This is a genomic window from Claveliimonas sp. (assembly GCF_037273965.1).
Lineage (GTDB): Bacteria > Bacillota > Clostridia > Lachnospirales > Lachnospiraceae > Claveliimonas > Claveliimonas bilis.
The window spans coordinates 1-53,215 of the sequence record NZ_JAYAZJ010000084.1; the positions used below are offsets into that span (position 1 = coordinate 1).

The window sequence follows — 53,215 nt, forward strand, 5'->3', positions numbered from 1 at the left end:
CTCTTCCGATCTGGCATATTGAAAAGGGGTGGGAGGTGAATTGACGGAAACACAGGAAATCTGATACAATAACTGGCAGAATATTTTAGATAAAAAGTGCAGGGAGAGCAAATGTTTGGATATATAAGAATTTATGAGCCGGAGCTCAAAATGAAGGACTTCAGAAGATATAAAGCATATTACTGCGGACTGTGTCAGGAACTGAAAAAGAAATATGGAGCTATGGGGCAGATGACGCTTACATATGATATGACTTTTGTGCTGATCTTTTTGCATTCCCTGTATGAGAGTCCGAATATTCAGGAAGAGCATCGCTGTAAAGTACATCCGGTCAAAAGGCAGAGAATGCTTTTGAATGAAATGACAGGATACTGTGCAGATATGAATATTTTGATGTCTTACTATCATTTGAAAGACGATTGGGAAGATGACAGAAAGAAAAAAAGTCTGATTGGAACAAAACTGCTGCAGTCCAAAAAGGAAAAACTCTCTCATATTTATGAGAGACAGAGCCGTGTCTTTGAAAAAGAATTGAAAGAACTTTCAGCCCTGGAAAGAGAGAGCAGCGCTGATATTGACAGAACGGCAGGATGTTTCGGCCGTATGATGGGAGAGATGCTGGCTGTCCGGGAAGATGTATGGGCAGAAACATTGAGGAGAATGGGATTTTATTTGGGGAAATTTATTTATATCATGGATGCCTATGAGGATTTGGAGGAGGATCAAAGGGCCGGCAGATACAACCCGTTGAAACAACTTTCAGAAAAGGAAGATTATGAGGAGAGGATGAGGGACATCCTGTGTATGATGATGGGCGAGTGCAGTGCGGAATTTGAAAAACTTCCTTGTTTATTAGATATAGACATTTTAAGAAATATTTTGTATGATGGAGTATGGAATCGTTATCGAAGTATACAAGAGAAAGAAAAAGAAACCGATAGAAGAGAGGACGAAAAAAACAATGACGAAAAATCCATATGATGTTCTGGGGGTTTCTCCCAATGCATCTGATGATGAGGTAAAAAGAGCTTACAGGGATTTGAGCAGAAAGTACCATCCGGATGCCAATGTAGACAATCCGCTGGCAGATCTTGCGGAAGAAAAGTTCAAGGAAATACAGGAAGCATACGATGAGATTATGCGCCAGAGGTCAACAGGCGGAGGACAGACATCCAATTCTTATAATTATGGAAGATATCAGCAGCAGTCATCCGGCGATCAGGATGTGGAGATGCAGGCGGTCATTAATTTTATCAATAACAGGAGATATCAGGAAGCGCTGAATCTTTTGAATCGTATGCCAAACCGGACTTCTATGTGGTATTATGCAAGCGCCTTTGCCAATGCAGGACTTGGAAATAATATTGTCGCAAGAGATCATGCGGCTCAGGCAGTCAATATGGAACCGAATAATGTACAGTACAGGCAGCTTTTGAATCAGATCGAATTTAACAGCCGAAGGTATCAGAGTAATCCTTACGGCGGATATGGAATGGGAGGAGGAAGCTGCGGAACAGGAAATATGTGCTGCGATCTTTGTATTGCAGACCAGTGCTGCGAATGTATGGGAGGAGACCTTTGTCAATGCATGTAAAGACGAAGATGATGGCGTTTGGGGGACTGCTGCTTGCGTTATGTGTTCTTTGCATGGCGCTGGGCAGTGTGTTTGAAACAGGGACACTGTTTTTTCTGGCAGCAGGATCCTATTTTGTCGGAATTGTGATCCGTGAGATGGGCATGAAAATGGGAGTTGCCTTTTATCTGGCGGCAGTGCTGCTGGGAGTGATTTTGGCGCCGAATAAATTTTATGTGCTTACTTTTGCCGCCATGGGATTTTATATTACTGCGGTGGAAGGGATGTGGAGACTTCTTGCAAAAGGCCCGGGAAAAGTTCAAAGAAGAGGGATTTTTTTTGGAATGAAATTTGTTTTGTTTAATCTAATGTACATTCCTCTTGTGGTATTTTTTCAGGAGATTTTGTTTTCACAGAAGCTATCCGGAGGGATGGCGGCAGCAGTGCTGATTGGAGGTCAGATCCTGCTGTGGATATATGACAATGCGTATGAGTATTTTCAGGGACATGTATGGCCCGGATTCAGAGGCAGACTTTTTAAAATAAAAGATTAGAAAAGGCAGATGGAAGAGTATAATTTCCTCTATTTTACAGATACTACCGTTATCTACAAAAAGCAAGATAAATGGAAAGAATGTAAAATGGAGGAAATTTTATTATGAAGGCAACGGGGATTGTAAGGCGGATCGATGATCTGGGACGGGTGGTCATTCCAAAAGAGATCAGGAGGACCTTGAGAATCCGGGAAGGAGATCCGCTGGAAATATTTACTGACCGGGAAGGAGAGATTATCTTGAAAAAGTATTCTCCCATCGGGGAACTGTCGGCGTTTGCCGCACAGTATGCAGACAGTCTGGCGCAGACCTCAGAGAGGCTGGTCTGTATCTGCGATATGGATCAGATAGTGGCGGCTTCCGGAAGCGGGAAAAAAGATTTTCAGGAGAAATTCATTACCAAAGCACTGGAAAAGGCGCTGGAAGGGCGCCGTGATATCTTTGCGTCGCAGGGAGATAAAGGATTTATAAAAATTACGGAGGAACACAGCGGATACAGCCAGGAAGTAATTTCTCCCATTCTTGCCGAGGGAGATGTCATTGGAGGCGTGATCCTTTTAGAGGCAGACGACAGAAAAAAAATGAACGATACAGAAATGAAACTGGCCGCCTGTGGTGCGGGATTTCTGGGCCGTCAGATGGAGCAGTAAAAAAATCCATATCCTACTCATAAACGCCCCGGTCTTTTCATATCAATTAGATAGGAAATGACTGGACAAGGAGAAAAGGATATGGATAGGAAGATGGGGAAAGAAACAAAAATATTGTGGGTGTTAAAGGCACTTTTGATTTCGTACATTGTAACAGGAGTGCTCCTTGTGGGGCTGGCCTTTTTGCTGTATAAGCTTGATCTGGGGGAGCAGGCAGTATCGGCAGGCATTGTTGCTATCTACATTGCAGCGACTCTGGTAGGAGGGATCGTGATCGGAAAAACAGCCAAAGTAAGGCGGTTTGTATGGGGGCTGGCAATAGGAATCCTGTATTTTCTGCTCCTTGTATTCATTACTTTGGGAGTGTACAGAAGCCTTGACGGCAGCGGAATACACATGGTGACAACCTTTCTTCTGTGCGCGGGAGGAGGCATGATCGGGGGAATGATTTCCTAAAAAAGTGCTTCCAAAAAGCAGGGGCATGTGCTATAATAGCATAAGTTAAAGTAAGAGAAGGAGGCTGCAAGGATGAAACACATAAAAACATTAAACACACAGACCTTAAACAATACAATGAAAAAAGGTGGATGTGGGGAATGTCAGACATCCTGTCAATCCGCTTGTAAAACTTCCTGCACAGTAGGAAATCAGACATGCGAACAGAAGAAATAGGAATCTGATGAACAGAAAAGATCAATAATAAGGTAATTTTTGTATCGTATAGGAACCCAGGTTCCTATACGATACATTTTGTGCTTTTTTAGAGGAATTTTAGCGACAGAAAGGGGTACGAAAGGTGATACATCAGTACCGTAACAATGGATATAATATTGTCCTGGATGTGTACAGCGGAGCCGTTCATCTTGTGGACGATCTGTGTTACCGGATGCTGGAGCTTTTGCAGGAAGGAAAAGAAGATCCTACCATCGAAAGTCTGGAACAGCCGGAGACAAAAGAAATGCTCCTTGAGCGAATGCAGGATACATATAAAAAGGAAGATATAGAAGATGCGCTGGATGACATTAAAGAGCTTACCCGGGAAGGACGGCTTTTTACAGAGGATGTCTATGAGTCTTATGTGGGGGAAGTGAAGAAGAGAAAGACGGTTGTCAAAGCACTCTGTCTTCATATTGCCCATGACTGTAATCTTGCCTGTAAATACTGCTTTGCGGAAGAAGGAGAATATCATGGCCGAAGGGCGCTGATGAGCTATGAAGTGGGCCGCAAAGCGCTGGATTTTCTAATACGAAATTCCGGCAGCAGGAGGAACCTGGAAGTGGATTTCTTTGGCGGAGAGCCACTGATGAACTGGCAGGTAGTGAAAGATCTGGTGGCATACGGCAGGGAACAGGAAAAGATCCATGATAAACATTTCCGCTTTACTGTAACAACCAACGGTGTGCTCCTGAATGATGAGATACAGGAGTTTATCAATAAAGAGATGGACAATGTGGTGCTGAGCCTGGACGGAAGAAAGGAAATTAACGATCAGATGAGACCTTTCCGGAACGGCAAGGGAAGCTATGACCTGATCGTGCCGAAGTTCCAGAAACTTGCTGAGAGCAGAAACCAGGAGAAATATTATATCAGAGGAACTTTTACAAGAAATAATCTGGATTTTTCCAATGATATTCTTCACTTTGCAGATCTTGGCTTTAAACAGATGTCTATCGAGCCGGTAGTGGGAGAGGAATCTGATCCCTATGCGATCCGCGAAGAGGATATCCCGAAGATCTGTGAGGAATATGATAAGCTTGCTAAAATAATGATAGAAAGAGAGAAGGAAGGAAAGGGCTTTCATTTTTTCCATTTTATGATCGATCTGGAAGGAGGTCCCTGCATTTCCAAACGTTTGTCCGGCTGCGGGTCCGGGACGGAATATCTGGCAGTGACTCCCTGGGGAGATTTGTACCCCTGTCATCAATTTGTTGGAAAAGAAGAATTTTTGATGGGCAATGTGGATGAAGGCATCACAAAGCCGGAGATTGCCGAGGAATTTCGCGGATGCAGCGTCTACTCCAAGGAAAAATGCAAAGATTGTTTTGCAAAATTTTACTGCAGCGGCGGCTGCATGGCTAACTCTTATAATTTCCATGGAACCATCCATGATGCTTATGATATCGGCTGTGAAATGCAGAGGAAGCGTGTGGAATGCGCGATTATGATGAAGGCGGCAATGGCGCAAATAGAAGAAGAAGGAGTGTAGGCGATGAACAAGAAGAAGGGCATAATAAGCCTGATCGTAACAGCAGCGCTGCTGGTGCTTCTTGCCTTTACCTGTTTCAAAGGCTTTGGCGAGCTGGGAACAGGGGCAACCAGAAATATTACATTGGGCCTGGACCTGGCCGGAGGTGTCAGTATTACTTACCAGGTAAAAGACGAGAATCCTACCAGCGAGGAAATGAGCGATACGATCTACAAGCTGCAGCGGCGTGTAGAACAGTACAGTACGGAGGCCAGTGTCTATCAGGAAGGCGATGACCGGATCAATATTGAAATTCCAGGCGTAACTGACGCAAATACGATCCTGGATGAACTCGGTAAGCCGGGTTCTCTGGAATTTCAGACAATGGATGGGGAGACGGTTATCACAGGATCAGATGTAGAAACGGCTTCTGTCCAGTCCGGGCAGAACAGTACAACCGGAGCCACTGAGTATTCGGTAGAACTGGATCTGACCGAAGAAGGAACGGATAAATTTGCAGAAGCTACCAGTGCCAATGTAGGAAGCCAGATTGCAATTATTTATGACGGGGAAACGATCAGTGCGCCGACAGTACAGCAGGCAATCACTGGAGGACAGGCTTATATTACAGGAAACTTTACTTATGAAGAAGCAGAAAATCTCGCCTCTACTATCCGTATCGGAGGGCTGCAGCTTGAGCTGGAAGAGCTGCGTTCCAATGTGGTGGGAGCACAGCTTGGAGAACAGGCGATCAGTACAAGTCTGATGGCCGGAGCGATCGGTCTTGGTCTTGTATTCCTTTTTATGTGCTTTGTATATCTTTTGCCGGGACTTGCTTCCAGCCTTGCGCTTCTGATTTATACAGGGCTTGTTCTGGTAATTTTAAATGCATTTAATGTGACCCTTACTCTGCCCGGAATTGCAGGTATCATCCTGAGTATCGGTATGGCGGTGGATGCCAATGTCATCATTTTTGCACGTGTAAAAGAAGAGATGACAAAAGGCAAGAGTGTACGAAACGCATTGAAAGCCGGATTCCACAAGGCGATGTCAGCTATTGTGGATGGAAACGTGACAACTTTAATCGCGGCAGTCGTATTGTGGTTCCTTGGAAGCGGAAGCGTAAAAGGATTTGCACAGACTCTGGGAATCGGTATTGTTGTTTCCATGTTTACAGCGCTCGTCATTACAAGAATGATCGTCTTCGCATTTTATGCGGTAGGACTTAAAAATGAAAAACTTTACTACCGTCCGAGAAAAGAAAGAGAACCCATTAATTTTGTGGGGAAGAAAGCGATATTTTTTACAATCTCTCTTGTAGTTATTATTGCAGGTGCCGCATATATGGGTATCAATTCCGCCAGAGGAAATGGAGCCATGGCTTATAGCCTGGAGTTTGAGGGCGGTACTTCAACCAATGTGACATTTAATGAAGACTATACGATCGATGAGATCGACTCCCAGATTGTTCCGGTTGTGGAAGAAGTAACGGGAGACAAAAACGTACAGACACAGAAGGTTGCAGATACCAATCAGGTTATCATCAAGACTGTAACACTGGATCTGGATACACGTGAGGAATTGAATCAGGCCCTTGTAGATCAGTTCCAGGTAGACGAAAGTAAGATCACATCAGAAAACATCAGTTCCACTGTCAGCAGCGAGATGCGGCAAGACGCAGTGGTTGCGGTGATCGTGGCGACGGTATTTATGCTGCTTTACATCTGGTTCCGGTTTAAAGATATCCGGTTTGCCACCAGTGCGGTTCTGGCGCTCCTGCATGACGTTCTGGTTGTTATTGTGTTCTATGCAGCAGCGAGAATATCTGTCGGAAATACCTTTATTGCCTGCCTTCTGACAATTTTCGGATACTCGATCAATGCGACTATTGTCATTTTTGACCGTATCCGCGAGGAGCTTAAGCTGCAGACAAAAACGACAGATCTTGCATATCTGGTCAATAAGAGTATCACACAGACACTTACCAGAAGTATTTATACTTCTTTGACTACTTTCATGACAATTGCAGTGCTGTATGTGCTTGGTGTCAGCTCCATCAAGGAGTTTGCACTGCCGTTGATGGTTGGTATCGTATGCGGGGCTTATTCTTCCGTATGTATCACAGGGGCTCTGTGGTATGTAATGAAAACGAAGATCGGCGGAAAGAAGGCGGAAGAAGCGAAGGCCGGAAAGAAAGGAAAAAAGAAAAAATAGAACAGAAGAAGGGGGGTGCAGTTTCGGCGCACTCCTCTTTTGCATAGTAAGGAAGAAAAAAGATGGAGCGTTGGGTTTTACTTAGAAAGGGAGCAGATTTTAAAAGTATCAGCAGAAAATTCCATATCAGTCCCTATCTGGCAGTACTTGTAAGAAATCGGGGAATTATCGGAGATCAGGCAATACAGGATTATCTCTATGGAACGATTGCCGATCTGTATGATGGGATGCTGATGAAAGATATGGACAAAGCGGTAGAGATTCTTTTGGAAAAGATCCGGGAGGGAGCCAGAATCCGTATCATCGGGGATTATGATATTGATGGAGTAAATGCGACTTATATATTGATGGAAGGCCTGCGGGGACTTGGGGCAGTAGTAGACATTGATATTCCGGACCGCATGACGGATGGTTACGGGATCAATCAAAATCTCATTGACCGGGCAAAAGAAGCCGGGGCAGACACGATCATAACCTGTGACAATGGAATTGCAGCAGCGGAGGAGATTGCCTATGGAAAGAGCCTTGGGATGACCATTGTTGTGACAGATCATCACGAGATTCCCTACCGGGAGGAAAATGGGGAGAGAAAGTATGTCCTTCCTCCGGCTGATGCAGTGGTGGACCCTAAGAGAGCGGACTGCCTCTATCCCTTCAAGGGGCTGTGCGGAGCGGCCGTTGCCTATAAACTGATGGAAGCTTTGTATGAAGCTTCGGGGAAAGATTCGGCAGATATCGATTATCTGATGGAAGAAGTGGCGATTGCAACAGTGGGAGATGTGATGGATCTTACAGGGGAGAATCGGGTCTTTGTCAGGCAGGGACTGGAAATGCTGCAGTCTACCTCTAATCTGGGACTGAAAGCTCTTATGGAATGTACAAAGATCGATCCTGCCAGAATCAGCAGCTATCATATCGGCTTTGTCATGGGGCCCTGCATGAATGCAAGTGGAAGGCTGGATACGGCCAAAAGAGCGCTGGAGCTTCTGGATGCCGGAACAAAGGCGGAAGCGGATATTCTGGCAGGAGATCTGAAAGCGTTGAATGACAGCAGGAAAGATATGACAGAGGACGCAGTAAAGCAGGCCATGGAACTGGTAGAACAAACAGCAGCAGGGCGGGACAAAGTACTTGTCCTTTATCTGCCAAAGTGCCATGAAAGTCTGGCCGGGATTGTGGCGGGGCGTATCAGGGAATATTATTATAAGCCGGTTTTTGTACTGACAGATTCAGGAGAGGAAGTAAAAGGTTCCGGACGTTCCATCGAAGCCTATCATATGTATGAAGAGCTGAATAAGTGCAGCGCTCTTCTGACGCGGTTCGGAGGTCATAAACTGGCAGCAGGACTGTCTCTTCCAAGAAAAAATGTAGAGCGGTTCCGTCAGGGAATCAATGCAGTCTGTACTTTGAAAGAGGAGGACATGCAGGAAAAGGTATCCATTGATATGGAGCTTCCTTTCGCACAGGTGACAGAAGAGTTTATAAAGGAACTGGAGCTGTTGGAGCCTTTTGGAAAAGGGAATCCGAAACCGGTTTTTGCGCAAAGACAAGTGGAAGTTCTCGCAGCTCGTCTGATCGGAAAGAAGAGAAACATGCTGCGGATGCAGGTGAGGGACAGCTATGGTACTTCTATGGAGGCAGTATATTTTGGAGATGCTTCGGCTTACTTGGATGAAGTGGAACGGCATTATGGAGCGGAAGTAAAGAAGAATTTTTTTGCCGGGGCCTGTCAGAGGATACGTATGTCCGTTACTTATTATCCGGGTATCAATGAATATATGGGAGAGAAGAGGGTACAGATTACGCTGACCCATTATCAGATCACGTAAGGCTTACTCTTGCCAATAAAGGGGAATTAATGCTATACTAAAATATAGTGTTAACTTCGGAAATATATGATAGGAGGGCTTGACAATGAAGCCGATAGAAGAATATGTAACAAGTATTCCGGATTTTCCGGAAGAGGGGATTATTTTCAGAGATGTGACCAGTGTGCTGCAAGATGCGGACGGGCTGCACCTTGCAGTGGATCTGATGCAGGAGAAACTGGAAGGGATAGATTTTGACGTTGTTGTAGGACCAGAGTCCAGAGGCTTTATTTTCGGAGTCCCCATTGCTTATAATCTGAGAAAACCGTTTATTCCGGTTCGTAAAAAAGGAAAGCTTCCAAGAGAGACAGTTTCCATTGAATACGAGTTGGAATATGGAACGGCATCTATTGAAATGCACCGTGACTCTATAAAGCCGGGAGAAAAGGTTGTGATCATCGACGACCTGATGGCCACCGGAGGAACGACAGAAGCAATCGTGAAGCTGGTGGAAGGCCTTGGAGGAGAGGTAGTAAAGATAGTATTTCTTATGGAACTGGCTGGACTGAAAGGCCGGGACAGGCTGGGTGATTATGATCTGGACTCTGTCATTATTTATCCGGGTAAATAAGAATTGTTTGTAGAGTGTGAAAGAAAAGGAAGAGAAAGGAGGGAATTGATATGGCGGGGATCACGACATATGAATCTGACAGCCGTAACCGGATAGCGCCGGAATCCATTATGGAAAATCAGATGCTGGGACTGGAGATCGTTGACGGACATGCAGTAAAAGCACCTGCTGATTACCAGGATCCGGATGAGCTTTATCGAATGCTGATCGGACGGATACGCAAATATCATCCTTCTACAGATGTGTCTATGGTGGAAAAGGCATATCGGATTGCGAAGAATGCTCATGAGGGACAGTGCAGGAAATCTGGTGAGCCATATATCATTCATCCTCTGTGGGTTGCGATCATCCTTGCAGATCTGGAGATGGACAAGGAGACGATTGTGGCAGGGATGCTCCATGATGTGGTGGAAGATACTGTCATGACGGAAGAAGGGATCAAGGAAGAATTTGGAGAAGAGGTGGCTCTTCTTGTTGACGGTGTGACGAAGTTGGGACAGCTGTCCTATTCATCGGATAAACTGGAAGTTCAGGCGGAAAATTTAAGAAAAATGTTCCTGGCTATGGCAAAGGATATCCGTGTCATCATCATAAAATTGGCAGACAGGCTGCATAATATGCGGACACTGCAGTTTATGCGTCCGGAGAAGCAGAAAGAAAAGGCAAAAGAGACTATGGACATCTATGCTCCGATCGCACAGAGACTTGGTATTTCCAAGATCAAGACGGAGCTGGATGACCTTGCGCTGAAATATTCGCAGCCGGAAGTCTTCTATGACCTTGTGGATCAGATCAACGCCCGCAAAACAGAGCGGGAAGAGTTTGTGCAGCAGATTGTAGAGGAAGTGTCGCAGCACATTAAAAATGCAGGCATCAAAGCTGAGATCAATGGAAGAGTAAAGCATTTTTTCAGTATCTATAAAAAGATGGTCAACCAGGATAAGACGGTGGATCAGATCTATGACCTTTTCGCGGTGCGCATTATTGTAGATTCCGTTAAGGACTGCTATGCGGCTCTTGGCGTGATCCATGAGATGTATACGCCCATACCGGGAAGGTTTAAGGATTATATCGCCATGCCTAAGGCAAATATGTATCAGTCCCTCCATACGACATTGATGAGTTCTGTGGGACAGCCCTTTGAAATACAGATCCGTACCCAGGAGATGCATAAAACAGCGGAATATGGTATTGCCGCTCATTGGAAATACAAGGAATCAAACGACGGAAAGAAGAATGTCAAGGCCCAGGAAGAAGAAAAGCTGAACTGGTTAAGACAGATTCTGGAATGGCAGAAAGATATGTCTGATAATCGAGAGTTCTTAAGTATGCTCAAAGGAGATCTGGATCTCTTTGCAGAAGATGTATACTGCTTTACTCCAAACGGGGATGTAAAGAGCCTGCCCAACGGATCGACGCCGGTGGATTTTGCCTATGCCATCCACAGCGCGGTGGGAAATAAGATGGTAGGCGCCAGGGTCAACGGGAAGCTGGTAAATATTGATTATAAGATTCAAAACGGAGACCGTATTGAAATTCTGACTTCTCAGAACTCCAGAGGACCAAGCAGAGACTGGCTCAATATTGTCAAAAGTACCCAGGCGAAGAATAAGATCAACCAGTGGTTCAAAAAAGAGTTTAAAGAAGAGAATATTATCCGCGGAAAAGAGATGGTGGCCGCTTACTGCAAGGCAAAAACCATTACTTTAAGCGATATCATGAAACCGAAATACCAGGAAGTTGTGCAGAAAAAGTACGGATTTCGGGATTGGGATTCGGTTCTTGCTGCCATCGGCCACGGAGGTTTGAAAGAAGGGCAGGTTGTAAACCGTCTTGTAGAGGAATATGGAAAAGAACATAAGCAGGAGATTACAGACGAGGTTGTTCTTGAAAAAGTGGCAGAGGCTGCGAAAAACAAAGTGCATATTGCCAAATCAAAGAGCGGAATCGTAGTAAAAGGAATTGACGATATGGCAGTGCGTTTTTCCAGATGCTGCAATCCGGTTCCGGGAGACGAGATTGTTGGCTTTGTGACCCGGGGAAGGGGGCTTTCCATTCACCGGACGGATTGTGTCAACATGCTTCATCTTACAGAAGCAGAAAGAGCCCGGCTCATCGATGCAGAGTGGGAGAGCGATGTGGCAGAGAAAACCGGCGGCCAGTATTTGGCGGAAATTAAAATGTATGCTCATGACAGACAGGGACTTTTGATGGAAATGTCTAAAATTTTTACAGAGTGCAAAATAGATGTAAAATCTATGAATGTACGGACCAGCAAACAGGGAACGGCGACTATTGAGGCCGGATTTATCGTCCATGGACGGGAGGAGCTATCTTTGGTTGTGAAAAAATTAAGACAGCTGGAAGGCGTTATAGACATTGAGCGTGCAGTGGGATAGAAAATAAGATATGAGGTGAAAACAGCATGAAGATAGAAAAATTTGTCACGGGAATTATCAGTACTAATTGCTATGTCGTTTCCAATGAAGAGACAAAAGAGGCCGTCATTGTCGACCCGGCTGCATGCCCGCCTTCCATCCTCAATTATATAAAAGAGGAAGAACTGAAAGTAACGGCCATTTTACTGACGCATGGCCATTTTGATCATACGATGGGAATAGGAGGCTTTCTTGAAAAGTTTCCTGTGCCGGTTTATGTGCATGAGAAGGAAGAAGACACCCTGAAGGATCCGGCGCTGAACCTCTCCGGGATTTATACAGCAGGATTCACTTTTTCCGATGTTACCTATATCAGGGACAATCAGGTGTTATTCCTTGCCGGATATGACTTCCTTGTACTCCATACGCCGGGCCATACACCTGGAGGAGTATGTTATTATGTGGAAAAAGAAAAAGTGCTGTTCAGCGGAGATACTCTGTTTCAGGGCTCTGTGGGAAGAACCGACTTCCCCAACAGCAGCATGTCAGATTTAGTTCGCGGGATCCGGGAGAAGATTTTCACTTTGCCGGACGATGTGAAAGTGTATCCGGGACATATGGGCGAGACTATGATCGGTTACGAAAGAGAACATAATCCGTTTGTTTAACGCAACTTGGGACGTAACAAACTTTAAAAGTGTTACGTCCCAAACTGCGTTAATCCCTGGGTAAAATTGCGAAATACCCCGGGTAAAACTGCGAAGGTGAAAGAAAGGCTGTAAATATTATGATTTTTTTGAGCTGTAAGGAAGATTTATATGCATACAATGCCTACCACCTGGTGAAGGCTTTTTTTCCGGAGGAGGAAGTGCATCAGACAGTGGATCAGGGGCTTGGGGAGACGCTCCGCATGAAGTTTCCGGATGGGCAGATTCTGACGGTTGAGGAGTGTGAGCTGTCTGGAATCGAGGATCGGAAGCAGAGAAAATATATGGTGGATGTGAAGCTCTACAAAGCCTGCCAAAGCTATACGAAGCGGGAACTGGCCTGGGGTATCCTGACAGGGGTGCGCCCTACAAAGCTTGCCATGCAGAAGCTGGAGGAAGGCATGGATGAGGAGGCATTTGTGGACTGGTTTACAAAAGACTCTTTTGTGACGCCCCAAAAGGCCAGACTTGCTTATGAGATTGCCGGACGCGAAAAACAGATCTTAAGCGGCCTGGACTGCCGGGATGGTTACAGCCTTTATGTAGGTATTCCTTTTTGCCCTTCGGTATGCAGCTACTGTTCCTTCAGTTCCGGCTCTGTCGATGCGTGGAAAGATCATATAGAAGCTTATGTGGATGCCCTGTTGAAGGAGCTGTCCTACATTGGGGAGAGGGCAAAAGAAAAAAATAAGAAACTGAACACGATCTATATTGGAGGAGGAACGCCGACTACTTTAAGCGAGGAGCAGCTGGACCGCCTGCTCACTCACATTGACCGGACGTTTTCACGGGAATTCCTCCTGGAATACACGGTGGAAGCCGGCCGGCCGGACAGTATTACGGAAGGGAAATTAAAGGTTTTAAGGCAGCATGAAATTACACGAATTTCCATCAATCCCCAGACGATGCAGCAAAAAACTCTGGATCTGATCGGGCGGAAACATACGGTGGAGGACATCCGGGAGACATACGCTCTTGCAAGAGAGATGGGATTCGATAATATCAATATGGATCTGATCGCAGGGCTTCCCGGGGAGCGGGCGGAAGATATGAAAAATACGCTGTCCCAAATCTGTGAAATGGCCCCGGACAGCTTGACTGTCCATGCTCTTGCCATTAAGCGGGCGGCAAAAATGGGTCAGGAAAAGACAACTACGGGAACCATCGCTTCTTTGGAACATGCGCCGGTGAAAATGGGTGAGGAACTTCCCAAAATGATCGAGGAAGCTTATGAAGCTGCCGCAAAGATGGATCTTGTGCCCTATTATTTGTACCGTCAGAAAAATATTGCCGGTAATTTTGAAAATGTTGGCTATGCAAAGGTTGACAAAGCGGGAATATACAATATACTTATTATGGAAGAAAAGCAGTCGATTATTGCAGCCGGAGCAGGCGCTTCTACAAAGATTCTTCTGGATGAGCCGATTATTGTTCCGGGAAGCAGGAATCAGAGAAAGACTACATTGATGCGGGTGGAAAATGTAAAAAATATCAAGGATTACATTGGACGTATTGATGAAATGATAGAACGAAAAGGAGAATGGCTATGGCGCTGAAGAAAAAACCGGTCACGGGAATGAAAGATATCCTTCCCAGAGAAATGGAAATCAGAGATTACGTGATCCAGATGATCAAAGACACCTATAAAACCTACGGATTCATGTCTATGGAAACTCCCTGCGTGGAGCACATTGAAAATCTGTGCAGCAAACAGGGCGGAGACAATGAAAAACTTATTTTCAAAATTTTGAAACGCGGGGAAAAGCTGAAAATTGCCGAGGCAACAGAGGAAGCGGATGTGGTGGACGGAGGTCTGCGCTATGATCTGACTGTGCCTCTTGCAAGATATTACTCCAATCATTCTAATGATCTGCCGTCTCCTTTTAAAGCGCTGCAGATCGGAAATGTATGGCGGGCGGACCGTCCGCAGAAAGGACGTTTCCGTCAGTTTATTCAGTGTGACATCGATATTCTTGGAGAGCCGGGCAACCTGGCAGAGATCGAACTGATCCTTGCCACTACAGCGATGCTTGGAAAAATGGGCTTCCGGAATTTTACCGTATGCATCAATGACCGCAATATCCTCAAAGCCATGGCCGCTTACAGCGGATTCGCGGAAAAGGACTTTGATGATGTATTTATCATTCTGGATAAGATGGACAAGATCGGTCCGGAAGCTGTGGCAGAAGAGCTGATGGAACTTGGATATGCAAAAGAAAATGTAGATACTTATCTTAAACTCTTTGAAGAGACTCCTGAAGATGCAGGCGGTATCCGTTTCCTGAAGGAAAAGCTGGGAGATTTCCTCAAAGCAGAGACAGCAGACAGCATGGAAATGATCATGTCCAGCGTCGAGGCTGCAAAAGAAGCTGATTTTAAGATAAAATTCACTCCGACTATGGTGCGGGGACAGTCCTACTATACAGGAACGATTTTTGAAGTTGTGATGGACGACTTCGGCGGTTCCGTTGCCGGAGGAGGACGCTATGATAAGATGATCGGGAAGTTTACCGGCCAGGATACGCCGGCCTGCGGATTTTCAATCGGTTTTGAGAGAATTGTTATGCTTCTTCTGGAAAACGGATATGAAGTGCCCAGAAAAGGCGAGAAAAAGGCTTATCTTATGGAAAAAAACATGCCGAAAGAAGGCGTGCTGAAAGTACTGGGACTTGCCAAGAAGGACAGAGAAGAAGGAAAACAGGTTCTGGTAGCGAATATGAAGAAAAATAAAAAATTTCAAAAGGAACAGCTTATGGGAGACGGATATGAGACGATCATAGATTGTTATGCAGATTCCGTGGACAAGCTGTAACAGGAGGAGAGAGAAACAATGGCAGAATCAATGCAGGGTTTAAAAAGAACCCACCGTTGTGGGGAACTGTCTGCAGCACAGATCGGTGAGAAAGTTACCGTGATGGGATGGGTGCAGAAGAACAGAAATAAAGGGGGACTGGTCTTTGTTGATGTGCGGGATCGTTCCGGAATCATTCAGGCTGTTTTTGAAGAAGGAAAAACAGAGGCGGCGCTTTTGGAAAAGGCTGCAAAGCTTCGTGCAGAATATGTAGTGGCAATTGTGGGAACAGTAGAGAAACGCTCCGGCGCTGTCAATGAAAATATTTCCACCGGAGAGATTGAGATCATCCCGGAAGAACTGCGTATTTTATCAGAAGCGGAAACACCTCCGTTTCAGGTAGAAGAAAATTCCAAAACAAAGGAAGAAGTGCGCTTGAAATACCGCTATCTGGACCTTAGAAGACCGGATATGCAGAGGAACCTGCTTATGAGAAGCCAGGTGGCTACACTGACAAGACAGTTTCTGGCAGAGGAAGGTTTTCTGGAGATAGAGACGCCTGTTCTTGTGGGAAGCACGCCGGAAGGAGCCAGGGATTATCTTGTGCCGAGCCGTATCCATCATGGACATTTTTATGCGCTTCCACAGTCTCCGCAGCTTTTTAAGCAGCTTTTGATGTGCTCCGGATGCGACCGCTATTTCCAACTTGCAAAATGTTTCCGTGATGAAGATCTGCGTGCGGATCGCCAGCCGGAATTTACCCAGATCGACATGGAGCTTTCCTTTGTGGATGTGGATGATGTGATCGATGTCAATGAGAGGCTTCTGAAGAAACTTTTCCATGAAGTGCTGGGTGTGGAGGTGTCTCTTCCAATCCCGCGGATGACCTGGCAGGAGGCTATGGACCGCTTCGGTTCCGATAAGCCGGATATCCGTTTTGGTATGGAGCTTCATGATGTGACAGAAGTTGTCAAAGACTGTGAGTTTGTTGTATTTAAAGGGGCTATTGAAAACGGCGGAACTGTCCGGGGAATCAACGCCAAAGGGCAGGGTGCAATGCCGAGAAAGAAAATTGACAAGCTGGTGGATTTTGCAAAAGATTTCGGTGCAAAAGGCCTTGCTTATATTGCTATCCAGGAGGATGGAACGGTAAAATCCTCTTTTGCGAAATTTATGAAAGAAGAAGAAATGACAGCCCTTATTCAGGCAATGGAGGGAGAGAACGGAGACCTTCTTTTGTTTGCAGCTGATAAAAATAAAGTTGTCTGGGATGTTCTTGGAAATCTCCGACTTGAGCTGGCGCGCCAGATGGAACTGCTGGATAAAAACGAGTATAAATTTATCTGGATCACAGAATTTCCGCTTCTTGAGTGGAGTGAAGAGCAGAACCGTTATACGGCAATGCACCATCCATTTACAATGCCTATGGAAGAAGATCTGCAGTATATTGATACAGATCCGGGAAGAGTCCGTGCAAAGGCTTATGACATTGTTCTGAACGGAAACGAGATCGGCGGAGGAAGCGTCCGTATCTTTAATCAGGAAATACAGAGCAAAATGTTCGAGGTGCTGGGCTTTACGCCCGAACAGGCCAAGGAGCAGTTCGGATTCCTTTTGAATGCGTTTAAATACGGAGTGCCGCCTCATGCAGGACTGGCATATGGTCTGGACCGTCTTGTCATGCTGATGGCAAAAGAGGACAGTATCCGTGATGTGATCGCCTTCCCTAAGGTGAAAGATGCATCAGATCTTATGACAGAAGCGCCTACGCCGGTAGACCAAAAACAGCTGGATGAACTGGGACTTCAGATTGTAAGAGAAGAAAAGAAAGAAATCCAGGAATAGAAGCCTGTTTTGGCAGGCGCCGAATAGAAAACGGCGTCTGCCAGGACTGTAAAAAGCAGGGAAAAAATAAATAAAAAAGTTTGAAAAAAGTGTTGACAAACAAAACATCATATAGTATATTATTTATTGTTCTGATGAACACGAACTACAAGATATGCGACAGTGGCTCAGTTGGTAGAGTACGACCTTGCCAAGGTCGGGGTCGCGGGTTCGAGCCCCGTCTGTCGCTCTGAAGAATAGCTATTGAAATGATTGTCTGGTGAGATAATGATTTTGATAGCTATTTTGCATTATTAAAAAAATACAACTTTTTTCGTATCTTCTCATAATGAATAATCGCTAATGCGTCGGTGGTAGGAAAGCGGACAAGAAAGTAATCAACTTTTGCACAAACTTGAATTACTTCAAATCAAAGAGAGAATTTTCATAATCCTTTACATAGTATCGTATATTTTTACGACCTTTTTGAATAATAGTATGTCCTTCTGCTTCTAATTTCTCTTTCTGTGCTTCAATACCATTTGGATATTTAGCATTTAGTTCTCCGTTTGCTTTCAATGTTCTCCAATAAGGTGTTTCATCTTCTAAACGCTGATAACTCGCCCATGCAACAATAGAAACAAAAATTCCTGCTGTAATTGGCTCTGTAAAATCAGCACCACTCAATTTTGCAAAGTATTTCCGTATTTCTCCAACGGTAATTATTTTACCATACGGAATTTTTTTCATTACTTTGTCATAGTCGATTGGTGGTGCAAAATACATTTTATTTCCACCATATTTTTCAATGCTTTTCTTGTCTGTAATGATTTGAAATTTTGGCATATCCTTATTATCGTGCAGCATAGCATTAAAATCTTTTCTATTTTCGTTTGCCATTTTGCCACCTCCCACTTTAAGGATAGACTGTTTGTTATTCCTATGCAATGAGGCTGTTTGAAAAAATAGATAATTTATCTGTACCAACATTATATCACGCTCTTCTAAGCGTTGCCATTCTGTTTCGCTGCATAGAAAAAGACACTCTGTTTCAAGTGCCGTTCTTCCATAATTTTGTATAACTTTCTATTGAATAGAGGAAAATTTATTTATAGTAAGCTAAGTTGCAGACCGGACGTTGAGGTAATCAAAAAGGGGTTCCAGATAAGCTCTGTCTGTCCAGTCACAGCTTTTACCATCCGCTTCCAGGAAAGCTTCCATCCATGGTTCCAATGTCTCTGGTTTGCTTTTCTGAAGCGATTTTTTTAACATTCTGCACAGAGTTCTGTCCTTAAAGCTCATGACAGATTCATCGTATGCTCCCCGCCCATAAAACATGGTGACAGAAAAGGAGAGATCCTTTAAATTTTGCTTTTTAAGTTCTTCAAATGTTTTGGGATAAAAAGGACTTGCGCCGACGGCAAAGATAACCACATTTTTATCCGAAAGAAAACGCTGGTTCCGCCGGATATCTTTTATAACGGATATCCCTCCTGCATATATGCCGCCTGCCGCAATAATAAAATCATAATGCTCCGCCTGATGAAAAGGAAAATTTCCTATTTCGAAGACGTCACAGGCCAGTTCCTCTTTTAACATATCAGCATACTTTTTGGTTGAACCATATTTAGAACGATACAATACTAAAATTCTGCTCATACTTAGTTCTCCTTTTTTCCTGTTTTTGATTCCAGATTTTCAATCCCTTTGTAGAGTTTCATCATTAACCGGAAGAGTTGTGCGATCTCTTCTTCAGAGTAGACTTCAAAAAGAAAGCGCAGATCCTCTTGATATGTAGTAAATACATTTTCAAAATAGTCATTTAGTTTGCTTGTAGGGTAAATGCTGGAAGCACGTGCATCCTGCCGACAGGGGGCGATTGTAACGAATCCCTTCTTTTCCAGTGCGAGGGCAAGCTTTTTGATATTCTGTCTGGAACAGCCAAGGAGGCGTCCAAGCTGGGTGAAAGTAGGATGATCCTTCGATTGCCTTACCATAGTCAGGAGCATGAACTGCTTCAGGGACAGTTCCGGGATGGTGTTGTCAAATATGGTCTGCAGTCTGTTTTCAGCGATGAACAGCGTACTGAACAGTGCTTTGCATTGATTTTCTGTTGAATCAGAAAATTTTTGAATGAGATCATTGATTTCCATACGTCCTCCGTTGAGTGGATAGGAAGAAAATCTTATCTAAAATAGTAACTTGTTACTAATATGATAGCAACTAGTTACGTATTTGTCAATAAAGGAAAACAGAAGAATAGATTTGTTAATGATTTATTTATTCTGGAAGAACCATAGTAACTGTGCTATACTTTACGACATGAAACGGAGGGAGCATATGACAGAACGAAAGATAATCAAGGCAGGGCTGCTTGGCCTTGGAACAGTAGGAACCGGTGTCTACAAACTTGCCAAGAGACAGAAGGAAGAAATAGAGAAAAAAACAGGTGTTTCTTTGCAGATTGAGGGTATCCTTGTACATAATATTGAAAAGAAGAGAGAAGGAGTGGATCCAAGTCTTCTGACAGATAATTACAGAGATCTTACTGGAAATGAGGAAATCTCAGTTATCATTGAGGTGATGGGAGGCATTGAGCCGGCGAAAACCATTATTCTGGAGGCGATGCGCGCAGGCAAAAGCGTAGTGACAGCCAATAAGGATCTGGTAGCGGTTCACGGAGCACAGTTATATGAAACAGCGGCGGAAAACGGAGTGGATTTTCTTTTTGAGGCAGCTGTGGCAGGAGGGATTCCCATTATCCGTCCTCTCAAACAGTGTCTGGCCGGAAACGAAATATCCGATGCAGTGGGAATTGTCAACGGAACGACCAACTATATTCTCACACGCATGTTTGAAGATAATATGGAATTTCAGGAAGCCTTGGATCAGGCAACAGAGCTTGGCTATGCGGAGGCGGATCCCACAGCGGATATTCAGGGCCTGGATGCAGGAAGAAAGATAGCCATCCTTGCCTCTACAGCCTTTCACTCCAGAGTTGTGTTTGATGATGTATACACAGAAGGAATTACCAAAATCACTGCAAGAGATATCCGGTATGCAAAAGAATTTGACAGTGTTATTAAATTGCTGGGCATTGCCCGGCAGAGGGACGGACAGATTGAAGCGGCCGTGTATCCCATGTTGATTTCCAAAGATCATCCGCTTGCCACAGTAAGGGATTCTTTTAATGCAGTGTTTGTGCATGGAGATGCGGTAGATGATGTGATGTTCTACGGACGGGGAGCAGGCGAATTTCCCACAGCCAGCGCTGTCATGGGAGATGTGATCGATGTAATACGCAATATGCAGTACGGCTGCACAGGGCGGATCGGCTGTACCTGTTACCGCACAACTCCTGTGAAAAATCCGGGAGATATCAAAAATAAGTTTTTCATCCGAATGCAGGTGGTAAATAAGCCGGGTGTACTGGCTGCCATTGCAGGAGAACTGGCTACTCATAAGGTGAGCATTTCCAAGGTGGTGCAGAAGGTAATTAAAAGCGGAATGGCTGAACTTGTTATAGGAACAGAAGAGGTAAAAGAGTACCATATGGCAGATGCGCTGAATGATCTGAAAAAGCTTGATGTGGTACATGAAATCAGCAGCGTAATCCGTGAATATTAGGAAAGCATTGTTTCATGGCAAGAAGTGTGCTAGAATAAAACAAAATCATCATAGTATTTGGATGAACACAAACAAAAAAGGAAGAGCAGAGTAGGAATGTGTGCGTTAAGTGCCGGCTGGACGGGGAGTTGCCAGCGGGACGAAAAGCAAGAAGCTTGCGGTACATGTTCCGCATCCCGCTGCTACACATAGACAGAAATACCTGCTTATGGGTAGCTGAAAGGACTACTGCGAAAAGGAGGTATTTTTTATGAAAAAAACAAAAAAATTATTTGCAGATTCACTTCATGAATTTCAGGATGTCAGAAAACTTGCGGTTATGGCAATGCTGCTTGCGCTGGCGGTTGTGTTGGGATTTTATGCTACGATTCAGATTGGGGATTTTTTGAGGATTGGATTTGCATTTATCCCAAATGAATTGACGGGAATGTTGTTTGGACCGGTAGCGGGAGGATTTATGGGAGCGATCGCCGATATTGCTAAATACGCAGTAAAACCCATCGGAGCATTTTTTCCGGGATTTACGATCAGCGGCTTGCTGGCCGGCCTGATCTATGGCGTTGTGCTCTATAAAAAGCCGGTGAGCCTGAAGAGGATTATTGTGGCAAACACACTTGTGACAGTTTTTGTGAATCTGCTTTTAAATACGTACTGGCTTACGATTCTTTATGGAAATGCCTTTGCAGTACTGCTCCCGGCCAGAATTATAAAAGAAGCGATTCTGCTTCCGATAGATATTGTGTTGTTTTTTACAGTTGCCAGAGTGCTTGGAAGGACGCAGATATTTTCTGTATTTGCCAGACCAGCCAGATAAGAAAGGATGATATGATGCAGGAGCGGCTCCCTATCGGTTTTTTGTTCAAACAGATCAATAATGTATATGAAAAAGATTTTAATAACAGGCTGCGTACGCTGGGAATAACAGCCTCCCAATGTGCAGTGCTGGATTATCTGTTTCACAGCAGAAAAGAAGAGATCAACCAAAAGGATGTGGAAAAGGCATTGAGCCTGAAAAATCCTACGGTGACAGGGTTGCTGAAAAGGCTGGACGAAAAAGGATTTATACTGATCGTCCCCAGCACGAAAGATAAGCGATGTAAAAACATTTATCTGACGGAGAAGGCCTATGATATTCAGAAAAGAATGGAGGCGGACCGCAAAAAGATCGATAAAGAGCTTACGATCGGAATGACAAAAAAGGAAGTCCAGGCTTTGCAGAAGATGTTAAGCCGGGTACTGTATAATGTATCAGAACCATAGAAATATAACAAAGAAGGCGTCGGATGTTCCGATGCCTTCTTTTTGAAATTGATAAAAGTTATCAAAAAATGTATTGATAATTTGAGTAGGATATGCTATATTGTTAAAAGTAAATGATAATCAATTTCAAAATACGGAGGAATTTATGCCGATAGAAGTGGTTTCTTACCTTTTGTCAGATGGAGATGAAGTGAGGCGGATACAGTCACAGCTTGTTCTGCAGTGTGCCCCTTTCCTGAAAGGAATTAAGCTTGCAGCGATTACGAACATGGCGCCGGATGCCTGTGAAATGCTGGAGAGGATATTGGAGGGATCCGGTATTTCCTTTCGTATCCTCGCTTCCGGGAAGAAACGTTGTCTTGTATTTTTGTACCGGGAAGAAGCGTTTGCCAGATATATACGGACCGGGAAAATAAGAAGGTTTCTTTCTTCTTACGGATACAGAGGGTATATGGTAAAAGAAACGCTGGATCGTTTGTCGGAACGGATCGGCATGTACTCCAGAGAGGATATTTCCTTTCCGCATGAGATTGGAGTGTTTCTTGACTATCCGCTTCGGGATGTAGAAGGCTTCATTCAAAACGGAGGAAAGGATTATCTGTTGTCCGGGTACTGGAAAGTATATCATAATCCGGAGCGGGCAAGAAAACAGTTTCAGGCATACGACAGAGCCAGGAACGAGGCGGTAAAAGAGCTGCTGGCCGGAAAGCGATTTACGGAAATTGTGGCATGGGCGGCTTAAAATGTCAGTTTATTGATTTTTACATGATAGGAGGATGCAGGTATGAGTATTGCAGTTGTGTATTGGAGCGGAACAGGAAACACACAGGCTATGGCGGAGGCTGTCGTGAAAGGAATCGTAGAGGGAGGAGCAGAAGCGGAGCTCCTTTCAGTAGATCAGGCGGATGCGTCAGAAATTGCCAGAGGGGATGTATTTGCCCTCGGATGCCCCTCCATGGGTGCGGAAGAACTGGAAGAGTCGGAGATGGAGCCTTTCGTACAGGAATTGGAAGGGAAGGTGAGCGGAAAGAACATTCTTTTATTTGGTTCGTACGGATGGGGAGACGGAGAGTGGATGCGCACCTGGGAAGAGCGCATGAAAGCGGAAGGAGCTGTGTTGATCGGAGGATCGGGAGTGATTGCCAACGAGGCCCCGGATGAAGAGGCGCTGAATGCATGTGAAAAGGCAGGGAAAGCATTGGCGGAAGCGGCGAAATAGGATAGGAAAAGAGGATTCGGACAGAAAGGAGATTATGACATGAGTATTGTGATTATTGGCGGAAATGAACGGATGGAATGTCAATATAAGCAAATCTGTAAAAAATATAATTGCAAGGCAAAAGTATTTACGAGAATGGCAGGAAATTTAAAAACACAGATTGGGCGTCCGGATCTTATCATCCTTTTCACCTCTACGGTGGCCCATAAGATGGTACACTGTGCTCTGAAAGAGGCGGAGCGTTATGATGTACGGGTGGAGCGTTCCCACAGCAGCAGCGCAAATGCACTGGACGGCATTCTAAGAGAGTGTTGTAATTAATCTGTGAAAGGATGGAATTGCTGTTTCAAAAAGAGTATTTTCGGCAGGACAGGGAGGATTCCCTGTCCTGTTTGGACTTAAGAAATCGCTATTTCTATCTGCCGGGTTTTCCTTGAACCATGAGACGGAAACTGATATAATATTTCTATGTGGAAAAATAAGCAGAAAGAAGGATAAAAGATTGAAGAAAAAGCCGGAATTTCGGTTCGCTTTCCCGGAAGATACGGGGAAGATTTTATTTTTTATAAAGAATCTTGCCAGATATGAAAAGTTGGAAGACGAGGTGGTGGCGACAGAGGAACTTCTCAGAGAGTGGATCTTTGAAAAGAAGAAAGCAGAGGTTCTTTTTGCGTTGGAAGATGGAAAAGAAGTAGGGTTTGCTCTGTTTTTTTACAACTTTTCCACATTTCTTGGCAGAGCCGGAATCTATTTGGAAGATCTGTTTGTTCTTCCGGAATATCGCGGCAGAGGCTATGGAAAAGGGCTTCTTAGAGAGCTGGCCCGGATTGCGGTAAAGCAGAGATGCGGCCGCCTGGAATGGTCCTGCCTGGACTGGAACCGGCCAAGTATTGAGTTTTATTTATCTCTTCATGCACAGCCGATGAAGGGGTGGACAGTTTACCGCCTGACAGGTAACAGCCTGAAAAATATGGCAGGATCAGACGAGGAGGAAATGCAATGAGTTATGCGGACAAAATCTTTATTCAGATGTGCCGGGATATTATAGATAATGGGACAAGTACAGAGGGAGAAAAGGTGCGCCCGGTGTGGGAGGACGGCACCCCTGCCTATACGATTAAAAAATTCGGGGTTGTGAACCGTTACAATCTGGCGGAAGAGTTTCCGGCCCTGACACTTAGAAGGACGGCGATAAAGAGCTGTACAGATGAGCTTTTGTGGATCTGGCAGAAAAAATCAAATAATATTCATGACCTGAAGTCCCATATCTGGGACAGCTGGGCAGATGAAAGCGGATCCATCGGAAAAGCATACGGTTATCAGATGCAGGTGAAGCATCAGTACAAAGAAGGAATGATGGATCAGGTGGACCGGGTGATCTTTGATCTGAAAAATAATCCTTACAGCAGAAGGATTATGACGAATATTTATGTTCATCAGGATCTTCATGAGATGGCGCTGTATCCCTGTGCCTACAGCATGACATTTAATGTGACAAAGGAAAAAGGGAGTGAAAAGCTGACGCTCAATGGTATTTTAAATCAGAGATCCCAGGATGTCTTGGCGGCAAACAATTGGAACGTATGTCAGTATGCCGTACTGCTCCATATGCTGGCACAGGTGTGTGACATGAAAGTGGGCGAATTTGTTCATGTGATCGCCGATGCCCATATCTACGACCGCCATATTCCGATGATCGAAGAACTGATACAAAGGGAGCCGCTTCCGGCGCCGAAATTCTGGCTGAATCCGGAAGTGAAGGACTTTTATGATTTTACGCCGGACGATGTGAAACTGCTTGATTATGAGACTCATGAACAGATAAAAAATATACCGGTAGCTATATAAATTTTTCGGGAATATAAGGGAGAATAAGATGAATTTAATCGTGAATGTAGATAAAAACTGGGCGATCGGAAAGGGAAATAAACTTTTGGTAAGCATTCCCCAGGATATGAAATTCTTTCGGGAAACAACGACAGGAAAGGTTGTTGTGATGGGGCGCAAGACACTGGAGAGCTTTCCGGGAGGTCAGCCTTTGAAAAACCGGACAAATATTGTACTGACATCGGATAAAAGTTACAAGGCAGCCGGAGCTGTTTTGGTGCATTCCATGGAAGAACTTATGGAAGAGTTGAAAAAATACAGCCAGGAAGACATCTATGTCATAGGCGGAGAGAGTATTTACCGCAGTCTTCTGCCCTATTGCAGCAAGGCATATATAACAAAAACGGAACATGCCTATGATGCGGATACGTGGTTCCCTGACCTGGATGCGGATCCACAGTGGAAGATGACAAAGATCAGTGAGGAACAGACTTATTTTGATCTGGAATATTATTTCACGGTCTATGAAAGGATATCCTAAGAGCAATGAGAATATTGAATATCACAGCCCAGAAGCCGGACAGTACAGGGAGCGGTATCTACCTGTCAGAGCTTGTGAGGGAATTGGAAAAGGAAGGGCATACACAGGCGGTAATTGCCGGTGTATACCCGGAAGATGAGATCCTTCTTCCGCCGGATGTAGAACGGTTTTTTGTGTATTTTCATACAGAAGAGCTGCCTTTTGCCATTGCCGGGATGTCCGATGAGATGCCTTATGAAAGCACGGTGTATCGCACTATGACAGAAGAGATGACAGAACAGTTTATGACAGCGTTCCGAAAGAAGATCAAAGAGGCTGTCGTTAAATTTCGCCCGGATCTGATCTTGAGCCATCATCTTTATCTTGTCACAGCCATTGCAAAGGAATGTGCCGGCAGTATTCCGGTTTATGGATTCTGTCATAATACCGACTTGCGGCAAATGAGAAGCCATGGCCTGCAGAGGAGCTATATCAGAGAGCATATAGCTGCCCTTGACAGGATCTATGCCCTTCACGATGAACAGAAACAGGAAATTCTGGAGCTGTTTCCTGTGGAGGAAAGCAGGATTTATCTTTCCGGTATCGGGTATAATGCTGAAATTTTCTGTGAAGCATCATCCCGCAAGGCTTCCCCAGGGGAAGCGAGGGAGGTGAAAGAAGGTACACAGATTATTTTTGCAGGCAAAATCACACAGAGCAAGGGAGCGGCAAGTTTGATAAGAAGCATGGATTATCTGGCAAAGAAGATGCAGGAAGATCCGGCTTTGAGGGATAAGGCCGGTTCCATCAGGCTGTTCCTTGCGGGAGGAAGCGGAAACCGGGAGGAGTATGCCGGGATTCGTAAGATTGCAGAAAGATCCCCCATTCCGGTTGATTTCCTGGGGCGACTGCCGCAAAAAGAGCTGGCGGACAGATATCGGGAATCTGATGTGTTTGTCCTGCCTTCCTTTGGTGAGGGGCTGCCTCTTACTTTGATTGAAGCACTTGCATGTGGGGACAGGGCCGTAGTGACAGACCTGCCGGGGATCCGTCCCTTCCTTACCAGTTCAGTTCCCGATGCACCGGTCTTTTATGTGAAAGCGCCAAAGGCGGCGGAAAAGGGAGCGGAAAGCGGGAGACAGGATCCAAAAGAGCTGAAACAGTTTGAACAGGAGCTGGCAGATCAGATTGCAGCGGCAATCGCAGTGGGCAGACAGCCATGCCCTGATCTTTCCGAAATTTCATGGAAAGCTGTGTGTAAAAGAGTGTTATGCCCGGGAAAAGAGAGATTAGAAAACGGATAACATAAGGAGGGGTATTGTGTTTATCGATTTGCATATGCATGAGATGCGAAATTCGGGGGACAGTTATCTTACGTTGGAAGAAATCGTTGAAATTGCAAAGAAAAAAGGATTGGATGCTATATGTATCACTGACCATGATAATATGGATATTCGTTCTTTTGCAAAAGAATATTCGGCAAAAACAGGGTATCCCATCTTTGTAGGAATTGAATTTTACTCTCTTCAGGGAGATATTATCGCCTATGGGATCGAGGATTACCCAAGAGAGCGCATTAGCGCGCAGGAATTTATTGATTTTGTCAGAGAACAGGGAGGAGTCTGCTACAGCGCACATCCTTTTCGGAATAACCGGAGGGGAATGGAGGAACATCTTGATGAGGTGACAGGGCTTTCGGGAATTGAAGTGCTCAACGGAAGTACACACAGAGAGGCTTGCATGAAAGCCGCAGAATATGCGAAAAAGCTGGATCTGATTCCGGTGGGGGCCAGTGATTGCCATGTCCCGGAAAAAGTAGGAGTGTGTGCAACCTATTTTCCAATGGAAATACAGTCAGAAACAGATCTGGTCCGGGCTTTTCGCAGCGGCGGTATGAAGCCCGCTTATTATAAAGATGGAGCCTATCATATTGTGGAGATTGACGATATGGATGCATTTCCCCAGGAGGAGTGGATTTCTTCTAGGAAAAATAAAGAAAGAGGATAAATTTGCAACCTTGACAATTCCGGAAGGTATCCATTATAATATCACTAATTTACCAGATTTTATAATTTAAAATCAAAGAAAGAATTTATGGGAAAAATGCTATGACAAGGAGGAGTACATAGACACCGGATGCCAAGAGAGAAGATGGATGGTGAAAATCTTCGTGAAGGGTTTGTGGAAGTAGCCTTCGAGCAGTGGACCGAACAGAGGGAAAACATTTCCTTTTTAGTAAGCTCCAACGTATTTCCGGCGTTAGCGGAAGCAGTATCGGAGAAATTCCCGTACTGACAGAGTGCAGAGACATTGTTTCTGAATTTAGGTGGTAACACGGATGAAAGATTCGCCCTAAGCTTTTTGGCTTAGGGTTTTTCTTTGTTCGTTCCTAATAATCAAAAGGAGGTAACAGTATGAAAAAAATATCTGGAAACAAATTACTGGTAAAGGCCTTGAGAGAAGAAGGAGTGGATACAATTTTTGGCTATCCCGGAGCCTGTACAATTGATATCAGCGACGAGCTGTATAAGCAGGATTATACGAAAGTTATTTTGCCAAGACAGGAAGTGGCCCTGGTCCATGAGGCAGATGCCTATGCAAGGACAACCGGAAAAGTAGGAGTATGTCTTGTTACAAGCGGACCGGGGGCTACCAATCTGGTTACAGGGCTTGCGACTGCTAATTATGACAGTGTGCCATTGGTGTGTTTTACAGGACAGGTGGCAAAACATCTGATTGGAAACGATGCTTTTCAGGAGGTAGATATTGTAGGGATTACAAGAAGCATCACAAAATACGGAGTGACAGTCAGGAACAGAGAAGATCTTGGAAGGATTATTAGGGAAGCCTTTTATATTGCACGGACGGGGCGTCCCGGGCCGGTGCTCATTGATCTTCCTAAAGATGTGATGGGAGAACTGGGAAGTGCAGAATATCCGTCTGAAGTAAATATCAGAGGATATAAGCCAAATACTCATGTACACATCGGGCAGCTTAAGCGGGCGATTAAAATGCTTGGCAAAGCAAAGAATCCGCTGTTCCTTGCGGGAGGAGGCGTTAATATCGCCCATGCACAGGAACTGTTTACGAAACTCGTGGAGAAGACAAATGTTCCTGTTGTAACAACCGTTATGGGGCGCGGAGCGGTTCCTACAGATCATCCGCTTTTTATCGGAAACCTTGGTATGCATGGGGCGTACGCAGCAAATATGGCGGTAAACAACTGTGATCTTTTGTTTTCCATTGGTACCAGATTCAATGACCGCATTACCGGGAAACTGCATTCTTTTGCACCTTGCGCGAAGATCGTCCATATTGATATTGATACCTCTGCTATTTCAAGAAATGTGCAGGTCGATGTGCCGATTGTTGCCGATGCTCATGAAGCAATTGAAAAAATGCTGGAATATGTGGAAGTCTGCGAGACAAAAAGCTGGCTGGAGCAGATTGCTGATTGGAAGGCAGAGCATCCTCTCGTGATGAAGAAACGCCCGATCATGACTCCTAAAGATATTATTGATGAAATCAATGAAAGTTTTGAGGAAGCCATTGTCGTGACAGACGTAGGGCAGCATCAGATGTTTACGGCACAGTTCCTGGAACTGAAACCGGGAAAGCAGCTTATCATGTCCGGCGGACTTGGTACAATGGGATATGGCCTGCCGGGGGCTATCGGCGCCAAGATTGGAAATCCGGATAAGCCGGTTATCTCCATTTCCGGAGATGGGGGAATGCAGATGAATATACAGGAGCTTGCCACAGCAGTGCTGGAGGAGCTTCCGATCATCAGCTGCATTTTCAATAATAGCGTACTTGGGATGGTACGTCAGTGGCAGAAGCTCTTTTACGGCAAACGGTATTCTATGACCTGCCTGCGGTCAGGAGCAGCCTGCAGAGGTAAATGCGGCGAGGTAGAGTGTCCTCCTTATACGCCTGACTTTGTGAAACTGGCGGAAAGCTATGGAGCAAAAGGCATCCGTGTAACGAAAAAGGAAGAGATAAAACCGGCCTTTGAAGAGGCAAAGAAGAGCAAAGTGCCTGTTGTGATTGAATTTCTGATCGATCCGGAAGATCTGGTATATCCTATGATCCAGCCGGGCGGAACATTGGAAGATATGATCATGGATTGCTAAGAGAAAGGAGAGAAAAGAATGAACAGTACAATGAAAAAAAGATGGATATCCCTGTATGTGGAGAACCAGGTAGGCGTTCTCTCCAAAATTTCCGGACTTTTTTCCGGGAAATCTTATAACCTTGACAGCCTTACTGTCGGGACAACAGAAGATCCGACGGTGTCCCGTATGACGATTGCCACAGTCAGCGATGATGAGACATTTGAACAGATCAAAAAGCAGCTGAACCGTCTGGTAGAAGTGATCAAGGTCATTGATTTTACCGATATTTTTGTACGTATGAAGGAAATCCTTTATATTAAAGTAAAAAACTGTACTTCTGAGGATAAGATCGAGGCCTTTCAGATTGCAGAGACTTTCAAGGCAAAAGTCATTGACTACGGAAAAGACAGCCTTCTTTTAGAGTTCGTCCAGACCGCGACAAAGAATGACGCAGTTATCAAACTGATGAAGGAAGAATTTAAGAGTATTGAAGTAGTGCGGGGTGGAAGCGTAGGAATCGAATCCATCAGTATGATGGAGCGCTAAGTTACTATTCACAGCTGATAATATGCCCGGCAAAAAAACAGAGTGCACTCTTGAATTTTGTATATGACAGTATTATAATGAAAAAAGATTAATAAAAGAAGGAACGGAGGAATTATCCATGGAAAAGAAAAATATTGACTGGTCAAATCTGGGATTTGCCTATATGCAGACAGATATGCGATATGTCTCCAACTATAAGGACGGGGCATGGGACGAAGGGGCTTTAACCTCCGATGCAAATATTGTACTGAATGAGTGTGCCTGCGTGCTTCAGTATGCACAGACATGTTTTGAAGGCTTGAAGGCATACACGACAGAGGATGGACATATTGTAACATTTCGTCCGGATCTGAATGCCAAGAGAATGGCTGATTCCGCAGCACGTCTGGAGATGCCGGTATTTCCGGAAGATCGTTTTGTGGAGGCGGTTCATAAAGTAGTGGAAGCCAATGCAGCATACGTTCCGCCGTATGGTTCCGGGGCAACGTTATATATTCGTCCATATATGTTCGGATCCAATGCGGTCATCGGCGTAAAGCCGGCAGACGAATACCAGTTCCGCGTATTTACTACTCCGGTAGGACCATATTTCAAGGGAGGCGCAAAACCGATCACCATCCGCGTATGCGATTACGACCGTGCAGCGCCTCATGGAACCGGACATGTAAAGGCAGGACTGAACTATGCTATGAGCCTTTATGCTATTGTTGACGCACATCAGAAAGGCTATGATGAAAACATGTATCTGGATGCAGCTACAAGGACTAAGGTGGAAGAAACAGGCGGAGCTAACTTTATCTTTATTACAAAAGATAATACGGTAGTTACACCTAAGTCCGGCACAATTCTGCCGTCCATCACAAGACGTTCTCTTCTCTATGTAGCGGAGAAATATCTGGGACTTAAGACAGAAGAAAGAGAAGTTTATCTGGATGAGGTAAAAGATTTTGCAGAATGCGGTCTGTGCGGAACGGCAGCAGTTATTTCCCCGGTAGGAAAGATTGTGGATCACGATAAAGAGATCTGCTTCCCAAGCGGAATGGAAAAGATGGGACCGACCATCCAGAAGCTTTACGATACACTCACCGGAATCCAGATGGGGCATATCGAAGCTCCGGAAGGCTGGATCCATACAATCTGCTAATGGAAAGCTATACCGGATTCGCGGAAGTCTATGATACATTTATGGATAATGTTCCCTACAGGGAGTGGGCGCAGTATATAAGAAAGCTTCTGGAAAGAGAAGAAATTGACAGTGGTCTTGTTCTGGATCTTGGATGCGGTACCGGAAGCATGACGGAAGAATTGGCATCATACGGTTATGATATGATCGGTGTGGACAACTCTGAAGAAATGCTTGAGATTGCCATGAATAAGAAGGAAAAGAGCGGCCATGACATCCTCTACCTTCTCCAGGACATGCGCCAGTTTGAACTGTACGGGACCGTAAAGGCTATTGTCAGTGTCTGTGACTGTATCAATTACATAACAGAGGAAGATGAGCTGGAGCAGATTTTCAGATTAGTCAACAATTATCTGGATCCCGGAGGAATTTTTATCTTTGATTTCAATACAGAGTATAAATACAAAGAGATTCTTAGGGATGAGACGATTGCGGAAGAGCGGGAAGAGTGCAGCTTTATCTGGGAAAACTATTATGATGAAGCAGAAGGACTGAATGAATATGCACTGACTTTGTTTGTGCAGGAGAAGGGCGATCTTTACCGGAAATATCAGGAAATTCATCTGCAAAGAGCGTATACTCTGGAAGAGATGAAGGCACGGATCGAAAAAAGCGGTATGAAGTTCGTGGCTGCCTATGACTCCTACACGGAGCAGGCACCTACCAAAGAAAGCGAAAGAATATGTATGATGGCAAGAGAGTGCGGAAAATAGGCCGCACTCTTTTTGTCTGTGGTCCTACTTGTAAAGAAAGACAAAACATATTACAATAAAAGGTAATGTACAGAAAAAAGAAAAGAAAGGAATTTCAATAGATGACAGATTATATCGTAAGAGCAACAGCGGCGGAAGGGCAGATCCGTGCCTTTGCGGCAGTAACCAAAGATACAGTGGAGGAAGCAAGAAGAAGGCATGGAACAAGCCCGGTGGCAACGGCGGCGCTTGGAAGGCTTTTGACGGCGGGAGCCATCATGGGAAGTATGATGAAAAACGATACAGATATGCTGACCCTTCAGATCAGAGGGGACGGGCCGCTGGGAGGGATTACTGTAACAGCCGACAGCCATGCCAATGTCAAAGGATATGTGCTGAATCCGGATGTAATGCTGCCGCCCAAAAACGGTAAGCTTGACGTAGCGGGAGCAGTAGGGATCGGTCTTTTGACAGTCATCAAGGATATGGGGTTAAAGGAGCCTTATTCCGGGCAGACCATCCTTGTGACAAGTGAGATTGCAGAGGACCTGACCTATTATTTTGCTAATTCAGAGCAGGTCCCTTCCTCTGTCGGACTGGGTGTTCTTATGGATAAAGACAATACAGTAAAATGCGCGGGAGGATTCATTATCCAGCTTATGCCTTTTGCAGAGAACAAGACCATAGACCAGCTGGAGGAAAATCTGAAAAAGGTGACTTCAGTTACAAAGCTTCTGGATGCCGGATATACACCGCAGCAGCTTCTGGAGGAACTGCTGGGAGGTATGGGACTGGAGATCACAGATACGATGCCTGCCAGATTTTACTGCAACTGCTCTAAGGAAAGAGTGGAGCAGGCAGTTGTCAGCATCGGCAAGAAAGATATAGAAGAGATGATAAAGGAAGGCAAAGATATTGAGGTGAAGTGTCATTTCTGTAATACAGCCTACAAATATACTATAGACGAACTGAAAGAAATCCTGAAGCGGAGCAAATAGTGCCTGGGGAAAGATAGGAGGATAAGAACGTGAAACATGGTTTTGTGAAAGTGGCAGCCGCAAGCTGCGATATCCGTGTTGCGGATGTGGATTACAATACAGAGCAGATCTGCCGGATGATCGATGAAACTACAGAGGCCGGAGCCAAGGTTGTTGTGTTTCCGGAGCTTTGTATTACCGGATATACGTGTGGAGACCTGTTTACTCAGGATGTTCTTCTTAAGAGAGCAAGAAAAGCCCTCTGGAAGATTGCGGATTACACGAAAGAGAAGGATGCGCTGGTCTTTGTAGGCGTGCCTTTGGCGGTAGAAGGAGAGCTTTACAATACGGCGGCGGCTCTGAACAGAGGAAAAATCCTGGGGCTGACTACAAAGACATTTCTCCCTAATTATGGAGAGTTTTACGAGATGCGCCAGTTCAGAGAGGGACCAAGAGAGGTGCGTGAAATTGAATTTGGAGGAGAAAAGATTCCTTTTGGACCGCAGATACTCTTTGTGTCCGGGCAGATGGAAGATCTGATCGTATCGGCGGAAATCTGTGAAGATGTGTGGTCTCCGGTACCGCCCAGCATACAGGCGGCAAGAGAGGGGGCAACTATCATTGTCAACTGCTCTGCCAGCGATGAGACCATCGGGAAAGCCGCATACAGGAAAAGTTTGATCGAAGGACAGTCTGCCCGTCTCATTGCCGGATACGTATATGCAAATGCCGGGGAGGGGGAATCTACGACAGATCTTGTTTTTGGCGGGCACAATATGATAGCGGAGAACGGAACGACGCTGGCGGAAGGGGAGAGATTCCGAAACGGCGCCATCTATTCTGAGATTGATATTCAGCGTGTGATAAGCGAGCGGAGAAAGAACACCACTTTCCAGACAGAAAAGACGAGGAAACTGGTGCGTGTTCCTTTTCAGGTGGAGATGACAGATACATTTCTGACAAGAGAATTTCCTTCCCGTCCCTTTGTGCCGGATTCCTCCGAAGAAAGGGAGAAGCGCTGTGAGGAAATTCTGATGATCCAGGCTATGGGGCTGAAGAAAAGACTTGCCCATACGCATGCTCAGAGTGCGGTTGTGGGCATTTCAGGCGGTCTGGATTCTACTTTGGCGCTGCTTGTGACAGCAAAAGCTTTTGATATGCTGAAAATGGACCGAAAAAGGATCATTGCGGTGACAATGCCCTGCTTTGGGACAACGGACCGAACATACAGCAACGCCTGTACCATGGCGGTAAGGCTGGGCGCCCAGTTGAGAGAGGTACAACTGGCCGAGTCAGTGACCATGCATTTTCGGGATATTGGTCATGATATGAATGATCACAGCGTCACTTACGAAAATGCGCAGGCGAGAGAGAGGACCCAGGTTCTGATGGATATTTCCAATCAGGAAAATGGAATGGTGATCGGAACCGGAGATATGTCTGAGCTGGCACTTGGCTGGGCCACCTATAACGGAGATCACATGTCCATGTATGGGGTGAATGCTTCCGTGCCAAAGACGCTGGTGCGTCATCTGGTACGCTATTACGCAGATACATTGGAGGATAAAGAACTCCAGGCCGTACTCTATGATGTGCTGGATACGCCGGTGAGCCCGGAGCTTCTGCCGCCGGAAGACGGACAGATCGCGCAGAAGACAGAGGATCTGGTGGGTCCTTATGAGCTTCACGATTTCTTCTTGTATTATTTCCTGCGTTTCGGATACGAACCGGATAAGATCTACCGGATCGCCCGTCTGGCTTTTGAAGGAGAATATGAAAAAGAAACAATTTATAAATGGCTGGAGACATTTTGCAGAAGGTTCTTTACCCAGCAGTTTAAACGATCCTGCCTGCCGGACGGACCGAAGGTAGGAACCGTTGCGCTCTCACCGAGAGGAGACTGGAGGATGCCAAGCGATGCCTGTGCATCAGTCTGGCTGAAGAATCTGGAACAGTGATGGGAAGGAGACAAGAAATATGAAGGCAGAAGAGATACAGAATGTAGACCATCAGGAAATTGACCGGAGAGTGAGGAATTATTGGCTTCAAAAAGGACTTGGGATAACGGGCGTTGTTCTTGTAATCCTGCATGGCCTTTTGCTCTTTGCAGGTCTGGACCGGATTATGTGGATCGGGGGATATACTAATGTTGTTACCCGGATCTGTATTATTTTGAGTCACTATGTGATCGTTCAGATTTTGATTTTTGTTATTCAGGGAGCAGAGACCCAAATTTCAGGAAGTCTGACGAAATCCTGCGATCCTTTTCTCTATGAGGCGTGCCTGTATCGGGTCGGCGGAGGAACGAAAAAGCAGATTAATCTGGCCCTTGCCCAGTATTATGAAGGTAATTTTGAGCAGTCCTGGGATACCATAAGCAGGGTCAGCCCGGACGGACTGAAGAAGAAGTATAAATATAATTATTATATGTTAAGATCCGCCCTCCTCTTTCGTCAGGGAAGAGCAGGAGAGGTGAGAAATCTCGAGGATGAATTTCAAAGAACGATCGGAGGAAGGGAGGATACGGTCTATATGCAGCTTCTGTGTGCGTCCAACAATATGAGGCGCGCGCTGGAAAACAAGGATTATCCTTCTGCCTATGGATTCCTGCAGGATTATACCCGCCTGTACCAGCGTGATTCACAGCCGTGGGTTAAAGTCGGGATTGCCTGCTGGGAAGGCGTGCTGGAGTATTTATGCGGCAATGAGACAGGGGCAGACGCAAGACTTGCCTATGTGGAAAAATACGGCGGAAAGTTGTTTTATGTACAGGAGCTTAAAAAGATAAGAGAGGAAAAAGGAAAGGAGGAGACAGAGGATGAAGGAAGAACATCCGGAGAAACTTGCCAGAACAGCAGTGGAGAAATTTCAGAAGATGTATAACTGCTGTCAGTCAGTGGCCTGTTCTGTGTGTGAAGAATATGGGATAAGTGAGAAGGATATGTTTCGCCTTACAGAAGGGTTCGGCTCGGGAATCGGAGGGCTGAAGGATACATGCGGAGCCGCTATGGGAATGTTTTTGATCATCAGCCTTGCCGGAAGCGCAGGAGATATGGAGCAGCCTATGCTTACAAAATTTGAGACATATGACAGGATCCGGGAGGCTGCTGAAAAGTTTCAGGAAAAGTGCGGTTCACTTTACTGCAGGGATTTAAAAACCCAGGAAGGGCCACAGCCCCTTCCATGCTGTACTTTCTGTGTAGAGGCAGGAGCGCAGATCCTGGAAGAAATGTTGAAAAAAATGTCATAAAACAGGAAATGCGGGCATATATATGGAAAAAGGAGGAAAGTTTGAAATGAAAGAGGAAAGATTTCTAAAACTTACATATATTCATGATATTGCAACCATTGTTTCCATATTTTTGTCCGTATTTCATGTGATGAAGGGGACAGGCAGCAAAATTCGGGATGTGCTCTGCGGATCATTTCTTGTTATGCAGATTTTTGCAGCGTTAAAGATAGGAGCCAGATTTTTGGAAAAGAAAAACGATCTGCAGAAATCCATGGAAGAGCTGTATCACAGGTCAGAAAAAGAGTGGGGGGCAGGATGGAAATCGTCCTTGCTCCTTTATGTCCTGATTTCTGTCAGTGTGTTTTTTAAAGTCGGAGTCCCCCTTCTGCTTGGGAAAGATAATGAAAAAGAGAGCGGTGTATGATGCGTTTACAGAACATACATAGCCCTCTTTTTGTTATATGAGAAAGTCCCAAGGACTTTTCCTTTTTCAATTTTTACAGATTCAGTTTCTTAAAAAGATCGCCGAGATTTGTTCCGATATTCTCGGATTTTGGTATTTCCACTTTTTCTTCCGGTTCTTCCTTGACCTCTTCCAGCGCTTTCATGCTGAGACTGATCTTTCCATCTTTGACTCCAATGATCTTAACGTTTACTTCATCCCCTGTATTCAGCACATCTTTTGGGGATTTTACACGTTTCTGGCTGATCTGAGAAACATGTACCAATCCGGACAGGCCATCTTCCAGGCGGACGAAAGCGCCGTAGGGCTGCAGACTTTCTACCGTTCCTTTTACTACGCTGCCGATTTTGACATTGGCGATCTTTTCTTCCATGGCTTTCTTTTCTTTTTCTTTTAAGATTTCGCGGGCAGATAAAACAAGCCGGTTTTCTGCCTGATTGACTTCGATCACGCGTACCTCAATATCTTTTAAAAGATAGGTTTCCAGATCTTCGATATAGGATAAGGATAAGCGGGATGCAGGAATGAAGCCTCTAAGCCCTTCTACCATGGCAATCGCTCCGCCATTTACGATTCCTTCAACTTTTACCGGGAGAACGGTTTCATTTTCCAGGTAGCTCTGGACAACATTCCAGGGATTGGCATCATCAAAATGTTCCTCATAGTCTGCCATGGTTTCCACTGGTTTGTTTTCTTCTTGTTGTAATAATTCTTCACTCATTTTGTTAGTCCTTTCTCATAACCGTATTCTATGTGCTTTCACATACTATTAGTAGTATAGCATGAAATACCAGGATTGTTCAAAGAAAAAAGCAAAGATACGGGATTTTTTAGTTGACTGGACCGGGAAAAAATGGCAAGCTTACATTATAAGATGCCGCATAAGCAAGAAGGCGGCTTTGGCAGGGAGTGAAGATATGGAAAAAAAGGCAAGAAAAGTATATGTGATCGGACATAAAAACCCGGATACGGATTCTATTTGTTCAGCGATCGCTTATGCAAATCTGAAACGTGAAATGACAGGGAGAGAATATACTGCAAAGAGAGCAGGCCAGATCAACGAAGAGACACAGTATGTACTTCATAAATTTCATGTGGATGCGCCGAGGCTTCTGACGAATGTCAAGCTGCAGGTTAAGGATATGGATATTCATAAAATAAAAGGGGTGGAACCGGGAGTTTCCATTAAAGAGACATGGGAACTTATGAAGAAACAGTCTGTAAAGACGATTCCGGTTATAAAAGAAGGGGAACTTGTGGGGCTGATCTCCACAGGAGACATTGCCAAATCTTATATGGATGTATATGACAGTACGATCCTGGCAAAAGCCCGGACGCAGTACAAAAATATTATTCAGACCCTGGATGGGGAATTGATCACAGGAAATGAACACGGATATTTTGTAAAAGGGAAGGTGGCAGTAGGCGCTTCCAGCACAGATATGATGGAGGAATTTATTCAGAAGGATGACCTGGTGATCTTGGGAAACCGTTATGAATCTCAGGCGTGTGCCGTTGAAATTGATGCCAGCTGTCTTGTTGTATGCCAGGATGCAGAAATTTCCGAGGAACTGATCCGTAAAGCGGAAGAGCAGAGTATTGTCATTATACGTACGCCTCACGATACTTTTACGGCGGCAAGGCTCATTAATCAGAGTATACCGGTCAAATATTTTATGAGCAAGGGACCGCTGACTGTTTTCCGTATGGATGACTATGTGGATGATATCAAAGAACAGATGACGAAAAAGAAGTTCCGCGATTTCCCTATTCTGGATCGCCATGGAAATTTCAAAGGATTTATTTCCAGGCGGCGTTTCATGGATGTAAGCAAGAAGCAGGTCATTCTGGTGGATCACAATGAGCGTTCCCAGGCGGTAGACGGAATTGAAGAGGCAGAGATTCAGGAGATCATAGACCATCACAGGCTTGGAAATATTGAAACAATGGGGCCGGTATTTTTCCGTAATCAGCCGGTGGGCTGTACCGCTACAATAGTAGGACAGATGTACGAAGAAAACGGAGTGGAATTAACTCCGGTCATGGCCGGTCTTCTGGCCTCGGCGATCATATCAGATACTTTGCTGTTCCGTTCGCCTACCTGTACGATGGTGGATCAGAATATGGCAGAAAAGCTGGCAAAAATTGCCGGTATTGATCTGGAGGAAATGGCGGCGGAAATGTTTCATGCAGGAAGCAGCCTGAAAGGCAAAAGTCCGCAGGAAATCTGTTTCCAGGATTTCAAACAGTTTAATGTCAATGACAAAGTGTTTGGGGTAGGACAGATCAATTCCATGAATAAAGAAGAACTGAAAGAGATCAGGGAGAAGCTTCTGAAATATCTGGAAGAGGCAAGAAAGGAGCAGAAGCTTCACATGGTTTATTTTATGCTTACAGATATTCTGGATGAATCTACAGAATTGCTTTGCTGCGGACCGGGGGCAAGGGATCCTATCATTGAGGCTTTCGAACGTCCGGAGGACGAGGATCCGATTATATTAAAGGGAGTCGTCTCCAGAAAGAAACAGCTGATTCCTGCTCTTGCAGGGGCATTGCAGCAATAGGAAAGGCAGGAGGAAGAAAAGGAGTATGGAGAAGGAAATATGGAAGGCAGGAAACATGGTTTATCCGCTTCCGGCGGTAATGGTCAGTACGGCCGATAAGAAAGGGAGAGCCAATATCCTGACTGTAGCCTGGACCGGCACTGTGTGTACCAATCCGGCCATGGTGTATATTTCTGTGCGTCCGGAAAGATACAGCTATTCTCTTTTGAAAGAAAGCGGGGAATTTGTCATTAATCTGACGACAAAGAAGCTTTTGTATGCGACGGACTGGTGCGGGGTGAAATCCGGACGGGATGTGGATAAATGGAAGGAGATGCACCTCACCCAGGGGAAAGCCCATAAGCTTTCTTATGCCCCGGTGATCAAGGAATCTCCGGTTAATATTGAGTGCCGGGTTACAGAAGTAAAGGAGCTGGGAAGCCATCATATGTTCCTGGCAAAGGTGGAAGCAGTGCAGGTGGATCCTGAGTATATGGATGAGAAAGGAAAGTTCCATTTGAATCGATCCGGCCTTATTGCCTATTCTCACGGTGAATACCTGGAGATTGGGAAGAAACAGGGAAGTTTTGGATATAGTGTAAGAAAGGAAAAGAAAAAAAGGCGTCCGGTCAGATGACCGGGCGTCTTTTTTGGAAGCGAGTGAAAATCTGAAGTATGCGGAAATTATGAAAGAGCCTTCAGTCTTGTTGCATAGATCCGTTTCAGCAGGATGGTACATAGAAGGAAAGAGACAACTTCTGCAATAGGAATAGCCCACCAGACCATTGAAAGCCCAAAGCAGACAGCCAGAATATATGCTACCGGAAGGATAACAACAAGCTGCCTTGCAGCAGAGACAACGAGACTGTAAACCCCATTTCCAAGAGCCTGGAACAGGGAGCTGACAATGATATTGTATCCTGCCAGCAGGAAACTGATAGAAATAATACGAAGTGCCGGAACTCCAATGGCAAGCATATGATCGGAAGCATCAAAAAGTGTTTTCAGGAAAAATCCGGTCATGGTCTGGAACAGGAGCAATCCAACAATCATAATGCAGACTGCGATAAGAATACTCAATTTCAAGGTATGAGTGATCCTTCTTTTGTTCCGGGCGCCGTAATTATATGCTATGATCGGTATCATTCCATTGTTCAGTCCGAAAACAGGCATGAAGATAAAGCTCTGCAGTTTGAAATATATTCCGAATACAGCGGCGGCGGTGGAAGAAAACATTAAAAGGATCTTGTTCATTCCAAATGTCATCACAGAACCAATGGCCTGCATGATAATGGAGGGGATTCCGACTTCATAAATGAGGGCGATCGTTTTTGCGTGAGGACGAAATCCTTTCATATTGAGACTGATCTCATGGTTTTTCTTCAAATTAAATATAAACGACAGAAAGACAGCCACAAGCTGACCAAAGACAGTGGCCACGGCAGCTCCAACCACTTCCATGCGGGGGAAGCCAAAATACCCGAAAATCAGGATTGGATCCATAACAATGTTGATGATGGCCCCTGTTCCCTGTGTGATCATATTATAGATTGTTTTTCCGGTGGACTGCAGCAGCCGTTCAAATGTAATCTGCATAAAGATACCCACAGAGAGTACGCAGATAATGGTCATGTACTGCGTTCCGTATTTGATAATAGTAGGATTGTCTGTCTGAAGCCGGAAGAAAATACCGGATCCGAAAATACCGATCAGGGCAAAGATAACGGAGCTGATCAGTCCGAGGAAAATACCATTCCTTGCAGCCAGATTGGCGCCGTTAAAATTTTTTTCCCCCAGACAGCGGGAGAGAAGCGCATTGATCCCGACTCCGGTACCGGATGACACGGCGATCATAAGAAGCTGTACCGGATAGACAAGGGAAACGGCTGTCAGGGCATCTTCGCTTAGTTGGGCAACAAACATGCTGTCCACGATATTGTAGAGTGCCTGAACAAGCATGGAAACCATCATTGGAAGCGACATAGTGATAAGCAGGCGGGGAATGGGAAGTACGCCCATCTTGTTTTCTGCCGGTGTAGATGACATGTTGTGTTCCTCCTTTTACATGAAAAAGTACGGGAAGATCCCGTCTTGTTTTGTCCATGCTAAAGTATAGCATTGCTGTATTTATAATGCAATGAAATCATATATATATTGAAAAAAGGATGCGGACGGCAAAGGAATTGAAGAAAAAGAGAAGAATTTTTATGTTCTATGCAGGAATATTGCTGATGGCGGTTCTGTTTCCGGGATGGGTAGAAAATCAGGAGCAAAAGCAGGGGGCAGAAGAAAGGAAAGAAGTAAGAGAAGCTCTGAAATATGTGGGTGATTCTATAGAGGCAGACGGAGAAGGGAAAAAGAAGATCGCTCTGACCTTTGATGACGGCCCCAATGCCAGGTGGACGCCGGTGCTTCTTGACGGTCTGAAAGAAAGAGGGATTAAGGCTACCTTCTTTCTGATCGGATGTTATGCAGAGGAAAATCCTGAGATTGTAAAGCGCATGTACGAGGAGGGACATTTGATCGGCAATCATACTTACCATCATGTCAGTCTGACAGCAGGAAGTGAAAAAGAGGCGGAAGAGGAGATTGCAATGACGGATCATATCATTTGCGAGATCACCGGAGAAGGCACCGGATATGTACGTCCGCCCTTTGGCCTTTGGAGGGAAGAACTGGAAGAGAAAATGCAGATTCTTCCGGTTATGTGGAACATTGATCCATTGGACTGGCAGAGCCGGGATACAGGAGAAATTGTGTTCAAGGTAGTGACGGAAGCGAAAGAAGATGCTATTATCTTATTGCATGATTGTTATGAATCATCTGTTCAGGCAGCCCTGGAGATTGTCGATATCCTTACAGAAGAAGGATATGTGTTTGTAACAGCAGATGAAATTTTGATGGATTAAAAAGAGGAAACTATGATACATGAATTTTCAAGAACAGAACTTCTGATCGGTTCGGAGAAATTCCGGCGGATCAAAAAAGCGTCGGTTATGGTATTTGGCGTCGGAGGCGTAGGTTCCCACTGCATTGAGGCACTGGCAAGAACCGGTGTGGGAAAGCTGATACTGGTGGATAACGATAAAGTGTCTGTCACTAATATCAACCGGCAGTCAATCGCTTTTCACAGCACAGTAGGAGAGTACAAGACGCAGGTTATGAAAAGAAAGATACTTGATATTTGTCCGGATACGGAAGTGGAAACCCATGAAGTCTTTGTTCTTCCGGATAATGTTGACAGCATTTTGGACTGCCGGCCGGATTATATTGTGGACGCCATCGACACCGTTACGGCAAAGCTGGCTCTGGCAAAAAAAGCCATGGAGTATAATATTCCTATTATAAGCAGTATGGGGACGGGAAACAAGCTGCACGGGGAGATGTTTGAGATTGAAGATATCAGCAGGACATCTGTGTGCCCTCTGTGCAAGGTGATGCGCCGGGAGCTGAAAAAGCAGGGGATCACCCATTTGAAAGTGCTGTATTCAAAAGAAAAGCCTGTCAAGACGGATCCTGACAAAATGGAAGAAGACCCGGGGACAAGACGGAGTCTTCCGGGAAGTATTTCTTTTGTCCCTCCGGTTGCGGGACTTCTTATTGCAGGAGAGGTGATCCGGGATATTGCCGGGCTCTGATGCAGGCTGAAGAGAAAGGCAGGAGTGTGCAAGATGGATTTATTTGAATATGCAAGAGAACAGAATATGGAAAAAGAAGCGCCGCTGGCATCCAGGCTTCGCCCGGTGACGCTGGAAGAAGTGGTGGGGCAGCAGCATATTATCGGCAGGGACAAGCTGCTGTACCGTGCCATCAAAGCAGATAAGTTGAGTTCAGTCATCTTTTACGGCCCTCCGGGGACAGGGAAGACAACGCTTGCTAAGGTGATCGCTCATACGACAAGCGCAGAATTTACTCAGATCAACGCCACAGTGGCAGGAAAAAAAGACATGGAAGCGGTGGTGGAGAAGGCAAAGCAGCTTCGGGGAATGTACCGGAAAAAGACGATCCTCTTTGTAGACGAGATCCATAGGTTTAACAAGGGGCAGCAGGACTATCTCCTTCCGTTTGTAGAGGACGGCACCATTATTCTTATAGGTGCAACAACGGAGAATCCCTATTTTGAGGTAAATGGAGCGCTTATTTCCAGATCCAGCATTTTTGAACTGAGGCCTTTGGAAAAAGAGGATATCAAAACCCTGATCAAACGGGCGGTCTATGACAAGGAAAAGGGAATGGGAAGCTACGGTGCCAAGATCGATGAGGATGCAATGGAGTTTTTGGCGGACGTATCCGGCGGAGATGCAAGAAATGCACTGAATGCTGTCGAGCTTGGCATACTTACGACAGAGAGGGGAGAAGATGGGAAAATCCATCTGACGCTGGAAGTGGCTTCCGAATGTATCCAGAAGAGAGTGGTCCGTTATGACAAAACAGGAGATAATCATTATGATACAATATCCGCTTTTATTAAAAGTATGCGGGGATCCGATCCGGATGCCGCAGTTTATTATCTGGCAAAAATGCTGCGGGCAGGAGAAGATATTAAGTTTATTGCACGAAGGATCATGATCTGTGCTTCGGAGGATGTGGGAAATGCAGATCCGATGGCTCTTACAGTAGCAGTCAGTGCAGCCCAGGCGGTGGAGCGGATTGGAATGCCGGAAGCTCAGATTATTTTATCCCAGGCTGTTCTCTATGTGGCTTCGGCCCCTAAGAGTAATTCGGCGTGCAACGCTATTTTTTCAGCGCTGGAAAATGTGGAAAAGTACAAGACAACCGTGCCATCCCATCTTCAGGATGCCCACTATAAAGGAGCACAGAATCTGGGAAGAGGAACCGGATACAAATATGCCCACGATTATCCTGATCACTATGTAAAGCAGCAGTACCTGCCGGATGAGATTAAAACAGCCAGATTTTATGAGCCGGGAGAACTCGGGTATGAAAAGGTGATAGGAGAGCGGTTAAAGAAACTGCGCAGTGAGTAAGAAATGCAGATATGATGTAGAAAGACCTCCGTGGCAAGAAGCTGTTCTTCTGCTGCAGGGAGGTCTTTTAATTATTTAATATCTCTTTTGTTGAAGCTCCATATGCCAATGAAGGCTGGAAGGACAAGAAAACAGATGCCCACAGCCAGTGCCCGCAGGAGATCTCCCTGATCAGGATTCTGTGTCAGTATGCTCATGTTCATATCCGGAAGATACTGAGCCAGAGAGACAGAGTGGCCAAGAAGCTTGCCTGCCGCCATTTCTGCCAGGGAAAGGATCAGGGATGTAAACTCCAGAAAACAGATGTTAACTGCCAGAGAACCTCCATTTTGCCGGATCAGGATGCTGAACATAACAAACAGGGAAGCATATGCAGCTCCGAGAAGAAGTTCCAGTGCCCCTCTTTGCAGCGTGTGTATCCAGAAATCAGAGGAAACGTCCCCGAATCCCCACAGGACAGAAGCAATCAAAGCCGCAGTCAGCACAAACAGCAAAGTATAAAGGATGGATGCAAGGATCCCTACGATCAGTTTTGACAGATAGATAGAGGATCTGCTGTAATTGCGTGATACAATATTTTTTATAGTTCCCTGATTGAACTCGCTGCCTACAAAAAGAGAGATCAAAACGGCCATGATCAGGGTAGTATTCCCGGCAAAAAAGGTCATAAGCTGCGCAGAAGTGCTTAGGTTATCATAATTTGTCGGGATTCCTTCTGCAGAGACAGAAAGACCGGATTCTTCCATGGCAGCCTGCTGCTGCTCAATCTGCGCTTCCATGTTTTCACCGGCCAATTTATAAGTGAAATCCAATAAAAATACAGTTGCTGCCGCCAAAAGGACAGAAATGATGAGACAGATCCAGAAATATCTGGATTTCTTTAATTTATAGATATCACATTTCACAAGACTTTTCATTTTTTATTCCCCCTATTCTGCTTAAAAAGTAATCTTCCAGATCTATATCCTGCTGACCATTTCCTATACTACGGCGCCAGATGTCTTCTTCGGTAAATTCCTCAATCAACTTGCCATGATGGATGATGCCGTATCTTGTGGCAAATTTTGAAAGTTCTCCGAGAATATGACTGGAAACAAGGACAGTGATATGGCGTTCCTGATTCAGTTTTAAAATCAATTCACGTATTTCTTTCATGCCCTCCGGATCCAGTCCATTTGTGGGTTCATCCAGGATGAGAAGTTTTGGATTGCCGATAAGGGCAATAGCAATGGCAAGACGTTGTTTCATACCAAGAGAAAAGTGTTTGCACTTTTTCCTTCCAGTACCGGTAAGACCAACAAGATCCAGAAGCTGCTGCAGATGTTCGGGATCATGAAGGCCTTGAAGTTTTGCAAAAGCAGTAAGATTTTCCATAGCAGTCATCCCCGGATAAAAAGCGGGGGATTCAATGACAGTTCCGATTTCTGCACGCTTTTCCCGGAGATTGCTGCTGTTAAAGAGGCGGATATTTCCGCTGCTTGGAGATGCAAGACCTACTGCCATGCGGATGAAAGTAGTTTTTCCGGCTCCGTTTTTGCCGATAAAGCCGTAAATATCCCCTTCGTAAATGGTCATAGATACCTGGTCTACGACTGTGCGATGTCCATACTGTTTTGTCAAACTTTGAGTTTGAAGAATGATGTCCTTCATTCGATATATTCCTCCTTTTGTATTTGTGTATTAAGTATTTAATACAATAATATAATAAGACAATTGCAAAGTCAATATTTTTTACTTGAGTTTTTTAAAAGAGAAAGGTAAACTATTCATAGAAGACGTTGAAACAGTTTCAGGAGGAATAGGAAATGAAAATTTACGATACTGTGAAAAAGGAAGAAATTGAGATCGGCGATTACAAAGATCTGATCAAGATCATGCAGGACGGCAGACAGGTAGATCTCTATCTGAAAGAGAAAAAATCGGACGAGGACGGCTATCTTACATGGGATGTAGAGCATTGGTCAAGCATTGAACCCAAGAGATTTATCCGCTGCTATTCTCTGGAAGGAAGAGTGCTGGGAGAGTCTACGGGACATAATATTTATGATCTGGAAAATGAATTTAAGCCGGAAGAAGCCCGGAAGATAGAATTAAGTTAAGAAAAATCCCGGAACGCAAACGAATGGGTGCGTTTCGGGATTTCTTCTATATATCATGTCTGTGTCTGCAGATGCTATTACGTTATATTCAGAACCTCTTTCATATCGTTTGGAAGCGGGGCAGTAAATTCCATAAATCTTCCTGTAATGGGATGTGAAAATGACAGCCGGTAGGAGTGAAGTGCCTGCCGGCTGATGTATTTCATATCCGGATTATAGAGATAATCTCCGATGAGAGGATAGCCGAGGTACTGCATGTGCACCCGGATCTGATGGGTGCGCCCGGTTTCCAGTTTCAGGGCGACTAATGTGTGAGGACCGTACACACCTACCGTACGGTAGTGAGTGACAGCGTTTTCCCCGTGCTCAAAGTCTACCATCCGCTCGATAATGGAAGTGCCTTTGCGGGCAAGAGGCGCGCATATGGTACCGGACTTAGGACTTACATGTCCGCTGGCAATAGCCAGATATTCCCGGCACAGGGCCTTTTCGCTTACCATAGAGGAAAGAATGCCGGCGCTGACAAGATGCTTTGCAACCACCGTCAGACCGGAAGTGTCTCTATCCAGACGGTTGCAGCAGCGGAAAATGAAAGGTTTCCCCTGTTCCTGATAGTACCAGGCCAGTGCATTTGCCATGGAATTGGTATAATTGTTCATGGACGGGTGGATGGGCATTCCAGCCGGCTTATTGATGACAATGATATCCTCGTCTTCGTATATGATATCCAGCGGCAGATGGACGGGAGGGATCTTTTCCGAGGATTTCTCTTCGCATATGTGCACGGAAAGCAAGTCCCCTTCCTTAAGCTGCTGGCGCATATAGTAGTGGACGCCGTTTACCAGAATGCTTTTGGGCATCCGTTTGATAACAGAAAGGTTCTGGCGGGAGTAGCCTTTCCTTTTCAAAAACTGCTCTACCCGAAGCCCGTCCGCTTCTTTTCCTATTTTATAATCAATGGTTCGATTCATATATTTCTCCTGTATTCAGAGTATGCCTGTGAATAGTAGCAGTATATCACGTAAAAAATAAAAAATCTATAAATCCTGTTGACAAATAAAATTGGGAGTGATACATTAATAACCGTAGAGATTAGCACTCGGATGAAATGAGTGCTAACAAAACAAAAGGAGGCAGTTAGGATGCAGAATGCAGAAGGACTGGGTGAAAGAAAACTGAAAATTCTTCATGCGATCATCCAGACCTATCTGGAGACAGGAGAGCCGGTAGGATCCAGAACAATATCCAAATATACGGATTTGAATTTAAGTTCTGCGACGATCCGAAATGAGATGGCTGATCTGGAAGAACTTGGATATATCCTGCAGCCTCATACATCGGCAGGAAGGATTCCTTCGGACAAAGGATACCGCTTATATGTGGATATGCTGATGGAAGAAAAGGAGCAGGAGCTGAATGAAATGCAGGAGCAGATGCTGCAGAAAGCTGATAAAATGGATCAGCTTCTGAAACAGGCAGCACAGGTGCTTGCGGCAAATACCAATTATGCGACCATGGTTTCCACTCCGAGAAACAGTGCCAACAGGCTGAAGTTTATTCAGCTTTCCCAGGTAGATGAAGAGCAGGTTATTGCAGTCATTGTGCTGGGGGGAAATGTAATCAAGAATAAGATTATTAATGTAAGAGAACCCCTTGGCAATGAAAATCTTCTGAAACTGAATATGCTTTTGAATACATCACTGAACGGCATGTCTATTGAAGAAATCAATCTGGGACTGATCGCGAGGCTGAAAGAGCAGGCTGGAATCCACAGTGAAGTGATCAGCGATGTGCTTGATGCAGTTGCCGATGCAATACAGATTGATGAGGATATGCAGATTTATACAAGCGGCGCTACGAATATTTTCAAATATCCGGAGCTTAGCGATAAGCAGAGCGCCCAGGAAATCATCAGTGCCTTTGAGGAAAAACAGCAGCTGACCGAGCTGGTTACCCAGACCCTTTCACAGGAAGACAATACCGGGATTCAGGTATATATTGGAGATGAGACTCCGGTACAGACCATGAAAGACTGCAGCGTTGTAACTGCAACATATGAATTGGGAGATGGGATGCGGGGTACGATAGGTATTATCGGACCGAAGCGAATGGATTATGAACATGTGTTAAAATCGCTGAAGCGCCTTCAAGGTGAATTGGATGCGATGTTTCATAAGAAAGAATAAGAAAGGTGGATGAACCCTTGGAAGAGAATAAAAAAGAGACAGGACAGGAAAAGAGCCAGGAAGAAATGGTAAAAGAAGCTGTGGAGGAAGCAAAAAAAGCAGCAGCTGACCAGGAAAATGCTGAAACAGACAAAGAGGAAACAGCAGAGGGTCAGGAAGAAGCCAAAGAAGAAGACGTTAAAGAAGGGGAAGACACAGAAGAAACCCAGCAGGAGAAGCAGGGCGATAAAAAGTTCTTTGGCAGAAAGAATAAAAAAGACAAAAAAGATGAAAAGATCGAGGAGCTTACAGATAAGCTCACAAGGCAGATGGCCGAGTTTGATAACTTCCGCAAACGTACAGAAAAGGAAAAATCCCAGATGTATGAGGTTGGAGCGAAAGATATCATAGAAAAAATCCTTCCGGTTGTTGACAACTTTGAGCGAGGACTTGCAGCGGTAGCTGAGGAGGATAAGGAGCATCCGTTCATGCAGGGCATGGATAAGGTGTATAAACAGTTGATGACTACACTGGATGAGATTGGGGTGAAACCGATCGAGGCAGTGGGTCAGGAATTTAACCCTGATTTTCACAATGCAGTGATGCATGTGGAGGATGAAAATTTCGGTGAGAACATGGTAGCCGAGGAATTTCAGAAAGGTTATACCTACCGTGACAGCGTGGTAAGACACAGCATGGTAAAGGTAGCAAACTAACAGGCAAACAATCAAATTTTTATAAAACAGGAGGAATAGATCATGGGAAAAATCATTGGTATTGACTTAGGTACGACAAACAGCTGTGTAGCCGTAATGGAAGGCGGACAGCCAGTAGTTATTGCGAATACAGAAGGCGCAAGGACAACACCGTCTGTAGTGGCATTTACAAAAACAGGAGAAAGGCTTGTAGGTGAGCCTGCAAAACGTCAGGCAGTTACAAATGCTGAGAAGACAATCTCTTCTATCAAAAGAGAGATGGGATCTGATTACAAGGTAGAGATTGACGGAAAGAAATACTCTCCGCAGGAAATCTCCGCAATGATCCTTCAGAAACTGAAAGCAGACGCAGAAGGATATCTTGGCGAGAAAGTGACAGAGGCAGTTATTACAGTTCCTGCTTATTTCAACGACGCACAGCGTCAGGCAACAAAGGATGCAGGAAAAATTGCAGGTCTGGATGTAAAACGTATTATCAACGAGCCTACAGCGGCAGCTCTTGCATATGGTCTTGACAATGAAAAAGAACAGAAGATCATGGTATACGATTTGGGAGGCGGTACATTCGACGTTTCCATCATCGAAATCGGCGACGGTGTCATTGAAGTATTGTCTACAGCCGGAAACAACAGACTTGGCGGTGATGACTTCGACCAGAAGATTACAGATTATATGATCTCTGAATTTAAGAAAACAGAAGGCGTTGACTTATCTACAGATAAGATGGCGCTTCAGAGACTGAAAGAAGCTGCAGAGAAGGCAAAGAAAGAGCTGTCTTCCGCAACAACAACAAATATTAACCTTCCGTTCATTACTGCAACAGCAGAAGGACCGAAGCATTTCGATATGAACCTTACAAGAGCAAAATTTGATGAACTGACTCACGACCTGGTAGAAAAGACTGCAGAGCCGGTACAAAGAGCACTTTCTGACGCAGGCATCACATCTTCAGAACTTGGTCAGGTACTGCTGGTAGGTGGTTCTACACGTATTCCGGCTGTACAGGATAAAGTAAAACAGCTGACAGGCAAAGAGCCAAGCAAATCTCTGAATCCGGATGAATGTGTTGCACTTGGTGCTTCCGTACAGGGCGGTAAGCTGGCAGGAGATGCAGGCGCAGGAGATATTCTCCTTCTGGATGTTACTCCACTTTCCCTGTCTATTGAGACAATGGGAGGCGTTGCAACAAGACTGATCGAGAGAAACACGACCATTCCTACAAAGAAGAGCCAGATCTTCTCTACAGCTGCAGACAATCAGACAGCAGTAGACATCAACGTTGTACAGGGTGAGAGACAGTTCGCAAGGGACAACAAGTCACTTGGACAGTTCAGACTGGATGGAATCCCGCCGGCACCACGCGGAATCCCGCAGATCGAAGTTACATTCGATATCGATGCAAATGGTATTGTAAATGTATCTGCAAAAGACCTGGGAACAGGAAAAGAACAGCACATTACAATTACTGCCGGATCCAATATGTCTGATGAAGATATTGAGAAAGCTGTAAAAGAAGCTGCAGCATTTGAGGCACAGGATAAGAAACGAAAAGAAGGAATTGATACAAAGAACGATGCAGATGCATTCGTATTCCAGACAGAGAAAGCTCTGGAGGAAGTAGGAGATAAGATCGACGCTTCCGAGAAAGCAGCAGTAGAGGCAGACTGCAAAGCGCTGAAAGAACTGCTGGAAAAAGTAAACATGGAAGATATTTCAGATGCCCAGATCGCCGAGATCAAAGCAGGAAAAGAAAAGCTGATGGAAAGTGCACAGAAAGTATTTGCCAAGATGTATGAGCAGGCTGGCGCTAATGCCGGAGCAAATGCAGGCGCACAGGGAGCAGGCCCGAATCCGGGAGCAGGAGCAGGTCCGTCTCCGGAAGGATTTAGCGGCGACGATGTAGTAGATGGGGACTACAAAGAGGTCTAAGGACAGGTAAGTAGCCAGGATAAAGGCCTAATAAAAAAGAGTTCTGCGGAACCCAAATGAAGGCTTCGGGCTTAAAAGCCCGGGGCAGGATTTGGGCCCCGCAGAACTTTGTATGCAGGCAAAAGCTTGCTGCCTTCACATGAAAAAAACGAAAGGTGATAGATAATGGCAGAATCAAAAAGAGATTACTATGAAGTGCTGGGAGTCAGCAAAGATGCCGATGAGGCGACTTTGAAAAAAGCATACAGGCAGGTGGCAAAGAAGTACCATCCGGATATGAATCCTGGGGATAAAGAGGCAGAGAAGAAATTCAAAGAAGCTTCCGAGGCCTATGCTGTTTTGAGTGATCCGGAGAAGCGTCGTCAGTATGACCAGTTCGGGCATGCGGCATTTGAAGGAGGGGCCGGAGGAGCCGGAGGATTCGGTGGCTTTGACTTCAGCGGTGCAGATTTCAGCGACATTTTTGGTGATATTTTCGGCGATCTGTTTGGCGGCGGAAGACGTTCCGGACGTGCAAATCAAGGCCCGATGAAGGGAATGAATATCCGCAAGAGTGTCCGTATTACTTTTGAAGAGGCTGTATTTGGCTGCGAGAAGGAGCTGGATGTAGTTCTGAAGGATCCGTGCCCGAAATGTAACGGAACAGGAGCTAAGCCGGGAACTTCTCCTGAAACATGTCCGAAATGCGGCGGCAAAGGACAGGTGGTATACACACAGCAGTCTTTCTTTGGTACCGTTCAGAATGTCCAGACCTGTCCGGAGTGTCATGGAACCGGAAAGATTATCCGCGAAAAGTGTCCGGACTGCAGCGGTTCCGGTTATATTTCCAACAAAAAGAAAATTTCCGTATCCATTCCGGCAGGAATTGATAATGGCCAGAGTGTAAGGATACGTGAAAAGGGAGAACCGGGAGTCAATGGAGGACCAAGAGGAGATCTTCTGGTGGAAGTTACTGTTTCCCGTCATCCGATCTTCCAGAGACAGGATATGCATATTTTTTCTACTGCGCCCATTTCTTTTGCGCAGGCTGCCCTCGGCGGTGATGTGCGCATCAAGACAGTAGACGGAGATGTGATCTATACGGTAAAACCGGGAACAAAAACAGATACAAAAGTACGTCTTCGCGGAAAAGGAGTTCCATCCATCCGCAATTCCCAGGTACGGGGCGATCATTATGTGACCCTTGTTATCCAGACACCGGAACGGCTGAGCAGTGAGGCGAAAGAAGCGCTGAAGAAATTTGACGCTTTGACAGGGAATACTCTGAATCAGTCACAGGAAGAGCTGGAATCGGCCAAAAAAGGGAAGAAAAAAGGATTTATGGATAAGATGAAAGAGGCCTTTGATGATTGATCATCAGGGGCTTCTTTCGTAAATATCGTAAAAAGACAATTGTCGAAAAGAGAGGATTCAAGTATAATAGACAAAAGAAGGAGAGAAAGGAGGGATCATATGGCAGGAATACGAGATGTTGCCAGGGAAGCGCATGTAGGTATTGGCACGGTATCGCGTTACTTAAACGGAAGCGGCTATGTGTCTGAAGAGAGCAGAAACCGGATAGAGACCGCTATCAAAACACTTGATTATCAGCCCAATGAATTGGCGAGAAACCTCTACAGGAACCGATCGGGGATCATAGGAGTGATCGTACCGGACTTGGAACATCCTTTTTTCTCAAAGCTGAGTAAATACATTGAGATCAATCTTTATGAGCGGAATTATAAGACTATGATCTGTAATACTGTAGGGATCAGCAATCGGGAAAAAGAATATCTGAAGATGCTGGAGAGAAATGTGGT

The 53,215-nt window shown here is 45.1% G+C and carries 54 protein-coding genes, 1 tRNA gene, 1 riboswitch and 1 other annotated feature; of the genes, 47 read left to right on the forward strand and 8 right to left on the reverse strand.

Translation table 11 applies throughout. The annotated features are described in order from the left end of the window. The first annotated feature begins 111 nt into the window (after nt 1–111). From WJ238_RS07765 to WJ238_RS07840, 16 genes are all read left to right on the forward strand, one after another. Nucleotides 112–981 (forward strand): DUF5685 family protein, encoded by an 870-nt coding sequence (locus WJ238_RS07765; protein WP_316268602.1) that lies wholly within the window; start codon nt 112–114, stop codon nt 979–981. After that, on the forward strand, nt 962–1,594 hold the full coding sequence (locus tag WJ238_RS07770) for a DnaJ domain-containing protein (RefSeq protein WP_337606616.1): 633 nt from the start codon (nt 962–964) through the stop codon (nt 1,592–1,594). The genes WJ238_RS07765 and WJ238_RS07770 overlap by 20 nt, the downstream gene beginning before the upstream one ends. Next, entirely contained in the window at nt 1,585–2,127 is a 543-nt protein-coding gene (locus WJ238_RS07775) for a hypothetical protein (RefSeq protein WP_230106517.1), read from the forward strand. The genes WJ238_RS07770 and WJ238_RS07775 overlap by 10 nt, the downstream gene beginning before the upstream one ends. 104 nt (nt 2,128–2,231) lie before the next feature. After that, nucleotides 2,232–2,777, forward strand: a complete 546-nt coding sequence (spoVT, locus tag WJ238_RS07780; protein ID WP_256196149.1) for a stage V sporulation protein T — start codon at nt 2,232–2,234, stop codon at nt 2,775–2,777. 81 nt (nt 2,778–2,858) lie between these two features. After that, a complete protein-coding gene (locus WJ238_RS07785; protein ID WP_256196147.1) occupies nt 2,859–3,233 on the forward strand; it encodes a TIGR04086 family membrane protein in 375 nt (124 codons plus the stop codon). 72 nt (nt 3,234–3,305) lie between these two features. After that, the gene (gene scfA / locus WJ238_RS07790) at nt 3,306–3,449 is read left to right on the forward strand and encodes a six-cysteine ranthipeptide SCIFF (RefSeq protein ID WP_008976445.1); all 144 of its coding nucleotides are present in this window, start codon (nt 3,306–3,308) and stop codon (nt 3,447–3,449) included. A gap of 124 nt (nt 3,450–3,573) precedes the next feature. Then, nucleotides 3,574–4,983 carry a thioether cross-link-forming SCIFF peptide maturase gene (gene scfB / locus WJ238_RS07795; protein WP_337606617.1) on the forward strand — a complete coding sequence of 470 codons (1,410 nt, stop codon included), beginning with the start codon at nt 3,574–3,576 and terminating at the stop codon, nt 4,981–4,983. A gap of 3 nt (nt 4,984–4,986) precedes the next feature. Then, nucleotides 4,987–7,176: a protein translocase subunit SecD gene (gene secD / locus WJ238_RS07800; protein WP_230106513.1), complete on the forward strand. Its 2,190-nt coding sequence runs from the start codon at nt 4,987–4,989 to the stop codon at nt 7,174–7,176. A gap of 62 nt (nt 7,177–7,238) precedes the next feature. After that, nucleotides 7,239–9,005: a single-stranded-DNA-specific exonuclease RecJ gene (gene recJ, locus WJ238_RS07805; protein WP_337606619.1), complete on the forward strand. Its 1,767-nt coding sequence runs from the start codon at nt 7,239–7,241 to the stop codon at nt 9,003–9,005. Nucleotides 9,006–9,090: 85 nt separating this feature from the next. Further along, on the forward strand, nt 9,091–9,615 hold the full coding sequence (locus tag WJ238_RS07810; protein ID WP_316266771.1) for an adenine phosphoribosyltransferase: 525 nt from the start codon (nt 9,091–9,093) through the stop codon (nt 9,613–9,615). 50 nt (nt 9,616–9,665) lie between these two features. Continuing rightward, a complete protein-coding gene (locus WJ238_RS07815) occupies nt 9,666–12,014 on the forward strand; it encodes a RelA/SpoT family protein (RefSeq protein ID WP_337606621.1) in 2,349 nt (782 codons plus the stop codon). Nucleotides 12,015–12,040: 26 nt separating this feature from the next. After that, nucleotides 12,041–12,661 carry an MBL fold metallo-hydrolase gene (locus WJ238_RS07820; RefSeq protein ID WP_316268612.1) on the forward strand — a complete coding sequence of 207 codons (621 nt, stop codon included), beginning with the start codon at nt 12,041–12,043 and terminating at the stop codon, nt 12,659–12,661. Between the two features lie 119 nt (nt 12,662–12,780). Beyond that, complete coding sequence (gene hemZ, locus WJ238_RS07825) at nt 12,781–14,256, forward strand: coproporphyrinogen dehydrogenase HemZ (RefSeq protein WP_316268613.1); 1,476 nt, start codon at nt 12,781–12,783, stop codon at nt 14,254–14,256. Further along, entirely contained in the window at nt 14,241–15,512 is a 1,272-nt protein-coding gene (hisS, locus tag WJ238_RS07830) for a histidine--tRNA ligase (protein ID WP_256195351.1), read from the forward strand. Before hemZ ends, hisS begins: the two co-directional genes overlap by 16 nt. An 18-nt stretch (nt 15,513–15,530) precedes the next feature. After that, nucleotides 15,531–17,336, forward strand: a complete 1,806-nt coding sequence (gene aspS / locus WJ238_RS07835) for an aspartate--tRNA ligase (RefSeq protein WP_316270654.1) — start codon at nt 15,531–15,533, stop codon at nt 17,334–17,336. A gap of 156 nt (nt 17,337–17,492) precedes the next feature. Beyond that, nucleotides 17,493–17,565 (forward strand) — tRNA-Gly (locus tag WJ238_RS07840). A 170-nt stretch (nt 17,566–17,735) separates the two neighbouring features. Here WJ238_RS07840 and WJ238_RS07845 read toward each other — a convergent pair. The 3 genes from WJ238_RS07845 to WJ238_RS07855 form a co-directional block, all read right to left on the reverse strand. After that, nucleotides 17,736–18,215: an MGMT family protein gene (locus tag WJ238_RS07845; protein ID WP_337606622.1), complete on the reverse strand. Its 480-nt coding sequence runs from the start codon at nt 18,213–18,215 to the stop codon at nt 17,736–17,738. 219 nt (nt 18,216–18,434) lie between these two features. Further along, nucleotides 18,435–18,974, reverse strand: a complete 540-nt coding sequence (locus WJ238_RS07850; protein ID WP_337606623.1) for a flavodoxin domain-containing protein — start codon at nt 18,972–18,974, stop codon at nt 18,435–18,437. Nucleotides 18,975–18,976: 2 nt separating this feature from the next. Continuing rightward, the gene (locus WJ238_RS07855) at nt 18,977–19,468 is read right to left on the reverse strand and encodes a MarR family winged helix-turn-helix transcriptional regulator (RefSeq protein ID WP_316270652.1); all 492 of its coding nucleotides are present in this window, start codon (nt 19,466–19,468) and stop codon (nt 18,977–18,979) included. A gap of 187 nt (nt 19,469–19,655) precedes the next feature. Between WJ238_RS07855 and WJ238_RS07860 the strand changes: the two genes are divergently transcribed. The 20 genes from WJ238_RS07860 (at nt 19,656) to WJ238_RS07955 (ending at nt 36,937) form a co-directional block, all read left to right on the forward strand. Beyond that, entirely contained in the window at nt 19,656–20,942 is a 1,287-nt protein-coding gene (locus WJ238_RS07860) for a homoserine dehydrogenase (protein ID WP_230106502.1), read from the forward strand. Nucleotides 20,943–21,026: 84 nt separating this feature from the next. Continuing rightward, nucleotides 21,027–21,126: riboswitch (THF riboswitch) on the forward strand. 66 nt (nt 21,127–21,192) lie between these two features. Next, the gene (locus tag WJ238_RS07865) at nt 21,193–21,756 is read left to right on the forward strand and encodes a folate family ECF transporter S component (RefSeq protein WP_230106501.1); all 564 of its coding nucleotides are present in this window, start codon (nt 21,193–21,195) and stop codon (nt 21,754–21,756) included. A 14-nt stretch (nt 21,757–21,770) separates the two neighbouring features. Then, nucleotides 21,771–22,202 carry a MarR family winged helix-turn-helix transcriptional regulator gene (locus WJ238_RS07870; protein WP_230107526.1) on the forward strand — a complete coding sequence of 144 codons (432 nt, stop codon included), beginning with the start codon at nt 21,771–21,773 and terminating at the stop codon, nt 22,200–22,202. Between the two features lie 145 nt (nt 22,203–22,347). Next, on the forward strand, nt 22,348–22,944 hold the full coding sequence (locus WJ238_RS07875; RefSeq protein ID WP_337606624.1) for a DUF3793 family protein: 597 nt from the start codon (nt 22,348–22,350) through the stop codon (nt 22,942–22,944). A gap of 42 nt (nt 22,945–22,986) precedes the next feature. Next, nucleotides 22,987–23,421 (forward strand): flavodoxin, encoded by a 435-nt coding sequence (locus WJ238_RS07880; protein WP_230106499.1) that lies wholly within the window; start codon nt 22,987–22,989, stop codon nt 23,419–23,421. A 39-nt stretch (nt 23,422–23,460) separates the two neighbouring features. After that, nucleotides 23,461–23,742 (forward strand): DUF2325 domain-containing protein, encoded by a 282-nt coding sequence (locus tag WJ238_RS07885; protein ID WP_230106498.1) that lies wholly within the window; start codon nt 23,461–23,463, stop codon nt 23,740–23,742. Nucleotides 23,743–23,923: 181 nt separating this feature from the next. Continuing rightward, complete coding sequence (locus WJ238_RS07890) at nt 23,924–24,424, forward strand: GNAT family N-acetyltransferase (RefSeq protein ID WP_256195363.1); 501 nt, start codon at nt 23,924–23,926, stop codon at nt 24,422–24,424. Then, nucleotides 24,421–25,269 carry a thymidylate synthase gene (gene thyA / locus WJ238_RS07895; protein WP_256195365.1) on the forward strand — a complete coding sequence of 283 codons (849 nt, stop codon included), beginning with the start codon at nt 24,421–24,423 and terminating at the stop codon, nt 25,267–25,269. The genes WJ238_RS07890 and thyA overlap by 4 nt, the downstream gene beginning before the upstream one ends. A 28-nt stretch (nt 25,270–25,297) precedes the next feature. Further along, complete coding sequence (locus tag WJ238_RS07900) at nt 25,298–25,789, forward strand: dihydrofolate reductase (protein ID WP_230106495.1); 492 nt, start codon at nt 25,298–25,300, stop codon at nt 25,787–25,789. A 5-nt stretch (nt 25,790–25,794) separates the two neighbouring features. Beyond that, entirely contained in the window at nt 25,795–27,072 is a 1,278-nt protein-coding gene (locus tag WJ238_RS07905; protein ID WP_256195369.1) for a glycosyltransferase family 4 protein, read from the forward strand. A gap of 16 nt (nt 27,073–27,088) precedes the next feature. Next, on the forward strand, nt 27,089–27,775 hold the full coding sequence (locus WJ238_RS07910; RefSeq protein ID WP_230106493.1) for a PHP domain-containing protein: 687 nt from the start codon (nt 27,089–27,091) through the stop codon (nt 27,773–27,775). A 92-nt stretch (nt 27,776–27,867) separates the two neighbouring features. Further along, nucleotides 27,868–28,126: a binding site (T-box leader), on the forward strand. Nucleotides 28,127–28,182: 56 nt separating this feature from the next. After that, nucleotides 28,183–29,901 (forward strand): biosynthetic-type acetolactate synthase large subunit, encoded by a 1,719-nt coding sequence (ilvB, locus tag WJ238_RS07915; protein WP_230106492.1) that lies wholly within the window; start codon nt 28,183–28,185, stop codon nt 29,899–29,901. 18 nt (nt 29,902–29,919) lie between these two features. Then, nucleotides 29,920–30,429 carry an acetolactate synthase small subunit gene (gene ilvN / locus WJ238_RS07920; RefSeq protein ID WP_230106491.1) on the forward strand — a complete coding sequence of 170 codons (510 nt, stop codon included), beginning with the start codon at nt 29,920–29,922 and terminating at the stop codon, nt 30,427–30,429. A gap of 91 nt (nt 30,430–30,520) precedes the next feature. Continuing rightward, the gene (locus WJ238_RS07925; protein WP_256195400.1) at nt 30,521–31,573 is read left to right on the forward strand and encodes a branched-chain amino acid aminotransferase; all 1,053 of its coding nucleotides are present in this window, start codon (nt 30,521–30,523) and stop codon (nt 31,571–31,573) included. Then, nucleotides 31,573–32,325: a class I SAM-dependent DNA methyltransferase gene (locus WJ238_RS07930; protein WP_316266789.1), complete on the forward strand. Its 753-nt coding sequence runs from the start codon at nt 31,573–31,575 to the stop codon at nt 32,323–32,325. Before WJ238_RS07925 ends, WJ238_RS07930 begins: the two co-directional genes overlap by 1 nt. A 101-nt stretch (nt 32,326–32,426) precedes the next feature. Beyond that, entirely contained in the window at nt 32,427–33,302 is an 876-nt protein-coding gene (gene hslO / locus WJ238_RS07935; RefSeq protein ID WP_337606626.1) for an Hsp33 family molecular chaperone HslO, read from the forward strand. Between the two features lie 29 nt (nt 33,303–33,331). Beyond that, a complete protein-coding gene (locus WJ238_RS07940) occupies nt 33,332–35,239 on the forward strand; it encodes an NAD(+) synthase (protein WP_230106487.1) in 1,908 nt (635 codons plus the stop codon). 19 nt (nt 35,240–35,258) lie between these two features. Further along, nucleotides 35,259–36,164 carry a hypothetical protein gene (locus WJ238_RS07945; RefSeq protein ID WP_337606627.1) on the forward strand — a complete coding sequence of 302 codons (906 nt, stop codon included), beginning with the start codon at nt 35,259–35,261 and terminating at the stop codon, nt 36,162–36,164. Beyond that, nucleotides 36,100–36,531: a C-GCAxxG-C-C family protein gene (locus WJ238_RS07950; protein WP_230106485.1), complete on the forward strand. Its 432-nt coding sequence runs from the start codon at nt 36,100–36,102 to the stop codon at nt 36,529–36,531. The genes WJ238_RS07945 and WJ238_RS07950 overlap by 65 nt, the downstream gene beginning before the upstream one ends. 46 nt (nt 36,532–36,577) lie before the next feature. Next, nucleotides 36,578–36,937 carry a hypothetical protein gene (locus tag WJ238_RS07955; RefSeq protein WP_230106484.1) on the forward strand — a complete coding sequence of 120 codons (360 nt, stop codon included), beginning with the start codon at nt 36,578–36,580 and terminating at the stop codon, nt 36,935–36,937. 73 nt (nt 36,938–37,010) lie between these two features. Here WJ238_RS07955 and WJ238_RS07960 read toward each other — a convergent pair whose 3' ends face one another. Continuing rightward, a complete protein-coding gene (locus tag WJ238_RS07960; protein ID WP_337606628.1) occupies nt 37,011–37,697 on the reverse strand; it encodes a S1 RNA-binding domain-containing protein in 687 nt (228 codons plus the stop codon). A 196-nt stretch (nt 37,698–37,893) separates the two neighbouring features. Here WJ238_RS07960 and WJ238_RS07965 point away from each other — a divergent pair, with 196 nt between their 5' ends. Together WJ238_RS07965 and WJ238_RS07970 are read left to right on the forward strand one after the other, a co-directional pair. Beyond that, nucleotides 37,894–39,540: a putative manganese-dependent inorganic diphosphatase gene (locus WJ238_RS07965; protein WP_230106482.1), complete on the forward strand. Its 1,647-nt coding sequence runs from the start codon at nt 37,894–37,896 to the stop codon at nt 39,538–39,540. A 25-nt stretch (nt 39,541–39,565) separates the two neighbouring features. Further along, nucleotides 39,566–40,156, forward strand: a complete 591-nt coding sequence (locus WJ238_RS07970) for a flavin reductase family protein (protein WP_230106481.1) — start codon at nt 39,566–39,568, stop codon at nt 40,154–40,156. Nucleotides 40,157–40,203: 47 nt separating this feature from the next. Here WJ238_RS07970 and WJ238_RS07975 read toward each other — a convergent pair whose 3' ends face one another. After that, on the reverse strand, nt 40,204–41,565 hold the full coding sequence (locus WJ238_RS07975) for an MATE family efflux transporter (RefSeq protein ID WP_337606629.1): 1,362 nt from the start codon (nt 41,563–41,565) through the stop codon (nt 40,204–40,206). A 161-nt stretch (nt 41,566–41,726) separates the two neighbouring features. On the opposite strand from WJ238_RS07975, the gene WJ238_RS07980 reads away from it, so the two are divergent. Genes WJ238_RS07980 through WJ238_RS07990 form a run of 3 tightly spaced genes read left to right on the forward strand, consistent with a single transcriptional unit; the run spans nt 41,727 to nt 44,507 of the window. Further along, complete coding sequence (locus WJ238_RS07980) at nt 41,727–42,428, forward strand: polysaccharide deacetylase family protein (protein WP_230106479.1); 702 nt, start codon at nt 41,727–41,729, stop codon at nt 42,426–42,428. Between the two features lie 12 nt (nt 42,429–42,440). After that, entirely contained in the window at nt 42,441–43,157 is a 717-nt protein-coding gene (locus WJ238_RS07985; protein ID WP_337606630.1) for a tRNA threonylcarbamoyladenosine dehydratase, read from the forward strand. A gap of 33 nt (nt 43,158–43,190) precedes the next feature. After that, nucleotides 43,191–44,507 (forward strand): replication-associated recombination protein A, encoded by a 1,317-nt coding sequence (locus tag WJ238_RS07990; RefSeq protein ID WP_256195384.1) that lies wholly within the window; start codon nt 43,191–43,193, stop codon nt 44,505–44,507. A 71-nt stretch (nt 44,508–44,578) separates the two neighbouring features. Here WJ238_RS07990 and WJ238_RS07995 read toward each other — a convergent pair whose 3' ends face one another. Next, nucleotides 44,579–45,424 (reverse strand): DUF2705 family protein, encoded by an 846-nt coding sequence (locus WJ238_RS07995; RefSeq protein WP_337606631.1) that lies wholly within the window; start codon nt 45,422–45,424, stop codon nt 44,579–44,581. After that, entirely contained in the window at nt 45,402–46,157 is a 756-nt protein-coding gene (locus tag WJ238_RS08000) for an ATP-binding cassette domain-containing protein (RefSeq protein ID WP_337606632.1), read from the reverse strand. Before WJ238_RS08000 ends, WJ238_RS07995 begins: the two co-directional genes overlap by 23 nt. Before the next feature lie 155 nt (nt 46,158–46,312). Between WJ238_RS08000 and WJ238_RS08005 the strand changes: the two genes are divergently transcribed. Continuing rightward, nucleotides 46,313–46,606, forward strand: coding sequence for a hypothetical protein (locus WJ238_RS08005; RefSeq protein ID WP_230106474.1), 294 nt, complete (start codon nt 46,313–46,315; stop codon nt 46,604–46,606). A gap of 77 nt (nt 46,607–46,683) precedes the next feature. Here the strand turns inward: WJ238_RS08005 and WJ238_RS08010 are convergent, their stop codons facing one another. Beyond that, nucleotides 46,684–47,577, reverse strand: a complete 894-nt coding sequence (locus WJ238_RS08010) for an RluA family pseudouridine synthase (protein WP_316266806.1) — start codon at nt 47,575–47,577, stop codon at nt 46,684–46,686. A 171-nt stretch (nt 47,578–47,748) separates the two neighbouring features. Here WJ238_RS08010 and hrcA point away from each other — a divergent pair, with 171 nt between their 5' ends. The 5 genes from hrcA to WJ238_RS08035 form a co-directional block, all read left to right on the forward strand. Next, nucleotides 47,749–48,792 carry a heat-inducible transcriptional repressor HrcA gene (gene hrcA / locus WJ238_RS08015; RefSeq protein WP_230106472.1) on the forward strand — a complete coding sequence of 348 codons (1,044 nt, stop codon included), beginning with the start codon at nt 47,749–47,751 and terminating at the stop codon, nt 48,790–48,792. Between the two features lie 65 nt (nt 48,793–48,857). Then, complete coding sequence (gene grpE, locus WJ238_RS08020) at nt 48,858–49,487, forward strand: nucleotide exchange factor GrpE (protein WP_230107525.1); 630 nt, start codon at nt 48,858–48,860, stop codon at nt 49,485–49,487. Between the two features lie 42 nt (nt 49,488–49,529). Beyond that, complete coding sequence (dnaK, locus tag WJ238_RS08025; protein WP_256195388.1) at nt 49,530–51,416, forward strand: molecular chaperone DnaK; 1,887 nt, start codon at nt 49,530–49,532, stop codon at nt 51,414–51,416. A gap of 165 nt (nt 51,417–51,581) precedes the next feature. Next, entirely contained in the window at nt 51,582–52,769 is a 1,188-nt protein-coding gene (gene dnaJ / locus WJ238_RS08030) for a molecular chaperone DnaJ (RefSeq protein ID WP_230106470.1), read from the forward strand. 99 nt (nt 52,770–52,868) lie between these two features. Continuing rightward, the coding region (locus tag WJ238_RS08035; protein ID WP_337606635.1) for a LacI family DNA-binding transcriptional regulator at nt 52,869–53,215 on the forward strand (347 nt) is incomplete at its 3' end.

Bases quoted from the DNA above. Each gene is read 5' to 3' on its own strand.
- WJ238_RS07975 (WP_337606629.1), bottom strand. From the start codon at position 41,565: ATGTCATCTACACCGGCAGAAAACAAGATGGGCGTACTTCCCATTCCC.
- aspS (WP_316270654.1), top strand. From the start codon at position 15,531: ATGGCAGAATCAATGCAGGGTTTAAAAAGAACCCACCGTTGTGGGGAA.
- secD (WP_230106513.1), top strand. From the start codon at position 4,987: ATGAACAAGAAGAAGGGCATAATAAGCCTGATCGTAACAGCAGCGCTG.
- WJ238_RS07765 (WP_316268602.1), top strand. From the start codon at position 112: ATGTTTGGATATATAAGAATTTATGAGCCGGAGCTCAAAATGAAGGAC.
- spoVT (WP_256196149.1), top strand. From the start codon at position 2,232: ATGAAGGCAACGGGGATTGTAAGGCGGATCGATGATCTGGGACGGGTG.
- WJ238_RS07945 (WP_337606627.1), top strand. From the start codon at position 35,259: ATGAAGGCAGAAGAGATACAGAATGTAGACCATCAGGAAATTGACCGG.
- WJ238_RS07875 (WP_337606624.1), top strand. From the start codon at position 22,348: ATGCCGATAGAAGTGGTTTCTTACCTTTTGTCAGATGGAGATGAAGTG.
- WJ238_RS07885 (WP_230106498.1), top strand. From the start codon at position 23,461: ATGAGTATTGTGATTATTGGCGGAAATGAACGGATGGAATGTCAATAT.
- hisS (WP_256195351.1), top strand. From the start codon at position 14,241: ATGGCTATGGCGCTGAAGAAAAAACCGGTCACGGGAATGAAAGATATC.
- WJ238_RS07980 (WP_230106479.1), top strand. From the start codon at position 41,727: ATGTTCTATGCAGGAATATTGCTGATGGCGGTTCTGTTTCCGGGATGG.
- WJ238_RS07995 (WP_337606631.1), bottom strand. From the start codon at position 45,424: ATGAAAAGTCTTGTGAAATGTGATATCTATAAATTAAAGAAATCCAGA.
- recJ (WP_337606619.1), top strand. From the start codon at position 7,239: ATGGAGCGTTGGGTTTTACTTAGAAAGGGAGCAGATTTTAAAAGTATC.
- WJ238_RS07770 (WP_337606616.1), top strand. From the start codon at position 962: ATGACGAAAAATCCATATGATGTTCTGGGGGTTTCTCCCAATGCATCT.
- WJ238_RS07905 (WP_256195369.1), top strand. From the start codon at position 25,795: ATGAGAATATTGAATATCACAGCCCAGAAGCCGGACAGTACAGGGAGC.
- WJ238_RS07955 (WP_230106484.1), top strand. From the start codon at position 36,578: ATGAAAGAGGAAAGATTTCTAAAACTTACATATATTCATGATATTGCA.
- hrcA (WP_230106472.1), top strand. From the start codon at position 47,749: ATGCAGAATGCAGAAGGACTGGGTGAAAGAAAACTGAAAATTCTTCAT.
- WJ238_RS07815 (WP_337606621.1), top strand. From the start codon at position 9,666: ATGGCGGGGATCACGACATATGAATCTGACAGCCGTAACCGGATAGCG.
- WJ238_RS08005 (WP_230106474.1), top strand. From the start codon at position 46,313: ATGAAAATTTACGATACTGTGAAAAAGGAAGAAATTGAGATCGGCGAT.
- dnaJ (WP_230106470.1), top strand. From the start codon at position 51,582: ATGGCAGAATCAAAAAGAGATTACTATGAAGTGCTGGGAGTCAGCAAA.
- WJ238_RS08010 (WP_316266806.1), bottom strand. From the start codon at position 47,577: ATGAATCGAACCATTGATTATAAAATAGGAAAAGAAGCGGACGGGCTT.
- WJ238_RS07970 (WP_230106481.1), top strand. From the start codon at position 39,566: ATGGAGAAGGAAATATGGAAGGCAGGAAACATGGTTTATCCGCTTCCG.
- WJ238_RS07950 (WP_230106485.1), top strand. From the start codon at position 36,100: ATGAAGGAAGAACATCCGGAGAAACTTGCCAGAACAGCAGTGGAGAAA.
- WJ238_RS07810 (WP_316266771.1), top strand. From the start codon at position 9,091: ATGAAGCCGATAGAAGAATATGTAACAAGTATTCCGGATTTTCCGGAA.
- WJ238_RS07880 (WP_230106499.1), top strand. From the start codon at position 22,987: ATGAGTATTGCAGTTGTGTATTGGAGCGGAACAGGAAACACACAGGCT.
- WJ238_RS07965 (WP_230106482.1), top strand. From the start codon at position 37,894: ATGGAAAAAAAGGCAAGAAAAGTATATGTGATCGGACATAAAAACCCG.
- WJ238_RS07860 (WP_230106502.1), top strand. From the start codon at position 19,656: ATGACAGAACGAAAGATAATCAAGGCAGGGCTGCTTGGCCTTGGAACA.
- WJ238_RS07990 (WP_256195384.1), top strand. From the start codon at position 43,191: ATGGATTTATTTGAATATGCAAGAGAACAGAATATGGAAAAAGAAGCG.
- hemZ (WP_316268613.1), top strand. From the start codon at position 12,781: ATGATTTTTTTGAGCTGTAAGGAAGATTTATATGCATACAATGCCTAC.
- ilvB (WP_230106492.1), top strand. From the start codon at position 28,183: ATGAAAAAAATATCTGGAAACAAATTACTGGTAAAGGCCTTGAGAGAA.
- WJ238_RS07845 (WP_337606622.1), bottom strand. From the start codon at position 18,215: ATGGCAAACGAAAATAGAAAAGATTTTAATGCTATGCTGCACGATAAT.
- WJ238_RS07960 (WP_337606628.1), bottom strand. From the start codon at position 37,697: ATGAGTGAAGAATTATTACAACAAGAAGAAAACAAACCAGTGGAAACC.
- WJ238_RS07775 (WP_230106517.1), top strand. From the start codon at position 1,585: ATGCATGTAAAGACGAAGATGATGGCGTTTGGGGGACTGCTGCTTGCG.
- WJ238_RS07820 (WP_316268612.1), top strand. From the start codon at position 12,041: ATGAAGATAGAAAAATTTGTCACGGGAATTATCAGTACTAATTGCTAT.
- WJ238_RS07870 (WP_230107526.1), top strand. From the start codon at position 21,771: ATGCAGGAGCGGCTCCCTATCGGTTTTTTGTTCAAACAGATCAATAAT.
- hslO (WP_337606626.1), top strand. From the start codon at position 32,427: ATGACAGATTATATCGTAAGAGCAACAGCGGCGGAAGGGCAGATCCGT.
- ilvN (WP_230106491.1), top strand. From the start codon at position 29,920: ATGAACAGTACAATGAAAAAAAGATGGATATCCCTGTATGTGGAGAAC.
- WJ238_RS07930 (WP_316266789.1), top strand. From the start codon at position 31,573: ATGGAAAGCTATACCGGATTCGCGGAAGTCTATGATACATTTATGGAT.
- WJ238_RS07865 (WP_230106501.1), top strand. From the start codon at position 21,193: ATGAAAAAAACAAAAAAATTATTTGCAGATTCACTTCATGAATTTCAG.
- WJ238_RS07900 (WP_230106495.1), top strand. From the start codon at position 25,298: ATGAATTTAATCGTGAATGTAGATAAAAACTGGGCGATCGGAAAGGGA.
- WJ238_RS07850 (WP_337606623.1), bottom strand. From the start codon at position 18,974: ATGAGCAGAATTTTAGTATTGTATCGTTCTAAATATGGTTCAACCAAA.
- thyA (WP_256195365.1), top strand. From the start codon at position 24,421: ATGAGTTATGCGGACAAAATCTTTATTCAGATGTGCCGGGATATTATA.
- WJ238_RS07985 (WP_337606630.1), top strand. From the start codon at position 42,441: ATGATACATGAATTTTCAAGAACAGAACTTCTGATCGGTTCGGAGAAA.
- WJ238_RS07855 (WP_316270652.1), bottom strand. From the start codon at position 19,468: ATGGAAATCAATGATCTCATTCAAAAATTTTCTGATTCAACAGAAAAT.
- scfA (WP_008976445.1), top strand. From the start codon at position 3,306: ATGAAACACATAAAAACATTAAACACACAGACCTTAAACAATACAATG.
- WJ238_RS08000 (WP_337606632.1), bottom strand. From the start codon at position 46,157: ATGAAGGACATCATTCTTCAAACTCAAAGTTTGACAAAACAGTATGGA.
- dnaK (WP_256195388.1), top strand. From the start codon at position 49,530: ATGGGAAAAATCATTGGTATTGACTTAGGTACGACAAACAGCTGTGTA.
- grpE (WP_230107525.1), top strand. From the start codon at position 48,858: ATGGTAAAAGAAGCTGTGGAGGAAGCAAAAAAAGCAGCAGCTGACCAG.
- WJ238_RS07785 (WP_256196147.1), top strand. From the start codon at position 2,859: ATGGATAGGAAGATGGGGAAAGAAACAAAAATATTGTGGGTGTTAAAG.